This is a genomic window from Streptomyces cucumeris (genome assembly GCF_024295805.1).
Classification (GTDB): Bacteria; Actinomycetota; Actinomycetes; order Streptomycetales; family Streptomycetaceae; genus Streptomyces; species Streptomyces cucumeris.
On record NZ_JANCLX010000031.1, the window covers coordinates 37,918 to 93,367 of the forward strand.

Here is a 55,450-nt window from a genome sequence, read left to right on the forward strand (position 1 = left end):
CGGCGCCCCCGGGGCCGCCGCCCGGCGGGCCCCCCGCGGGTGGGGTGACCTGAGCGGGGGCCGGCCGCGTCGGTACGCGGCCGGCCCCCGTTGGCCGGACGAGCGCGCCGGATTCGGCTCAGACGGTGACGTCGAGCAGTGCCGCCCACTGCTCGACGGCCGGGCGCTCCGCCAGATCGGCCACCGCGATGTCGAGACCGTGTTCCTTGCGCCAGCGGCCCACCAGGGACATCAGCCGTACGGAGTCCAGGCCGTAGTCGACGAGGTTCTCGTCGTCGGGGATGTCCTCGGGATCCTCGCCGAGCACATCGGCGATATCGCTGCGCATCTGCGTCAGGGTGAGCGCCATGGTGGTCAGATCCCTTCCAGGACGGTGGCGGTGGTGGTCACGACGGCGCAGCGGCCCGCGGCCCAGCGCAGGGCCATGGCGTGCTCATCGGCGGAGAAGTCGGCCACGGCGTCGGCCACCACGAAGGCCTGGATGTCACGCATCCAGGCGTCGCACGCGGTCATCAGCACCCCGATGTGGGCATAGACGCCGGTGATGACGAGCTGGTCCCGGCCGAGCGCGCGGAGCTGTTCCTCGAGGTCGGTACGGACGAATCCGCTGTACTTCCATTTGGTGACCACGGTGTCCCCGGGGCCCGGCGCGACCGCGTCGACGATGGCCTCGGCCCGCGGGTCAGCGGGCAGTCCCGGCCCCCAGAAGTCCTGCTGCAGACCGCGCTCCTCGGGTGACTGCCCGCCCGGCTGGGCGGTGTAGAGCACGGGGATACCGAGAGCGGCGGCACGGGCCTTCAACGCGCTGATATTGGCCAGCAGTTCGGGGATCGGCGGCGCCTGGACGTCGTAGGCGGTCAGGAAGTAGTTCTGGAGGTCGTGCACGAGGAGCACGGCCCGCGAGGGGTCGACCTTCCAGTCGACCCGGTTCTGCGGCAGCTCGTCGGCCACCGGCATGGGGTACGGGGTGATGGCGGGCAGGGCCATGGGGCGATGTGCTCCGTTCACGGCTGGGTGGGGACGGTGTGCGCGGCGGCGGACCGCAGGTGTTTCTTGGAGATCTTGCCGACGCCGGTCTGCGGGAACGACTCCACGAACTCGACGCGGTCGGGGACCTTGTACCCGGCCAGTCCGCGCTCGCGGACGAACCGCTTGATGGCGACCGGTTTCAGCCGCTCGGCGCCGGTCCGCAGGATGACGTAGGCGCAGGTGCGTTCGCCGAGGTAGGGGTCGGGTTCGCCCACCACGTTGGCGTCATGGACCGAGGGGTGGGCGAGGATGTGGTTCTCGACCTCCTCGGCGGCGATCTTCTCACCGCCCCGGTTGATCTGGTCCTTGGCCCGGCCCTCCACGACCAGATGGCCGGTGGGGGTGAGCCGGACGATGTCGCCGGTGCGGTAGAAGCCGTCGGCGGTGAACGAGCGGGCGTTGTGCTCGGGGGCGTTCCAGTAGCCGCGGATGGTGTACGGGCCGCGGGTCAGCAGATGACCGGTGGCGCCCACCGGGAGGTCCTCGTCCTCGTCGTCCACGACCCGGATCTCGTCGTCCGGTGAGATCGGGCGGCCCTGGGTGGTGACGATGACCTCTTCGGGGTCGTCCAGGCGGGTGTAGTTGACCAGTCCCTCCGCCATCCCGAAGACCTGCTGGAGGGTGCAGCCGAGGGCCGGGCGGACCCGGCGGGCGGCCTGCTCGCTGAACTTGGCGCCGCCGACCAGCAGCACCTGGAGGCTGCTGAGATCGTGGCCGCTGTCGGCCGCGGCCTCGGTCCACAGCAGGGCGAGCGGCGGCACCAGACCCGTGAGGGTGACGCGCTCCCGTTCGATCAGCGGGAAGGCAACCTCGGGGCCGGGCTGCGGGCACAGCACCACGGTGCCGCCCGCGTACAGCGCGCCGAGCGTACCGGGCGAGGAGAGCGGGAAGTTGTGGGCGGCGGGCAGCACACAGAGGTAGACGCTGTGCTCGTCCACCGCGCAGATCTCGTTGGAGCCCCGCACCGAGTAGAGGTAGTCGTCATGGGTGCGCGGGATCAGTTTGGGCACGCCGGTGCTGCCGCCGGAGAGCTGGAGGAAGGCCAGGTCGTCCGGGGCGGGTTCGGCCAGCTCCACGGGTTCGGCGGGCACCGCGTCCAGCGGCTCGAACTCCCCCGCGTCGGGGCCCGCGACGAAGACGTGGCGCAGCCCGGGGACCTTCGCGCGCACCGCGGTGGCCAGCTCGCGGTAATCGTAGCCGCCGTGTTCGCCCGCGATGACGTACGCGGTGGCCTCGGTGAACTCGCAAAAGTAGCGGATCTCGGTCTCGCGGTGCGCCGGGAGCGCGAACACCGGCAGCGCCCCGATGCGGAAGAGGGCGAAGACGACCTCGAAGAACTCCGCGATGTTCGGCAGTTGTACGACGACCCGGTCGCCCTTGGCGATCCCGCGGGCCACCAGCCCGGCGGCGAGCCGGTCGGCGCGGTCGTCGAGTTCCCCGTAGGACCAGCGGCGGTCGGAGGCGGGGTCGACGATCGCGGTCCGCCCGGGGTGGGCGGTGGCGCGGTCACGCAGCATCCGGCCGAAGGTCTCGCCACGCCAGTGTCCGGCGGAGCGGTAGCGCTCGGCGAACGCTGCGGGCCATACGGGGGCCTGTGAACCGCTCACAGCTGTGCTCCCACGGCGCTGAGGAAGGTGCGGAACTTGGCGGCGGTCTCGGCGGTCTCGGCCTCGGGTTCGGAGGCGGCGACGACACCCGCCCCGGCGTACAGGCGCAGGGAGTTGCGCTCCGCCTCGGCGCACCGGATGGTCACCACCCATTCGCCGTCGCCGTCGGCGTTGCCCCAGCCGACGATGCCGGTGAAGAAGCCGCGGTCGAAGGGTTCGCTCTCCCGGATGACCCGGCGGGCGGTGTCCGTCGGAGTGCCGCAGACGGCCGGGGTCGGGTGGAGGGCGCAGGCCAGTTCGAGGGCCGAGGTGTCCGGGGCGGCGAGCGTGCCGGTGACGGTGGTGGACAGGTGCCACATCGCCGCGGTGCGCACCAGGGTGGGGGTGGCCGGGACCGTCATATCGGTGCAGTGGCGGGCCAGCGCCTCGTGAACGGCGCTGACCACCACGGCGTGCTCGTACAGGTCCTTGGCGGACTTCAGCAGGGCCGCGGCCCGCCGGACATCCTCGGCGAGGTCGTCGCTGCGGGGGACGGACCCGGCCAGCGGATTGGCGACGACGCGGTTGCCGTGCCGGGACACCAGCAGTTCCGGGCTGGCACCGAGCAGGGTGCGGTCCGGGGCGACGGGGAGGGCGAAGGTGTATCCGGAGGGGTCGCGGCGGGCAAGGCGCTGGAGCATCGCGGGGGTGTCCAGCGGCGCCGGGCTGTCGAGCTCCAGCGTGCGGGCGAGGACGACCTTGCTGAACTCGCCCCGCCACATGCGCTCGACCGCGGCGGCGACGGAGGCTCCGTACGCCTCGGGGGCGGGCACCTGACGGATGTCCAGGTCGAGCAGATCGGGCGCGTCCGCGGGCAGGGCGATCAGCGGATCGGCGGTGAGCGGCGGCGCGGTGTCCAGTCGGTCCGGTACGGCGAGGGCGGCGGGCGCGTTCTGGTCGAAGGGGACGGCTCCGATGACCACGGGGTCGGGGTGGCCCGCGGCGCGGGCGGCGGCGAGGGTCCCGGCCACTCTCAGGGGCAGGGGTCTCTCGTCGTGCGGCACCTCGCTGTGAACGCCCTCGCCGAGCAGGGTGCGGGTCGGGGTGGAGAGGAAGCGGGCTCCTGGGGTGTAGGAGTTGAGCAGCCCGGTGGCCGCGCCTACGGCGGGGTGGGCCGGTTCGGCCAGGGTGCTGGGCGCGGCGACTTCGGGTGAGGCCGACACGTGTGGCTCCGTTTCTCGCGCGTCCGGTTCACGGCGCGGACGCGCGGGGGTGGGGGTGTGCGGGTGAGAGTGGTGCGGGGTGACGCGGAGGGGTCAGCGGAGGGTGGCGCCGCCGTCGACGTACAGCTCCTGCATGGTGATGTGGCGGGCGCGGTCCGAGGCGAGGAAGAGCACGGCCTCGGCGATGTCCGACGGGTCGGCGATCCGGCCGAGCGGGATTCCGGTCCGGTAGGTGGCCGGGTCGCCGTCGATGACGCGGCGCGGAGCCTCGGTGTCCTGCCACAGCGCGCGTTGCATCGCGGTGTCGGTGGAGCCCGGGGCGACCACATTGCACCGCACGCCGCTGCGGGCGAGTTCGAGCCCGAGGCACTTGGTGTACATGGTGGCCGCCGCCTTGGAGGCGGCGTAGGCGGCCATCCCGGTGCGGGGGATGCCCGCGGCGTTGGAACCGACGGTGACGATGGAACCGGTTCCGCGGGCGGCCATACGGGAGGCCACGGCGCGGGAGGTGTGCAGGACGCCGGTGGCATTGACGGCGAAGGTGGCCTCCCAGTCCTCGTCCGCCAGTTGTGCGGCGGATCCGGGGCGGAGCACACCCGCGACGTTGACCAGTATGTCCAGCGGGCCGTGCCGGGTCTCGACGGTCTCGACGACGGCGTCCACCGCGGCGCGGTCGGTGACGTCCATGGCGTAGGGCGTGATCGCACCGCCGGCCGCCGGGGACACCGGCGCCGACTCCCCGGCGGGCGCCGCCACTTCACCGGACGGTCCGCCATGGGCGGCGGCCAGCGCCCGGACACCGTCGACCGCGCGGTCGGTCGCCGCCACATGGGCGCCGTCGGCGGCCAGCGCACAGGCGACGGCCGCGCCGATGCCCTGGCCGGCTCCGGTGACCAGGGCTCTGCGTCCGGCGAGCGGCGCATGGGCGCCAGGTATGTGTTCGGGCACGAAGGACCCCCCGTCTCGTTAAGGCAAGGCTAACCTAATCAAGCCAGGGTGGACCATTCCACCCACACGCCCGGCACAGGTTTTATTTTGGTTAGGCTAACCTCACTTTATGCAGCCGCAGCAGACGGATACCACGCAACCCGCCACCCACCAGGTCGCGGACGCAGGGGCGTTGACCACCGCCATCGGCCATGGGAGCGGTGATCCGGCAGTGGCCGGAAGCAAGCGCCGACTCTCGGCCGGTCCGTCGCGGCGTGTCACCGTGCTCACCGTCGCCGGTTTCACCGTCGCCCTCCTGCTGCTGTGCGCCGTCTCCATGAGCGTGGGCGCCGGGGACACCGGTCCGGGCCAAGCCCTCGACTACCTGCTGAATCGTCACGGCGCCCGTGCGGACTCCCGGCTGGCGCTGGTCATCGGCGATCTGCGGATCCCCCGCACCCTGACCGCGGTGCTCGTGGGCGCGGCCCTCGGGGTCGCCGGGTGCATGCTCCAGGCCGTGACCCGCAATCCGCTCGCCGAGACCGGGCTGCTCGGGGTCAACGCCGGTGCGTCGCTCGGCGTCGTGGCCGGGATAGCCCTGCTGGGACTGGATTCCGGATTCGCCGCGGTCGGCTGCGCCTTCGCCGGAGCGGTGATCGCCAGCGGACTGGTGCTCCTGATCGCCGGACGGGGTCGCGGAGGCTCCCCCATGCGGCTGGTGCTCGCCGGTTCCGCCCTGGGCGCCACCTTCGGCGGGCTCACCAATGTCATCGTCGTCAACTCCGCCGAGACCTACGACCAATTCCGCTTCTGGGTTCTCGGCTCACTGGCCGGGGTGGAGGGATACGGCGAACTCAAGCCCCTCTGGCCCGTCCTCGCCGTAGGTTTCCTCATCGCGCTGCTGGTCACCCGGCCGCTGTCCGCCCTGGCGCTCGGTGACGACCTCGCCCGCGGCCTCGGACACCGGCCCTCGGTGATCCGCACCGTGGTGGCGGTGTCCGTCACCCTCCTGACGGCCGGGGCGGTGGCCCTGGCCGGGCCGATCTCCTTCCTCGGACTGCTGGCCGGATTCCTGTCCCGCGCGATCGCCGGAGCCCGGCTCGCCACCCGGACCGTCCTGGCCGGACTCATCGGAGCCGGGGTCCTCACCACCGCGGACATCGCGGCCCGGGTGGTCTCCCGGCCGTTCGAGGCACCGGTCTCGGTGATCGTCGCCCTCATCGGCGCCCCGGTCCTCATCGGTGTGGTCCGCTCGCGGCGGCTGACCGAGATGGGCATGACCGACCCGGCGGGGGACGACGGCACCACCGGGTCCGGCCGCCGCACGCTCCCGGTGCGCCTGCCGCGACTCAAGCACCGGACGCGGCCGGGGGACCGGACACGCCCCGGACTCGGCGCCGGTACCGCGGTGCTGCGGCGCGGCGCCGTCTCCCTGCTGGTCCACCGCAGACCCGCGCTCGCCGTGCTCGCACTCGCCGCACTGACGGTCACCGCCGTGGTGTTCTCGGCGTACGCGGGCCAGAGCGGTATGGGGGTGACCCGCACCTTCCGCGCCGTGTTCGGCCAGGGGGACCGGTTCGACGTGCTGCTGGTGCAGAAGTTCCGGCTCGGCCGGATCGTCGCCGGAATGACCGCCGGGGCCGCGCTCGGATTGGCGGGGTGTCTGACCCAGACCCTGGCCCGCAACCGGCTCGCCACTCCCGAACTGCTCGGGGTGAACGACGGTGCCACCGCCGCCGTGCTGCTGTCGGTCGCCCTCAGCCCCACCGGCACGTTCGGCGCGTGGTGGGCGGGACCGCTGGGGGCCATGGTCGCCGTGCTCGCGGTCACCGCCGTCTCCGGCGGGCTGGGACAGCGCGGCTACCGCGTCCTGGTCACCGGTCTGGCGATGTCGGCCCTCGCCTCGGCCATCACCCAGGTCGTGCTCTCCCGCCGTTCGCTCAACTCCGCCAGCTCGCTGTACGTGTGGACCTCCGGAAGCCTCAACGGGCGCGGCTACTCGGTCGCGGTGCCCGTCCTGATCGGGCTCGCCGTCCTCCTCCCCGCGTCGCTGGCCGCCGCTCGCCACCTGGCGGTGCTGCGCTTCGACGACGCCACCTCCGCGTCCCTCGGCGCACATCCGGGCCGCACCCGCGCGGTGTGCATGGCACTGGCCGTGGCATCGGCCGGGCTCGCGGTCGGCATCTGCGGACCGGTGGCCTTCGTGGCCCTGGCCGCCCCCGTGATCGCCTCCCGGCTCACGGGCCCCCAGCGGGTCCCCGTCCTGGCCTCCGCGCTGACCGGCGCGGTGCTGGTGGTGGCGGCCGACGCCCTGGGGCGGATCGCCTTCTCCGGCACCGAACTGCCGGTGGGCGTGGTGACCACCGTACTGGGCGGCCCCTTCCTCCTGTGGGTCCTGCTCAACCGCACCTCCGCCGCCCGGCTCTGACACACGACCGGACCACGGTGGCACCCGCGCAGCGCCACCCATCACCGACCACCGATCCACCGACGAAAGGCAGACGTGACGTGACCGCTGTCCGCAGCCCCGCGCTGCGCGCCCTCATCGACGGGCTGCGCGGCGGAAGACCGGGCGCCGAGGAGGAGTTCTGGCACCGTGCCCGGACGGACGGCACCCCCCTGGTGGAGCCCGACTCCCAGGGGGACCCCGCACATCGGCTGGTCACCTTCGTCTGGCGGGACGCCGCGGAGCGGCCCGCCACGGACGTCCTCCTCCTGCTGCACACCATCACCGACCGGGACCGGCACGCCGGGGACCTGACACCGCATCTGATGCACCGCGTGGCCGACACCTCGGTGTGGGCGCTCAGCCACCGGCTGCGCGCGGACCACCGGGCCTCGTACCAGTTCCTCCCCGGCCACGGGTCCCGTGCGGAGATCCTGCGGACCGACCGGGCGTCGTGGCGCGGCGCCCTGGACCGGGCGGTACCCGATCCGCTGTGCCTCTCCCCCGCACTGCCCTCCCGCGACGGCCGGTCTCCCGCCTCGGTGCTGGCGCTGCCCAGCGCACCCGCGCAGCCGTACGCCGTCGCCGCGGGGCCCGTGCCCCGGGGGACGACCCTGGAACGGGAGGTTGGCGGGCGCCGGATCACCGTCCACCTGCCGCCCGGTGAGGTGTCCCCGGGAGCTTCCCGTGCTGTCGCGGTGCTGCTGGACGGTGAGATGTGGGGCCCGGTGCTGGACGCGGGCGGGATGCTGGACCGGATGGCCGCCGACGGGGCGCTGCCGCCCACCGTCGCCCTGCTCGTGGACACCATGGGACGACGGATGGATGATCTGGCCTGCAGCGAGGGGTTCGTGGACTGGCTGGCCGATGTCCTGCTGCCGTGGGCGTGGCGGGAGTTCGGGGCCGATCCGCGTCCGGAGCGGACCGTGGTCGCGGGGCAGAGCGCCGGAGGTCTTACGGCGGCCTTCGCCGCGTACCGCCGCCCGGACCGGTTCGGTCTCGCGCTGTCGCAGTCGGGGTCGTTCTGGTGGCCCGACGACGACGGGGACCGGGGGCCGGAGTGGCTCACCCGGCAGTACGCCACCGGCGAGCGGCGGCCGGTCAGGCTGTGGCTGGAGGTGGGCGCGCAGGAGTGGATGCTGCTCGCCGAGAACCGGCGGCTGCGCAATGTGCTGCGCGCGCGTGGCTATGACGTGCGGTACCGGGAGTTCAACGGCGGTCATGACTACGCCTGTTGGCGCGGTGGGCTGGCCGACGGACTGGCCGGGCTGCTCACCGGGGGGCCCGAGGAGAGGGCCTGAGACGGCGACGGGGCCCCTCCGGTCATCGGAAGGGCCCGTCGGTGTGTGTGGGGAGGGGTTCAGGCGCGGGTCCCGGCCCGGTCGTCCGCTCCCCCGGACGGTCCGTCGTCCCCGCCGGCCGGACCCTGGCCCTCGGCCGGTGTGCTCTCGGCTGATGTGTCCTGGCCCTCCCCCGGCGGCTCGTCGAACGGGGGCGGCTGGGGCGGCTCCTTGGGCAGCCGGAGGGCACACGGGGCGGCCAGCGCCACCAGGGCGGCGGTGACACCGACGGCGGTACGGAACGGCCCGGCGTCCATCTCCGCGCCGGGGTCATGTGCCCCGCCGCCGACCACCGCGGCGCACACCGCGATGCCCAGTGCGCCGCCGAGGGTCCGGACGATCTGGAAGAGCCCCATCGCCTGGCCCATCTGCGGTGGCGCGATGGTCTCGAACCCGGCGAGCTGCACGGTGAGCACGGCCGTGCCCAACACCAGACCGATCAGGAACATCAGCCCCCGCACGGCCCATACGCTCTCCGCCGTCCCCGGTACGGCGAGGGCGGCGAACACCGCCGCCGCCAACAGGAGCGTCGAGGCGGTCAGCAGCCGCGGACCCAGACGCGGCAGCAGCAGGTCCACGACCCGGGAGGCCAGCATCAGCCCGAGCGCCTCGGGGAACACACTGAGTCCGGCGTCCAGGGCTGATCCGCCCAGCGATGCCTGGAACAGCAGCGGGACCACGAAGAGCACACCCATCAGCCCGGCCGCGGTCAGCGCGGCGAGCACCGAGGCGGCACCGTAGCTCCGGTCGCCCAGCAGGGACAGCGCCAGCAGCGGTGACCGCGCGCGGCGCTGGTGGAGCACGGTCGCCACCGCGAGCGCCACGCCGAGCACCGCGCACAGCACGACCGGGGGCCGGGTCCAGCCGTGCGCCGGGCCGAAGCCCAGCGCGTAGGTCAGCAGGCCGAGGGCGGGGGTGGCGAGCAGGAAGCCGGTGCGGTCGAACGGCCCGGACGTGCCCTCGACCTGTTCCCGCAGGCCGACGACGCCGAGCAGCACCGCGAGCACCCCGATGGGCACGTTGACGAAGAACAGCCAGTGCCAGGAGAGGTGTTCGGTCAGCAGACCGCCCAGCGGCGGGCCCAGCGCGGGCATCAGCGCCGTCGGCACGATCAGCACCTTCGACAGCTTCACCCGCTCATGCAGGGCGAACGCGCGGAACAGCAGGGTCATGCCCACCGGGGTGAGCAGTCCGCCGGCCAGTCCCTGGACACCGCGCGCCGCGACGAGCACCGGGAGGCTCCCGGCCGTCCCGCAGACGGCGGACGCGGCGGTGAAGACGGCCAGCGCGGACAGGAACACCCGCTTGGTGCCGAAGCGGTCGCCGAGCCACCCGGCCACCGGCAGCGCGAGCGCCAGGGCGACGAGGAACGCCGTCTCGACGGTGTTGGCCGCCGAGACGGGCTGTCCGTAGTCCTCGGCGATGGTGTAGAGGGCCGGGTTGACGATGGTCGAGTCCAGGCCGTTCATGCACATCGCGGCCACGTACACCAGGACCACCGCGACACGGGGGCGTACGCGCGGCACGGGCAGGAAGCCGCCCCGGGGAGCCGGTGTGCTCATCGGGAGAGCACTCCCGCGTCGTGCTCGGTGACCCAGTCCAGGGCTTCCTGGCGCAGACACGGCCCGTGGGCGGTGGACCACCCGGCGGGCACGTCCGCGAACAGCGGCCACAGCGAGTGCTGCCGCCGTTCGTTGACCAGGACGAGGAACTCGCCGTCCGCGTCGAAGGGGTTCACGGATGCGTCGTTGTTCGCGGCCATCGGGGTCACTTCTCCAGTTCGGTCAGTCGGTCGGCGACCACGCGCGCGATGTGCGCGATCGGTTCCGGCAGGGTCATGTCCTTGTGGGAGCAGGCGACGTCGGTGTTGTCGATGCGCCCGCCCACGTACGGGGACCAGGTGTCGGGGGTCAGCGCGTCGTCGATGGTGTCGACGGTGGCGCGGAAGAAGAGCACATCGCCGTCGAAGCGCCGGTGGTCGAACCCGCGGACGAGGTGGTTGGTGTTGAGATAGATGTCGGCCAGGGCCTCGAGGGTGGCGGTGTCCAGGGCGGCGAGCGGACTCCCCTTGCCCTGGAGCACCTCGATCACGTGGGCGGTGGTGAGCGGTTTGCCCTCCAGGCTGTCCGGTCCGTGGCCGCCCATCGCGAGCAGGGCTTCCATCGCCTCCGCATGGTCGGGTACGGGCAGTTCGCGGAAGCCCTCGGCGGGATAGGCGTCGAGGATGGCGAGCAGTTCCACCTCCTGGCCCTGGTCCTGGAGGTGGGTGGCCATGGCCTGGGCGATGATGCCGCCGGTGGACCAGCCGAGCAGGCGGTACGGGCCCTGGGGCTGCACCTCGCGCAGCCGCGCGGTGTAGTGGGCGGCCAGCTCCTCCAGGGTGGCGGGAAGCGGCTGCCCGGCGGTGGCCGGGCCGACCCCCTGTGCTTGGAGCCCGTAGAGCGGGATGTCGGCGGGCAGTTGGCGGATGAGTCCGGCGTAGCACCAGCTCAGTCCGCCCGCGGGATGCACGCAGTACAGCGGGGCGCGGTCCCCCTCGCGGGCGGGCCGCAGGGGCAGCAGCACCTCCAGCGGATCGTCCCGGCGTACGTTGTCCAGGGCCGCTTCCAGGGCCCGGACGGTGGGTGACTGGAAGAGGGTGCCGATCGACACCTCGGTGCCGAGCGCGGCGTTCACCCGGGCGGCGAGATCCACCGCGAGCAGGGAGTGGCCGCCGAGGTCGAAGAAGTTGTCGTCCACGCCCACCCGGTCCAGTCCCAGGACGTCGGCGAAGATGCCGCACAACTGCTCCTCGCGCGGGGTGCGGGGGGTGCGCCCGCCCGGAGCGGCCGCGGGGCGGCCGGGTGCGGGCAGGGCCGTACGGTCCAGTTTGCCGTTGCTGGTCAGCGGCAGCCGGTCCATGAGGACGACGGCGGACGGGACCATGTGGACGGGCAGTTCACGGCTGGTGTGTTCGCGCAGCCGGGCCGCGGTGGCGGTGTCCTCCTCCCCGCGGGGGGCGGTGGCCGGGACGGCGTAGGCCACCAGCCGCTTGTCGCCGGGGGTGTCCTCGCGGACCACCACGGCGGCGTCGGCCACCTCGGGGTGGGCGGTGAGCACGGCCTCGATCTCGCCCGGTTCGATCCGGAAACCCCGCACCTTCACCTGGTGGTCGGCCCGGCCGAAGTACTCAAGGGTGCCGTCGGGACGGCGCCGGGCCAGATCGCCCGAGCGGTACATCACACCGCCGCCGTCACCGAAGAGCGAGGCGTAGGGGTCGGCGACGAAGCGGGTGGCGGTCAGGTCCGGGCGGCCGAGGTAGCCGGTGGCGACGCCCTCACCGGCGACGTACATCTCCCCGGTGACACCGGGCGGTACCGGCTGGAGCCGCTCGTCGAGCACGTACACCCGCAGATCGGGGATGTTGACGCCGATGGCGGAGGAGGTGGCCGCGGCGGCGGTGGCCCGGTCGAGCGGGAAGTGGGTGACGTGGACGGTGGTCTCGGTGATGCCGTACATGTTCACCAGGACCGGGAAGTCGTCGGGGTGCCGTGCGTACCAGTCGTCGAGGCGGCCGAGCTCCAGCGCCTCGCCCCCGAACACCACGTAGCGCAGCGCCAGTGGCTGTCCGGGGCTGTGGCGGTCGGCGGCGGCGAGCTGGTGGAAGGCGGACGGGGTCTGGTTGAGGACGGTCACCCCCTCCGCCGCGAGGAGCCGCAGGAAAGCGTGCGGATCGCGGCTGGTGAGGTGGGGGACGACGACCAGCCGGCCGCCGTACAGCAGCGCTCCCCACAGCTCCCAGACGGAGAAGTCGAACGCGTAGGAGTGGAAGAGGGTCCACACGTCGTCGGGTCCGAAGCCGAACCAGTGGTCGGTGGCGGTGAACAGCCGGGTGACGTTGTGGTGGGAGACCACCACGCCCTTGGGGCGGCCGGTGGAGCCGGAGGTGTAGATGACATAGGCCGGGTCCCGCGGGGTGAGGGGGCGGACCCGGTCCCGCTGACGCAGGGGCGAGGTGTCGTACCCGGCGGCCTCGGCCCCGTCCACGGCGATCACCGGCAGTTCGTGGGCGGGCAGCCGGGGCGCGGTGGCGGTGTCGGTGACCACCGCGGCGGGCCGCGCGTCGTCGAGCATGTACGCGAGCCGGTCGGCCGGGTAGTCCGGGTCCAGGGGCAGATAGGCCGCGCCCGCGAGGGAAACCGCCAGCAGACCGGTGACGAGGTCCAGGGACCGGGGCAGGGCGAGGGCCACGATGGAGCCGGGGCCGATGGACCGGGCGGTGAGCAGCCGGGCCAGCCGATGGGCGCGGCGGGAGAGTTCGGCGTAGGTGAGGGTCTCGCCGTCGTGGCTGACGGCGATCCGCTCCGGATGGCTGCGGGCGGCGTCCTCGTACCGCTCGGCGAGGGTGGTGGGTGCGTCCGTCAGGACCGGGAGGGGCTGGGCGTTGCCGTCCACGAGGGCGTGGCGGCGCTCGGCCTCGTCCAGCAGCGGCAGCAGCCCGATCGGGGTGTCCGGGGTGTCGGCGGCGGCGGTGAGCAGCCGGGTGAGCCGGTCCGACAGCGCCTGTGCGGTGGACCGGTCGAAGAGGTCGGTGCGGAACTCCAGGAAGCCGCCGATGCCGCCGTCGGCGAGTTCGCCCGCGTTGAGGGTGAGGTCGAACTTGGCGGTGCCGGAGGTCACCGTGGACAGCCGGGCGGTGGTGCCGGGCGCGAGGGTGAAGGCGGCGTCGGGCACCGACTGCCAGGCCAGCATGGTCTGGAAGAGGGGATGGCGGGCCAGGGAGCGGGGCGGGTTGAGCGCTTCGACGAGGTGGTCGAAGGGCAGCTCGTCGTGTTCGAAAGCGGCGAGGGTGGTGGTGCGCACCCGCTGCAGCAGGGTGCGGAAGGCGGGGTCGCCGGAGGTGTCGGTGCGCAGCACGACGGTGTTGGTGAAGAAGCCGACGAGGTCGGCGGTGGTGTCGTCGGCGCGGCCCGCGACGGGGGTGCCCAGCGGGATGTCGGTGCCGCAGCCGTGGCGGGTCAGCAGGGTGGCGAGCGCGGCCTGCACGGTCATGAAGACCGTGGTGCCGGTGTCCCGGGCGAGCTGGACCAGCTTGATGTGGGCGGCCCGGCCGAGTGCGAAGGGCACGGTGTCCCCGGCGCTGGACGCCACCGGGGGACGCGGCCGGTCGGTGGGCAGTTCGAGCTGGTCGGGCAGTCCGGCCAGGGCCTGCTTCCAGTGCGTGAGCCGGGCGGTGGCCAGCGGGGTGGGGTCCGCCGGGGTGCCGAGCCTGCGTCCCTGGTGGGCGGCGTGATCGGCGTACTGGGCGGGCAGCGGTGCGAACTGCGGTGCGCGGCCCTCGGTCCGGGCCCGGTAGGCGGTGGCGAGGTCGCGCACCAGGGGTGTGGTGGAGGCGCCGTCCCCGGCGATGTGGTGGAGCACCAGCAGCAGGGTGTGCCGGTCGGAGGCTTCGGTGAACAGGGTGGCGCGCAGCGGGAGTTCGGTGGCCAGGTCAAAGGTGTGGCGGGCGGTTTCCGTGAGGTCCTGGCCCTCGGTGGCGCGGTGCAGCACGGGCCGTGCCGCCGGATCACCGGGCTCGATGATGTGCTGGTACGGCAGGCTGTCGGTGCCGTCCGGCGGTACGGGGTAGCGGGTACGCAGCGTTTCATGGCGGTCCGTCAGGTCCGCGAGGGCGCGGGTCAGCGCGTCGGCGTCGAGAGGGCCCTGGAGGGCGAGGACGAGCGGGATGTTGTAGGTGGCGCTGGGACCTTCCAGCCGGTGCAGGAACCACAGCCGCTGCTGGGCCGGGGAGAGCGGGAGCCGTCCGGTGCGGACCACCGGGACCAGTGGGGTGTCGTCCACGGTGGATGCGGCGCCGCGGGTGCGCACCAGGGCGGCCAAGGCGGCCGGAGTGGGCGCGCGGAAGACATCGGCGACGGAGACGGGCACCTGGAAGGTCTCGCGCAGCCGGGCCGCGAGCCGGGCGGCGAGCAGGGAGTGGCCGCCCAAGTCGAAGAAGACGGTGTCGGGCGAGGGGTGGGACTCCAGACCGAGCAGGGTGGCGAACAGTCCGGCGACGATCTCGCCGTGCGGGGTGGCCGCCGTGGTGACGGGAGCGGCACCGGGCACGGTGGTGAGCGGTTCGGGTTCGGGCAGCGCGCGGTGGTCCAGCTTGTCGTTGGCGGTGCGCGGCAGCGCCTCGAGCGGGGTCACGGTGGCGGGGACCATATGCGCGGGCAGCGCCGCGGCCAGGTGGTCGCGCAGTGCGGCCGGGTCGGGGCGGGTGCCGGGGCGCGGCACGGCGTAGGCCAGCAGCCGCTTGCCGCCGGTGCCGTCACGGACGATCACGGCGGCCTGGGCGACGGCCGGGTGGGCGGCCAGCACCGCCTGGATCTCACCGGGTTCGACCCGGAAGCCACGGATCTTGATCTGGTCGTCGGTGCGTCCCAGGAACTCGATCGTGCCGTCGAGCCGTCGGCGCACCAGGTCGCCGGTGCGGTACATCCGGCCGCCGGTGTCGCCGTGTGCCGCGCCGAAGGGGTCGGCGACGAACCGCTCGGCGGTCAGATCGGGTCGGCCGAGATAGCCGCGGGCCAGACAGGCCCCGGCGACGTACAGTTCGCCGGGGACCCCGTCGGGCGCGGGGCGCAGGGCGGTGTCGAGGACGTAGAGGCGGGTGGCGCGCACGGGCCGTCCGTCGGACTCCGGCCCGGTCCAGTAACAGGCGTCGACGGTGGTCTCGGTGGGCCCGTACAGGTTGAGCGGATGCACGCCCTCGGTGGCGCAGAGCCGCTGCCACAGCGGCGCGGGGACGGCCTCGCCGCCGACGACGAGGACGGCGGGCCGGTGGTGGCCCTCGCCGAGCAGTCCCTCGGCGAGCAGTGCCTCGGCGTAGGAGGGCGTCACGTCCAGGTAGTCGAGGCGGTGCCGGTCGACGTAGGCGGTGAGGGCGGCCGGATCGCGGTAGGTGGTGTCGTCGAGCAGGTGGAGTTCATGGCCGTGGGCCATCCACAGCACCGGGTCCCAGGCGGCGTCGAAGGCGAACGAGGCGCTGTGGGCGACCTTGAGCCGGGTGCGGCCGGTGCGGGCGACGGCGGGCGCGATGTGGTCGGCGTCGTGTCCGGCGAGGAGGTTGGCGAGGGAGGCGTGGGTGACCACCACGCCCTTGGGGCGGCCGGTGGAACCGGAGGTGTGGATGACGTAGGCCGCGTCGTCCGGTGCGGGGGTGGCGGCGGGGTGGCCGGCCGGTCTTCGGCCGAGTGCGGCGCGGGTGCCGGGTGCGTCGGTCACGAGCTCGGGACGGCCGTGGGCGGGCAGTCCGGCCAGGGCCGCCGCCGTGCCGAGGACGCAGACGGGCCGGGCGTCATCGAGTACGGCGAGGGTGCGGGCGGGCGGATGGCCGAGATCGAGGGGCTGGCAGACACCGCCCGCCTTGGCCACCGCGAGCAGTGCGGTGACCATCTCGGCGGAGCGGGGCAGGGCGAGGGCGACGGTGGTCTCGGCCCGTACGCCGCGCGCGGCCAGTTCGTAGGAGAGCCGGTTGGCGGCGGCGTCGAGCTGGGCGAAGGTGAGCCGGGTGTCACCGCAGCGGACGGCGGTCGTGTCGGGGGTGCGCACCGCCTGGGCGGCGAACACCTCGGGCAGGGTGGTCCCGGTGGCCGGTTCTGCACGTCCGGCGGTCACCCGGCGCACCGTGTCGGCGTCCAGCAGATCGACGGCGGCCAGAGGCCGGTGCGGATCGGTGAGCAGCGCCTCGGTCAGCCCGTCGAGGTAGTGGCGGAAGGTGGTGCGGTACCGGTCCACATCGGCGGGGGTGTAGCGGTCGGCGCGGGCCTCCAGGACCAGGTGCAGACGGTCCTCCGGGCCGGGCCAGGCGCCGACGGCGATGTCCTCGACAGGGCCCGCGGCGAGGTTGCGCACGGTCCCGGGCGCTCCCCCGAAGTCCAGGATCTCCCCCTCGGTGGGCTTGATGTTGACCATCGGTCCGGTCAACGGCGCGTCCGCGGTGGGCAGTCGCAGATCGCGGCGCAGCTCCGCCTGGGGGTACCGCTGGTGGCGGCGGACCGCGCGGATCTCGGTCACGACACGGCGCAGCAGTTCGGCCGCGGTGTCCTGGGGGCGGACGGCGAGCCGCAGCGGGAGCACATTGACCGTCATCGCCGGGGTGCGCAGCGCGGCGGGGCCGCGGCGGTTGGTCAGGGGCAGGCCGAGGACCACCTCCTGTGCTCCGGTGAGCCGGTGGAGGTGTCCCGCGGTGGCGGCGATGACCAGCTCGGCCCAGGTGGCCTTGACCGCTTCGGCGGCGCGGGAGAGCCGGGTGAGGGAGTCCGGGGGCAGGTCGGCGCCGCGCCGGAGCAGACCGGTGCCGGGGGCGTCGTCCCGCCGGGGGCTCACCGGCGGGGTGGTGACCGTGGCGCCACTCATCCGCCCGGTCCAGAACGCGCGGTCGGCCGCGTACTGTTCGCCCGCCAGATAGCGGGCCTCCTCCTCGACGAGCTCGCGCAGCGGGACGAACCGGCTGTCGTTGTCAGGGCTCGGACCGTCCGCGGCGCCGGCCGCGTACACCTCGGCCACCCGGCGGCGGATGAGCTGGAGGGCGTAGGCGTCGACGGCGATGTGGTGGACCCGCTGGTACCACCAGTACCGGGCGTTCCCGAGGCGGATGAGCGCCTGGCACATCAGACCGTCGTCCGTCGCCGGATCGGCGGGGCGGGCCAGATCGGCGCCCATCCAGCGCTCCGCCTCCTCCTCGGGCGCGTCGGCGGAGCGCAGGTCGAGCCGGTGGAGGTGGAACCGCGGTGCGGGGTCCACACGCTGGAGGGGCGCTGCGTCGGTCCCGGTCACGCGCAGGCGCAGCGTCTCGGCGTCGGCGACGGTCCGGCGCAGGGCGCATTCGAAGAGGTCCTCGTCGACCGGTCCGTCGATCCGGACGGTGTCGGCGGTGTGGAAGTCGGTTCCGCCGGGGGCGAGCCGCTGGGCCCAGTACACACCGCTCTGTGCGGTGAGCAGGGGAAATGAGTCCGGAAGCTCATGCATGGATGGACAACTCCTCGAATGTGAAAGCCGCTGCCGCGCAGATTCACCGGCGCCGCCGACTACTTAGGTAAGCCTAAGCTATGTTCTTCCTGGCAGAACCACGCAACCGCGTCCGAACGCACCGGAAGAGGAGCCGATGACCGACCCCAGAGGTGGCGCCACGGGCGCCCCCGAGAACCTCAAGTCCGCGATACGACAGCGCGTCACCGAGCGGACCGAGGCACTGCTCGGGCTCAGCCGCCGGATCCACGGCCACCCCGAGACCGCCTTCAGCGAGCACCGCGCGGCCGCCTGGTGTGCCGAACTGCTGCGTGCGGGCGGCTTCGAGGTGACCGCGCCCGCCTACGGACTGGACACCGCCTTCGGCGCCACCCTCGGCAGCGGCCCGCTGACGGTCGCGCTCGTATGCGAGTACGACGCGCTGCCCGGACTCGGCCACGCCTGCGGCCACAACCTGATCGCGGCCGCGGGGGTCGGGGCCGCCCTGGGACTGGCCCCGGTGGCGGATGAACTCGGCCTGACCATCAGGGTGCTGGGCACCCCGGCGGAGGAACGGGGCGCGGGCAAGGCGCTGATGCTCGAGGCGGGCGCCTTCGACGGGGTCGACGCCGCCATGATGGTGCACCCCTGCCCCTTCGACATCGCCGACTTCCGGTCCTTCGCCCTCGGCACGCTGTCGGTGACGTACACCGGCCGGGCCGCGCATCCGAGCCTCAACCCGCACGAGGGACGCAACGCCGCCGACGCGCTGACCGTCGCCCAGGTGGCGATCGGACTGCTGCGCCAGCAACTCCCCCCGCACTGGCGGGTGCACGGCATCACCACCGAGGCGGGCTCCGCGCCGAACGCCATCCCGGCCCGCGCCACCGCCGAGTACGAGCTGCGCACCACGGCGGCCGAGGATCTCGAGGAGCTGCGCTCCCGGGTGGAGGCGTGCTTCCGGGCAGGGGCGCTGGCGACCGGCTGCGAGGTGCGGCTGGTCCGCCCGGAACCCGATTACCTGGACTTCCGGGGCGATCCGGAGCTGATCCGGCTGTGGACGGGCAACGCCCGTGCGCTCGGCCGCCCGGAGCCGGCCGAGCGACCGCCCTTCGCCTGTACGGACATGGGCAATGTCTCGCACGCCGTCCCCTCCATCCATCCGGTGCTGGACATCAGCGAGGGCGTCTGCGGCCCGCACGAGGCCGCGTTCGCCGACGCGGCCATGTCCCCCTCGGGTGAACGCGCTCTGCTCGACGGGGCGACCGCGATGGCCTGGACCGCCGCGGACTTCGCGTACACGGCCCGCGGTGCGCGTCCCGCGCGGGGCGGCACCCACCCGGAGCGGGCAACCGTCTGAGGGCCCGCGCGGATCTCCCGACGGGCCGGCACCCCGGCCGCTCCCCCGCCGCCAGGCCGGAGGAACGGCCGGTGCCACCCGCACCGGCCCCGGGGCGGCAGCCCCGGGGTGGCCGACCGGAGGGCCATGGACCGGTCGGCCTCCGCCGTGCGGACGTGTCCGCGGGCGTGCCCGTGGGGGGCATCCGGCCCCCTACGGGCCGTCAGGAGGCGCCCAGCGCCTTGGTGATGTCGTTGATGACCACATCGGCGGCGAGCGGTCCGCCCCGGGTCGACCAGACCGAGCCGTCGACCGTCACCACGTGCTTCTTCTTGACCGCGCCCAGCTCCTTGTAGGCGGGCTTGGCCTGTACGTCCTTCAGCGCCTTGTCCCCGTCCGCCGTGAGCGTCGACAGGAACAGCCAGTCGCCGTCGATCTCATCGATCTTCTCCAGGCTCAGCGGCGGGGTGTGGGCGTTGCCGTCCTTGTTCTGCGTCCTGGGCCGCTTCAGCCCCATCTCCAGCGCCACCCCGCTGGCGAACTGCTTCTTCTCCATCCAGCTCGGACCGTCCGGGTTCCACCGCACGATGGAGACCTCGGCGCCCTTGTTCGCGCCGAGCTTCTTGTCCGCGGCCTTGGCCGTGGCCTCGTGCTCCGCGATGACCTCGTTGGCCTTGTCCAGCTTGTTGACGGCGTTTCCGATGCCACGGAAGGAGAGCTTCCAGTCATCGGTCGGCGCCATGGTGACCAGGGTCGCGGGGGTGATCTCGCGTAGCTGGTCCAGCATCTGCTTGTCCTGCATATCACCGGCGAGGATCAGATCGGGCTTGGCGGCCACGACCTTGTCCATCACCGGCTGGAGCAGGTTTCCGACGACGTCGATACCCTGGACCTTGTCCGCCAGGTAGGCCGGGGGCTTGTTCATACCCTGGCCGTTGGTGATCCCCACCGGCTTCACCCCGAGGGCGAGCACCGCGTCGAGGTCCTCCTGGGTCAGCGTCACGATGCGCTTGGGCGCGGCCGGAACCTTGACCGCGCGGCCGGTGGCGTCCTTGACCGTACGGGTGGCGGACGAGCCGGAGTCCTTCTTCGACGAGTCCTTGGAGTCCGAGGAGTCCGAACCACAGCCGGTCATCAGGAGCGCGGCCGCGGCCACGGCGGCGACAGCCTGGGCCGCGCGGCGCGGCGCGAAGGAGAAGGGACGTCTGGGCAGGGTCATCGAGGACTCCGGGTATCAAAAGGGACGCAGACGCGCAGGGTGGAATCCACAGCTCTCCGCATCGGCACCACCCCGTCGCGTTGTTAAGGTTAGCCTTACCTTATGCTCTTCAGGCAAGAGGGTGGCGCCACTCTCCGAAAGGGCGGTCCAGGTGGATGTGCGCGTAGAGCAGCTCACGGCCGGGTATTCCGGCCGCACGGTCGTGGACCGGGTCGATATGACGGTGCCGCCGGGCCAGGTGGCCGCGGTGGTCGGCCCGAACGGCTGCGGCAAGTCCACCCTGCTGCGCGCCATGGCCCGGCTGCACACCCCGGCCTCCGGCCGGATCCTCATCGGCGGCGATGACGTCTGGGGACTGAAGCAGCGTCAAGCCGCCCACCGGATCGCCCTGTTGCCCCAGTCGCCCCAGGCGCCCGAGGCGGTGACCGTGGCCGGGCTCGTACGGTACGGCCGCCATCCCCATCAGGGGCTGTTCCGCCAGTGGTCGCAGGAGGACGAGCGCGCGGTCGAGCGGGCCATGACGGCCACCGGGGTCACCGGGCTCGCCGAGCGCCGCCTCGACGAGCTCTCCGGCGGCCAGCGGCAGCGGTGCTGGCTGGCCATGGCCCTCGCCCAGCAGACCCCCGTACTCCTCCTCGACGAGCCGACCAGCGCCCTGGACATCGGCCACGCGGTCGAGGTGCTGGAACTCGTCCGCGAGATCGCGGCCGACGGACGGACCATCGTCATGGTCGTCCACGACCTGGCCGCCGCCGCCCGCTACGCGGACACCCTCGTCGCCATGCGCGACGGGCGGATCGTGGCCTGCGGCCCACCGCGGGAGACCATCGACACCGCGCTGATGCGGGAGTTGTACGGCATCGACACCGAGATCCTCGCCGCGCCCTCGGACGGCTCGCCCGTCATCGTGCCGGTCTCCCCCACCCCGGTGCGGCAACCCGCCACCGGCTGACGGAGGGCGGCCCCGGGCGACACGGACGCCTCCTCGTGGCCCATTTGACCCTCACACCGGTGTGAGGGCCGAGGATGTCGCCATGACGACTCACGCCGCCCGCGGAGAGCGGACATCACGCGACCACAGGACCCATCTCATGCACGAGAGCGCCTCGTTCGGCACCGGTACCGGACTCCCCGCGTCCGCCGGGACACCGGCCGGACGGGCGGTGGCCGACGGGCGGGGCGGCCACCGACGCGCCGTAGCGTCGGAGGTCCGGGCATGAACACGACGACACCCTTCAGCCCACGCGAGCTGCTCGCGGAGAGCCGGCTCGGCGTCCTCGCCACGATCAAATCGAACGGCCGCCCCCAGCTCTCCCCCGTCATGCCCTTCTACGACGAACGCTCCGGCGTCATCCACATCTCGACCCGCGAGGGCCTGGCCAAAACGGCGAACCTCCGGCGCGATCCGAGGGTCTCACTCGAGGTCACCCACGCCGACGGACGCGCATGGGCGACGGCCGAGGGCACGGCGACCCTGACCGGCCCGGGAACCGACCCCCACGGCCCCGAGGTCGAGGCCCTGGTGGCGTACTACCGGGCCGCCGCGGGTGAGCATCCCGACTGGGACGAGTACCGGTCGGCCATGGTGGCCGACCGCAGGGTGCTCATCACGATGACCGTCGACCACCTCTACGGCGACAGCGTCCGCTGAGCCCTCCCCGGAGGCGGTAGTCCCCCACACCGAGGTGTGCCGGAGACTCGTCAGAAGGGCACGCCGGCACGCTTGGCGAGCTTGGTCAGTCGTGGGTTGCTGCGGCGATGCAGCGAGGTCAAGACGCGCATCAGCTCCTGTGACGTCGGGTGCACACGGGCCATCTCGGGCGCGATGTCCCAGGCCGCTTCGAGCGATTCGAGAGCGCCATCCCGGTCGCCCAGCGCAAGCTTCGACCGACTGATGTTCATGTGCAGCGGCCCGACGCGGGTGGCCGGGAGCGTGAGCCCACCTCGGATCAGGTCGTCCGCCGTGTCGAGCGACTCGCGATAGTCCTCCATGTCGGACGCCGTGGAGATGACGTGCACGGCCGTGTTCTCCGGCCCGAAGTGGATGCCGTGGTCCTCAATATCCTCGGGAAACTCCTCGGCTGCCCGCCATGCAGCGTCGATGTGGGCAGCTGCGGTGGCCTTGTCTTCGATCCGCCCGGCCAGGGTCAGCCCTCGCAGGTGCAGGATGCCAAGACCGTACGCGCGGTCACGTCCCTGCAGAGTCGCCTCAGCCTCAACAACCGCGCGATCCACGACGGCCAGCCCCCCCGCGAAGTCCCCTGAATTGAGGAAGGTCCCGGCTTCGTCCCGGGCGGCCACCGTGGTGGCGATCGGATGCGCCCGCTCGGCGGCCAATCGCTGCTTCATGACGGCCAACTCGGCGAGGTGCATCCAGCGGTGGCGTGCGGCGAGCCAGTACACGACCGAGTATGTGTCAGCGACGCGCGTCCAGGCGTCGGGCGACTGGGTGGCGTGAGCGAAGTTCGTCGTCCGGGTCAGCACGCCTGGGGTCTTCTGCAAGACGGCCGACAACTCGGTCCGGTAGCGGTGCTCGTTCAGCTCGGCCAGCTCGCGGGCCAGATCCTCGGGGTGCGGCGGCGAGGCGTCAGGGATCTCGAACCTGCGGATGGCGTAGTTGAGGGCCGTAAGGCTGTTCTCGTCGGCGCGCTCGACCGGCGCCGTACCAAGCAGCTCGTCGAGGGTCATCCGCATCGCCTGCGCGAGGGCTGCGGCAATACCCTGGGTCAGCGCGCGGTCGCCCACCTCGATCTTGCTGAGCAGCGATGTAGACACACCCGCCCGCCGGGCAAGGGCAACCTGACTCAGGCCGCGCGCCTTACGACACACAGCCACATTGGCACCGGGTCCGGGAATCTTGGTCACGCTCATACGTGTGCGTCTTCCCTGCTCGACTTCCGTTACAGCCCATCGTCCCACCCCAACCCTTCGCGTTCCCAAGAGTTGTGCAAGTGGTGTGCAAGTTCCTTTCGCACGACGGCAGTTCTCTTGGGTGACACAGACGTATGCCAAGGCGGGATGAGGGGTCATGGCACAGACATACGAAAAGCGACCGACGACGCTCAGTCACGGCGAACTGCCCTATCCGGCGGGAACGCTCGTGGAGGACATGCTCTCGAAGCGCACAGGCGAGCTTCACGGCGTACTGGAAGAGCGCACCAAAGAGGGCAACAAGCTCATCGGCCGAACGGCGTACCTGCGACCGGAGGGCGGTGGCACCGAATGGGACGTCCCTTTGAAGCACGTCCGGCCCGTCGAGACTCCTTAAGCGCCCTCACGAAGCGCGCGGCCCTCGTCACCTCCGGCGACGTCATCGGCTACGAGGGTGAGTGGCGCACCGTCAAGGAGACGGCCACCGCGCGCGGCCCGATGGGCGGGTTAGCCGTCGTGGTCACCTGGGACGAGGGCGGCTCGGCGCGCTTCCCCGCCGGGGACGAACTCCTCCTCGGGGAGCCGGGCTCCACCTGACCAGCGACTGAACCCCACCCTGGTCGAACCGGGGTGGGGTTCAGTCGTACGTTCGCGCCACTGGGATGACTCCCCCGAAACCGGATGGGAGCCAGCGCGGCCGGGCGGGTTCCCATGGACGGACGCAGGCCGGGGCTCACACCACCACGCGGTAGTGGGTGGTCATCCGGCCGTCCGGCTCCAGGACGTGGTAGGCGAGGCCGGGCGGCTGGTCCCGGTCCGCGGGCCGGTCCCCCTCCCACGGCAGACGCAGCGTCCAGGTCACCGCCGGACCCACGATCAGCGGGCGGTCCGCGAAGGTCGTGACCGCGGCGGTGTGGGCGTGGCCGGTGAGAACGGCGGCCACTTCGGGGTGGGAGCGCAGCAGGGCCGCCAGCTCCCCGGGCCGTTCGAGCATCGAGCTGTCGGGCAGGGGGTGGTGCACCGGGGCCGGTGGCTGGTGGAAGGCGATCAGGACGGGGAGCCGGCCGCCCAGCTCGGTCAGGCTCCGGTCCATCCAGGCGAGGGTCTCGGGGTCGAGGCGGCCCTCGTCGCGCCCCGGGATCGTGGCGTCGCACATCAGGATCACCGCGTCGTCGAACCGGTGGAGGCTGTTGACCGGTTCACCGCTCGGGGCCTCACCGAGCAGCGCCTTCCGGTACGCGCCGCGGACATCGTGGTTGCCGGGGCAGGTGAGCACGGGAAAGGGGGCGTCGAAGAGTGCCGCCGCCTCTTCGTACTCGCCCTCCTCCCCGTGGTCGGCGATGTCTCCGGTGACAAGGAGGGCGTCGACGGGACGGGGCAGGCCGCGCAGATGGTCCATGACGCGGGCGGCACGGCGCGAGGCCCGCTCGCTCCCGTCGAGATGCAGATCGCTGATCTGGGCGAACAACACGCCGGTCTCCTCCACTTGGGTGCCCACAGGGCAAGGGGCACGGGTACGCCGCACAGAGGCGCCCGCACTCCTTCTAACGGAAAACGCTACGATTACCGTTAGAGAATCTAGAGGGCGACCCGTGATGTGATCAAGTGGTGGACGCGGAGCGGACGAGCGGGAAGGACGGGCTCATGCGGCGCCTGCAGGCACTGGAATTCGCGAGCACGATCCGGCACGACGGACACGGCGGTGTCGCGGACGACCTGGACACCGTCCAGGGCACGGTCCGGTGGCTGCGCGACCAGAGCGAGCTGCTCGCCGGACACCTCGCCGTGGAGGATCTCGAGGTCGACGAGGAGCTGCGGGCCGGGGTCGTCGAACTGCGGCGCGCGGTGCGGGCCCTGTTCGCCCGCGTGGTCAGCCCGGGACCGCCCAGCCGCGCGGATGCCCACCGGCTGATGCCGGCCGACCGCGCACTGGCCCACCTCAATGCCACCGCCGCGATGGAACGAGTCACTCCACAGCTCGTCTGGCCGGATGGGGCCGACCCGTCGGTCCGGCTGCTGTCCGACGAACCGGAGCCGAGGATCCGGCTGCTCGGGGCGCTGGCGCGGTCCGCGATCGACTTCCTCTCCGGCCCCGAGGTCCGACAGTTGCGCGCCTGCACCGCTCCCCGCTGTGTGCGCTACTTCGTCAAGGCCCACGGGCGGCAGGAGTGGTGCAAACCGTCCTGCGGAAACCGGGCACGCGCCGCACGCCACTACCGGCGGCAGCAGGACGACGCGGTCCGGGACTGAGGACGGGCCGAGGACACGGTGCGGCTGTGGACGGTGCAGCCCCGCGCGGCGCTGACGAGACTCCGGGCGGATGGCGAACTCAGGGGCGCGTGGGAGCGGGTGGACCCCGCCTGGCGACCGGCGTACGAAGCCATGGTCGCGAGGATGGAATCCCGCGGTGTGTCCTGCGCGGGCCGCCCTCCCTTCTGGGCCTGGGCCGCCCCGGACACCGCCGACGACCGCGTGGCCTGGACCGCGGTGCTGCTGCTCGGCCTTGACGCGGACGATCCGGGGCCGTTCGCCGGGTACCGCGTACTGGATCTGGAGATCGCCGACGAACTGGTCGTCCTGAGTTCGTACCCGCGCTGGAACACCTTCCTCGACGACGTCCTCATGGGCGAGGAGTCGGCCGCCATGGACTGGTCCATCGACGCCGACGAGTTCCATGACCCGGACCAGATGGGTGTGCAGGCGTGTGTGCCGCGCCTCCGCGCCGACTGGGTACTGGGCTGCCGCCCGTTGACGGCCCCGCTGGGCGACTGACGGGAGTGACGGTCTCCCGCTGTTCGCGAGCCGGCCCAGCACGGAACCGTCCCTCGGCGCCGGAGGGCGCAGGAGATGATCGGGCCATGACTGAGATCATTCTGATGTCCGACCCGAAGGTCGCGGCCGTTCCCGTCCGGGAGTGCGGCGAACGGCTCGTGGACCTCCGGAGGCACAGCCCCCTGCTGATCGACGAACGGAAGGCGGAGGACTCCGCCGGAGCCTTCGCCCACCTGCGGGAGGGAGTGCTCGACCGCCTGCTCAAGGCACAGGAACAACTGCCGCGCGGGCTGCGGCTGCTGTTCGTCGAGGGGTACCGCCCGCCGTCCCTGCAACGCCGCTACTTCGACGAGTACGCGAGCGAACTCCGGGCCGGGCACCCGGACTGGTCCGCCGCGCGGATCCACTCGGCGGCCAGCCGCTATGTGTCCCCGCCCGAGATAGCGCCGCACAGCGCCGGGGCGGCCGTGGACCTGACCCTCGCGGACGCCGACGGCCGGGAACTCGACATGGGCACCCGGATGAACGCGAGTCCGGAGGAGAGCGCGGGCGCCTGCTACACACGGGCCGGCAACATCAGCGCCGAGGCCCGCTCGCACCGGGACCTCCTGGGCGCGGCGCTCACCGCCGCCGGGCTGGTCAACTACCCCACGGAGTGGTGGCACTGGTCCTACGGGGACCGCTACTGGGCCCTGATGACGGACGCGGGGGCCGCCCTCTACGGACCCAGGGAGCTCGGCTGACGGTCGCGCCTCGCGGAGCCCTCACGCCTGAGTGCTGCGCGGGGGCGCGCCGCCCGGCGGTGACGCGCCCGAGGGCAGCGCGACCGGTCCGGGACACCTCGAACGCCCCGCCATGGAAACCTCGTGAGGCCCATCCGTCACACACACCACAGCGCTCGGCGATTCGGCCAATTCCCGCCATGCGACAGCGCCCGCGGCACGGCGGTCGCGCGTTCGAGCCCTTGGAATTCCCGGGCTCCATCACGTCCGGAATCGAGCGCGTTCGATTCCGTCACCTCGTCGTTATGCCGGACACAGCCGGACCATCCAGGTGCGGCAGCGACCCCTGGGAGGGATGCGGGTGACTGTGACCGACGCCTCGACCGCACATGCGGAGATGCCGCCTCCGCCACCTCCGGCGACCATCACCTTCGAAGGGAAGCACGCCAAGAATCCGCTGGCGGAGGCGAGTTTCCGGGCGATGTGCGGACGCCTCCCCTCCGTGCTCGGGCACACCGCCCGGCTGGCCTGGTCCGTCGATCGCCCGGCCGTCCTGCTCATGCTGCTCTGTCAGCTCCTCACCGGTGCCTCGGCCGCCGCGGTCCTCGCATTCACCGCGAAGGCCATGACGCACATCCTCGGGACCGGGGTGGTGTCCGAACGTCTGGACGCCGCGCTGCCCGCCCTGATGGTGGTCGCGGGTGCCGCGGGCGTTGGCCGGATCAGTAGTGCCCTGTCCTCCTACGCCGACGGCCGGATCACCCCGCTCCTCCTGACCGAGGCGGACGTCGCGCTGGTGTCCGCGGTGTGCCGCGTCGAGGCGTCCGCCTACGGGGAGAGCGGATTCGCCGACCGCCAGGAAGCCGCCGAGGTCGGTGTCACCCGCACACGGATGATGGTGCAGGACGCACAGCGGTTCATGGCCGCCCTGGTCCGCATGGTCGCCGCGAGCGGTGTCATCACGGCCCTGCACTGGATGATGCTCCCGCTGCTCCTGCTCGCCGTCGTCCCGGCCGGTATCGGCGCCGTGCTCTGCGCGCGCGTCGACTACGAGACCCACTACGCCAACGTGGGCGACCGCAATGTCCGCGGCATGATGCGCTGGTGGGCCACCTACTCCCGCTACGGCGACGAGGTCCGCGCCAATGGCATGACCGGCTACCTCCTCTACTGGTACCGCGCCCTGTCCGACCGCATCGACCAGCGGACCCTGACCGCCGCGCCCCGAATGCTGCGCATCGTCCTGACGACCAGCGCCCTGGGCGGGATCTTCCTCCTGGGCACCTGGGCCACCCTCGCCTGGCTGGCCACCACCGGCCGCGTCGCCCTGCCCGTGGCGGCCACCGCCGTGGTCGCCGTCCAGACCACACTGGCCGCGCTCTCCCAGTTCGTGATCCACGGTGCCGCGATGTTCCACACCTCGCTGTACCTCGCCGATATGCGGAGCTTCCTCGATCTGGCCACCGAACGCGCGCCCCGGCGCGGTGAGCTGACCATTCCCGAGCAGGTGACCGAGATCCGGCTCGATGAGGTCGTGTACCAGTACCCCGGCAAGGACGAACCGGCGGTCGACGGGGTGTCCCTCACCCTGCGCCGCGGTGAGATCCTCGCCATCGTCGGTGAGAACGGCAGCGGCAAGTCCACCCTGGCCAAACTGATCACCGGAATCCTCCTCGCCGACAAGGGCCGCGTCCTGTGGGACGGCATCGATCTGGCACGGGCCCATCCCGACGCGGTGTGGAAGCGCACCGCCCTGGTCCCGCAGAACTTCGCGTGCTGGCCGCTGCGCGCGCGGGAGAACATCACCCTGGGGCAGCCCAAGACCTTCGACGACGACGCGGTGTGGGAGGCCGTGGACGCGGTGGGCATGCGAACGACGATCGAGAAACTGCCCCGGCAGCTCGACACCCTGCTCGCCCGTGAACTCTTCGGAGGCGCCGAGCTGTCCGGAGGCCAGTGGCAGCGGCTCGTCTGCGGTCGTGCGCTCTACCGGCGGACACCCCTGCTGATCCTGGACGAACCGACGTCGCAGATGGACCCGCGCGGCGAACACCAGATCTTCCTGGAGATCAAACGCATCGCCGCCGAACGCATGACGATCGTCGTCACCCACCAGCTGGAGAACACCCGGCTGGCGGACCGCATCCTCGTCATGCGGGACGGACGAGTGATCGAACAGGGCGGCTACGACGAACTCGTCGGCGCGGGCGGTCTGTTCGCCGAGCTGGTCGCCCTGGCCAAGGACCGTTCCCAGCGCTGATCCCGGGGCGGCGCCGCTCCACACGGCGCCGCCGCGGAAGGGGCCCGCCCGGAGCCCGTCACGCCCGGTGCGGGACCTCACCGGGTGTGACGCGAAGGACCCCGGCGACGGCGATGAGCTGGTCGAGAAGCTGCCACTGCACCCGAGCGGGGCAGTCGGCGTTGACACCCCCGCGACCCGGGACTTCCATGGAATGTGTGCGCCGTGGCCGTATCGCGCACCGGCGCCTCGCGAACCCTCTGACTCCCCCACGGATCAGAACAGGAGGCGGCCAGCGATGAACGTCGGGAAGAAGATGGCCCACAAGGCCGAAGAGCTCAAAGGTCAGGCCCAGAAAGCGCTCGGCCGGGCCACCGGAAACCGCCGGCTCGAGACCGAGGGCCATGGCCATCAGGCCAAGGGCGGTATGAAGCAGGTCGGAGAGAAGATCAAGGACGCATTCCGGCGCTGAACGGGTGTTCCGCCCGCGGCGAGCGAGGCGCGCGGTGCGGAAGGAGGCCGGTCCGATGACGTCTGACGGTCCGTGTCGGGCGTGCTCACCCTCCTGGGTCGGTCTCACCACCCCCGACCTGCGCAGGACGCAGGACTTCTACGGCGCTGTGCTCGGCTGGACCTGGCGCCCCAGCCCCGCGGACCAGGGCTTCCGGCTCGCCCTCAGTGACGGGGAGCCGGTGGCCAGCATCGGCGAGGCCGCCTCCGGGCTCCGCGCCGCCGCCCACTGGACGCCGTTCTTCGCCACCGACGGCGCGAACGACATCGCGGCACGGATCCACGAGCGCGGTGGCACGGTGGGTGTCGGCCCGCTCCCCTTCGGTGCCGGCCGGGTGGCCCTCGCCTCGGACACGCACGGGGCGGTGTTCGGCTTCTGGGAGGGTGAGGTGTTCCCGGGCTGGCCGCCCGGCCGTACCCCCATGCCCGCCTGGCTGGAGCTGCGCACCCGCGACACCTTCGCCGCGGCGCTGTTCTACGGCGAGATCTTCGGCTGGACCGCGGAGGGCGGCACCTGCACGGTCGAGTACGGGAACGAGGAGGTGGTCGTGCGGGAGTCGGGCCGCAAGGCCGCGGTGATCCGCGGTGGCGCCGTCGAAGAGGCGCCCGACCCCCGGGTGCGGCCCCGCTGGTGGGTGCACTTCCAAGTGGCCGACCTGGACGCCGCAGCGGCCGCCGCCACGGCGGCGGGCGGCACCGTCGTCGCCGGTCCGATGGCGCCCTCGCCCGGCGCGGAGCGGGAGGCGACCGTGCGCGACCCCATCGGTGGCTCCTTCAGCATGACCGCCGGATGACCGTGCCGCTCCGGCCTCCGGACCAGGTGCGGCTCCGTGGCCTCGGCGGTTGCACCGCGCCATGGCCGACAAAGAGGGAGAATGGGCATATGAGCGACAGAACCCCTGAACCGGACCCCCGTCGCACCGCCCGCCCCGAGCCGGAGCGCCAGGGCCCGGCCACCCCCGCGTCACCGTCCGGCGGCACGGCCGCCGCCCCCGCGGCGGACATCCACCGCACGCCCGGCACCGACCAGGCGCACGGCGTGCCCCCGGGCGAGACTCCCCCGGCCGAGGGAAGTACGGCGGGCGCCGGCCCACAGGAGACCTACAACCCCACGAAGGGCTGGAGCACGGCTCCCATCCTGGTCATCCTGGTCCTGGTGGCGTTCTTCGTCGCCTTCTGCGTGGCCTACGCGGTGACGGTGTAGCCAGCCGGAACGCCACGGCACGCTCCTTGTGCGGGTCCGATGACCGCATGCACATGCCGCCCGAGCCGCACGTTACTGACGGGGAATGAGTTGCTCACGCCGGGGAACGCGGAGGTTGCCGGATCACTGTGCGTCGGAAGGACACCCCCCATGCTGATGGCCCATCCCGCGGTTCTGACCGACCTCGTCGCCCAGTACGAGGCGTTGCGCGCCCTGGAGGCGAGCGCAGGCGATCTGGAGACACAACAGCGCCTGGACGACGTCTCGTACACCCTGTGCGTGGCCACCGGAACCCAGGACGTGGACACGGCCCTCACCGCGGCCCGCCACCAGTTGCTCGGCGCCCGCGCCGCAGCCGGCTCGCTGCTCACGGCGGACGCCGTATGACACCAGCCGGGCGACCATGGCGGGCGGCCATGACGAGAGAACACGGGGAGTGACTCACCCCTCGGACGGCCTCCCGTACTTGGCCGTGTAGGAACGGGCGATCCCCAGCTGTTCCCGTTCCATCCAGGGAGCCGCGTCCAGCACGCCGGGCAGCGACTTGCGGTCCGTGGTCACCGCCCGGAACAACCGGGAGACGGTCACCTCGTGGTCGGGCCTGTGAATGACGTCGATCGGGTCGCCGACACTCAGCTCCCCCGGTTCGATGACGCGCAGCATGGCCCCGGAGGACGCCGACTGGGTGAAGCGCCGCAACCAGCCCTTCTCCCCGAGCCATCCCGCGAAGGTGCGGCAGGGGATGCGGCCGCCGGTCACCTCCAGCACGACCCGGGGACCCACCCGCCACCGCTCACCGATCAGCGCCTCGCGCAAGTCGATGCCGAGGGTGGTGAGGTTCTCGCCGAAGGCACCGTTGGCCAGCGAACGGCCCAGCTCGTGCTCCCAGCCGTCCAGATCCTCGCGGGCGAAGGCGTAGACCGCCCGGTCGTTCCCGCCGTGGAAACGCAGATCGCACACCGCGTCCCCGGACACCCCGCTCGCCCCGACCCCCGGGGGCCCCGGCGAGTCCACCCTGACCGGCCCCTCGACCGGCCGCTTGTCGATGCCCGTCGTACCCGACGGCGCGTCGGTGAAGGCCACGGGCTTGGCCGATCCCACGTTCACACTCAGGATTTTCATGGCAGCTTCATTCGGTGGACGGCGCTGGGAGGGGTATGGGCCGACGTGCGGTTGTCACGGTGAGTTCACCATTCCCCATCGTTGAGTCGAAATCCTATGTCCCGCGAGCGGAGGCCACGTCCCGGACGCCGTCGTCCGGGTCCACGCCCGGGGCCCCTGGACCGGCCGGTCGGGTTCGTCGGCGGAATCTGCCGCTGATGACCACGGGTTCCCTCTCCCGGCGGACCGCAAAACTCCTGGATGCCGTGCGGGCGGCGATCTCCTTGGCCCGTGCGGATAAGACCGCCGGACCGGGGTACCGGGGCCCGGCGAAGTCCGTCGAACAGGAGGGGTCGTTGACCGAGCAGAGCGCCGTCGTCGCTGGCGGGAAGGGTGCGGGGAGGGTGGAGCCGGCTCCACCGGGATGGTTCGCGAGGGTCTCCCGCTGGTGGCAGCGGGCGCTCGGATCGGAGGGCCACGAGCGGTACACCGTGCTGTTGACCGGCAAGAGCACCCTGGCCGCCACCCTCGCCTGGGTGATCTCCTACCACCTGCTGAACGCGCAGTCCCCCGCGTTCGCCCCGTTCTCCGCGGTGCTCATCATGCAGGTCACCGTGTACCAGTCGCTGCTGCAGTCGACACGCTATGTGGCGGCCGTGACCGCCGGAGTCGCCGTACAGGCCGCCCTGGGATTCCTCATCGGACCCGATGTGCTGACCTTCGTCCTGGTGGCGCTGATCGCCCTCACGATCGGCCGGTGGCCCGCGCTCGGGTCGCAGGGCTCCCAGGTCGCGACGGCGGCGTTCTTCGCCTTCTCCACCTATGCCTCGGCGGCCACGAACCAGGACAGGGTCAGCCAGCTCGGCCAGATCGTCCTGCTGGTCCTCATCGGCTGCGGAATCGGGGTACTGGTGAACGTCGTCATCGTGCCGCCCCTGCGCTACCGCGGCGCCGAGCACGGCATCCACACCCTCGCCCATTCGCTGTGCGACCTGGTCAGCGACATGTACCCGGCGCTGCGCGAGCACGACGTCGACGAGGAGCGGACCGCACACTGGCGGAGCCGCGCCGAACGGACGGAAGGACTGATCTCGCAGGCACGAGCGGGCCTGCGGACGGCCCGGGAGAGCCTCCATTTCAACCCTCGCCGCCTCTTCCGCCGTCAGCTCCGGAGCACCAGCTTCGAGGGGTACGGTGCGGTGCTGGAGGCCCTGGAGCGCACCATGTACCAAGTGGCCAGCCTGACCCGGGCACTGGACCGGTGGGACCGGGACGAGGACGACCGCCGCGACGAGGCGTTCCTGGAGTCCTACGCAGCGTTCCTGGAGTGTCTCTCCGGCATCACCCAGGTCTTCACGGAACTCGACGAGGACCGGCTCGACGAGCAGGCCCCGCGGCTGTGCCGGCTGGCGGACGAGGCGCAGAACTGCCTTCGCCGCGTGGCCGAACAGGCCGAGGAGGACGGTCTGCCGCTGACCGATCCGGCACGCCCGTACGGTGTCCTGGTCATCGAGGCCACCCGCCTGATGGAGGAGTTCCAGTACACCTGCGATGTGCTCCAGCACCACGTCGGCCGGCCCGGCGGATGACGGGGCCCGATCGGCCTTCCGCCATCCGCCACCCGCCGGACGTGCCCGGCCGGACGTCAGGACGTCACCCGGCGAGGACCTTGACGAGGGCCTCGCCCAGGCCGGTGGCCGAGGCGGGGTTCTGTCCGGTCACCAGACGGCCGTCGACCACCACATGGGGCTCGAAGTCGGCGGCGCCCGTGTGCTTGGCCCCCCGCTCCTCCAGCTTGCTCTGGAGCAGGAACGGCACCACGTCGGTGAGCCCGGCGGTGGCCTCCTCGTCATTGGTGAAGGCCGCCACGTTCTTGCCGTCCACCAGGTAGGACCCGTCGGACAGGGTGATGTCGACCAGACCGGCCGGGCCGTGGCAGACCGCCGCCACGGCGCCGCCCGCTTCGTAGACGTCCCGGGCGATACCGGCCAGTTCGGTGTTGCCGGGGAAGTCCCACATGGTGCCGTGGCCGCCGACGTACACCACCGCGTCGTAGTCGGACGCGGTGACATCCTGCGGCCGAGCGGTGCGGTCCAACTGCCCGGCTATCCGCGGGTCGTCCAGGAACGCCTGCTGGACCGGGTCGGACAGGTCCGCACCGTCCATCGGCGGGCGGCCGCCCTTGACCGAGACCAGGTCGACCTCGTAACCGGCGTCCGTCAGGACCTTCCAGGGGTGCGCGGCCTCGGGAAGGTAGAAGCCGGTGGTCGAGCCGGTGTCGCCGAGCTGGTCGTGGCTGGTCAGAACGAGTGCAACCTTGCCGGTGCGGGGCATGACGATCTCCTGGTCCGAGAAAGCGGGCGGGTCACCGCGGCCCGTCACCCGGGCGGGCCGTGCGGCACACCAGCACGGTAGGCCGCTGCGGCCATAGAAGACCAATGGAAGAATGGCCATATGCCCATCGGAAAACCGATGGGAAGGCCGCCGAGGAGGCGGGATGGACCTCTCCCTGCTCAAGACCTTCCTGGCCACGTACCGGACGGGTTCGCTGACCGCGGCGGCGCGGCAGGTGGGCCTGTCGCAGCCCACCGTCACCGCGCAGATCCGCACCCTGGAGCAGCAGGCGGGCCAGCAGCTGTTCCGCCGGCTGCCGCGGGGCGTGGTGCCCACCACCGTCGCCGACGAACTCGCCGCGGAGGCCGCTCCCCATGTGGACGCGCTGGTCGCGATCGGTGAACGCGGATTCGCCGACCACGCGCGTCCGTTCACCAGGCCGGTGCACCTGGGCGGCCCCGCCGAGCTCACCGGCACCCGTGTGCTGGCCTCCCTGACCCCCCTCATCCGTCAGGGGCTGAAGCTGCGGGTGACCCTGGGGCTGGCCGACGATCTGCTGGCCGGGCTGCCGGAGGGCCGTTTCGACGTGGTGGTCTCCAGCATCCGTCCACGTGGCCGCGCCATCGTGTCGGTGCCGCTCACCGATGAGGAGTTCGTCCTCGTGGCGGCACCGCGGACGGCCGCCGGCCTCGACGGCGAACGGCTCGCGCGGGAGGGGCCCGCGGCGCTCCGCCATCTCCCCCTGGTCAGCTACGCCGAGGATCTGCCCATCATCCGCCGCTACTGGCGCACCGTCTTCGGCACCCGCCCCGCCCACAGTGCGGCCATCGTCGTGCCCGATCTGCGTGCCGTGCTGACCGCCGTCGTCGCCGACGCGGGCATCTCGGTGCTCCCCCGCTATCTGTGCGCCGCCGAACTGGCCGACGGCACCCTCACCCCGCTGCTGGAGCCCGAGATCCCCCCGATCAACACGCTGTACCTGGCCTGCCGGGCCGGTACGCAGGACACCCCGGCCATCGCGGCCCTGCGCGGCCATCTCCTCGATGCGGCGCGCACCTGGTAGCGGCTTCACACCCCGATGCGGGTGATGCTCGGACCGTCGCCGGTGTCATCTCGACGGTGCTCCGCCACTTCGACCGCGACCGCTCCAGCGGCGGCTGCGGACGAGCAGATGGAGGAAGTACGGCGTACCGATCACGGCAGTCATCAGCCCGGCGCCGAGCTGCGCCGGGGCGATCACCGTACGGCCCAGCAGATCCGCCGTGCACACGAGCGTGGCACCGAGGAGCACCGAGACCGGGACCACCCGGACGTGCTGACGGCCGACCAGGGCACGGGCGGCGTGCGGTGCCACCAGCCCGACGAAGCCGATCGTGCCCGCGACCGCCACGGCGGTGGCCGCCAGCACGACGCTCAGCGCGAGGAACCCCAGGCGCCCCCGGGCGAGGCGGACCCCCAGGAGCCGAGGGGTGTCCTCGTCCAGTGACACCAGGTCGAGTTCGGTGCGCCGCAGTACGGCGACGGTCACGCCCACGGCGAGCACACCCGCGAGGGGCACCACATCGGGCAGGGACCGTCCGTAGGTGGAACCCGACAGCCAGGTGAGTGCCTTCGTCGCGTTGAACGGGTCGGTGAGCACGATGAGCAGGTTGATCAGCGCGCCGGTCCCGGTGGCCACCCCGAACCCGACGAGCACCAGCCGGTTCTGCTGGAACCCGCCCCGGGCGGCGAGCCCGAAGACCACGACGGAGCTGATCGCCGCACCGGCGAACGCCGCACCGGCCATCCCCCACGACCCGGCCACGGGAGCCGTCGTCACCAGGAGCACGGCACCGAGCGCGGCGCCTCCGGAGACGCCCAGGACGGCGGGTTCGGCGAGCGGGTTGCGGGTGACGGCCTGGACGAGCGTCCCGGCCAGGGCGAGCGCCGCGCCCGCGAGGAGCGCCGCGAGCACTCTGGGGATCCGGGTGTCCAGGACGAAGGAGACGGTCCGGCCCGCCCTGCCCTGGGCCCAGTTCGCCACGTCGCCCAGCAGCAGCTTGCTGTCACCGAGCAGGACGGCGGCGATCGTCACACCGATGAGCACGGCCACCAGCACGGCCGTGGTGGTCAGGAAGACGGCCCGGCTCCTGATGCGCAGCCGGTCGACCGCGGGGGCGCCGGCGGTGTCCCGGACCCGGCTGGCCATGACGATCAGGAACAGGCCGCCGACGAGGCTGGTGGCGACGCCCGTCGGCACGGCGACCGCCACGTCCGCGGGGACGACCGCGCGCAGCAGGACGTCCGAGCCGAGCACCAGCGCCACCCCGGCCAGACCGGCGGTGGGGACGCTCGCGCGGCTCCGGGAGAACGCGCGGAACCTGCGGGCGAGGGGACGGACCAGCGCGGGGGCGCACAGCCCGACGAAGCCGATCGGTCCGGCGAGGGTGACCGCGGCCGCGGAGAGCAGCGTCGCCAGGACGACCACGGTGATGCGGGTCCCGCGGACCGGGACACCGAGGCCGCGGGCTGCGTCGTCGCCGAGCGCCAGGGCGTCCATGCGGCGGCCGACGAGCAGCAGTCCGATGAGTCCGATGACGCCGATCGGCGTCATCTGGAGCACGGCGTCGAACCCGTTCTGGGAGATGCTGCCCTGGTTCCACTGGAAGAGGCCCTTGGTCTGCTCGGGGAAGAGCAGCAACAGCCCCTGGGTGACGGCAGAGAGGCCGAGGGCCAGGGCGCTGCCCGCGAGGACGAGCCGTACGCTGCCCGCGCCCGGACCGGATAGTCCGAGCACGACGGCCGCCGCCGCGAGGCCGCCGAGGAAGGCCACCCCGGAGGAGGCCATCAGCGGGAGGGAGACGCCGGTGACGGCGGCCAGTCCGAGGGCCAGGTAGGAGCCCGCGTTGACCGCGAGGGTGTCGGGGGAAGCGAGCACATTGCGGCTGACCGCCTGGAGGGCGGCACCCGCCATGCCGAGCACGGCCCCGACGAGCAGCCCCGCGGTCATCCTCGGCAGCCGCGAGGCGATGACCACGGACGCGTCCGCCGGGTCGGCCCGGCCGGTGAGCGCCTTCCAGACCTCCGGGCCGCCGACGTCGGCGGTGCCCTGGGTGATGTCGATGATCGCGAGGCCCGTCACGAGGAGGACCAGCGCGGCCGTCACCGCGGCCGCGCCCGCCCGGGAGGTGGCGGCCGACGGACGGGTGGCGGGTGGTGTCGCGGTGACGGCCATGGTGTTACTTCGTCAGCGCCTTCACGATCGCGTCGACGTACGCGCCCATCGACTCGGGGCCGCCGAACATCCAGATGCCGTCGGGCAGTCGGTGGACATCGCCCTTCTTGACGAACGGCAGCGACTTCCACACGGCGTCCTTCTTGAGGGCGCCGTTGAACGGGGTGCTGTTCTTGTCGCCGTCGCTGCCGATGTAGGCGAACTGCACATCGCCGAGCCCGGTGAGCCCCTCGACGTCGGTCGAGGCGAGGCCGTAGTCCTTGTCGCCCTTGACCTTCCAGGCGTTCTTCAGGCCGAGCTTCTCGTTGACCGCCCCGATGAGCGAGCCCTTGGTGTACGGCCGGACCGAGACCTGGTTGGAGGTGATGTAGCCGTCGGCGAAGGCGAGCTTCTCACCGTCGAGTCCTGCGGCCGCGAGGGTCTTCCTGCCCTTGGCGGTCCTGGCCTCGAACTGCTCCGTGAGCTCCTCGGCCCGCTCCGTGGTGCCGGTGGCGCGTGCGATGAGGCCGAGGTTGCCGGTCATCCGCCCGATGGGGTCGGAGGCGTCGGCGGCGCGCACCTCCAGCACCGGGGCGACCTTCCGCAGTTGCTTCACGGCGGCCGGGGGCAGGTCGGTGGTGGCGACGATGAGGTCGGGTGAGAGCTTGGCGATGGTGTCCATGCTGGGCTCACCGCGGGTGCCGATGTCCTCGGGCTCGTTCTTCAGCGGGACCGCGGTGTCCCAGGTGCGGTAGCCCTTGACGTCGGCGACACCTACGGGGTCGACGCCCAGCGAGACCAGGCTCTCCACGACGTTCCACTCGGTGCCGACGACCTTCTTGGCGGGGCCGTCGAGCTTCACCTTCGCGCCGGAGGCGTCGGTGAGGGTGATGCGCTTGCCGGACTTCGCGCCCTTGTCGTCGGTGGTGGGCTCGGTGGTCCCGCACGCGGTCAGGGTGAGCGCCGCGGCGGTGGCGGCCGCCGCGGCTATCAGGAGGCGTCTCATGAGGTGGTGCTGAGCCTTTCGCTTCGCGCATGGTGCCGGCCGATCGCGCGGGTGCGCAGCCGGCCGGTGAGGGGGTCGGTGTCGACGTCGATGCGGATGCCGTAGGTGGCGGTCAGGCGCTCCGCGGTCAGGACGTCTACGGGGGTGCCGTCGGCGAGGATCCGTCCCGCGTCCAGCAGCACGATCCGGTCGGCGACGGCCGCGGCCTGGTCGAGGTCGTGCAGAACGGCTCCGACGGCGATGCCGTGGTCGTCCGCCAGGTCGCGGACGAGGTCGAGGAGCTCGACCTGGTAGCGCAGGTCGAGATAGGTCGTGGGTTCGTCGAGGAGCAGCACACCGGTCTCCTGGGCGAGACAGCCGGCGAGCCAGACCCGCTGGAGCTGGCCCCCGGAGAGGTGTTCGGCACCGCGTTCGGCGAGGTCGGCGACACCGGTCATGGCCAGGGCGCGGTCCACGGCGGCCGGGCCGTCCGGATCCGCCCTGCTCCAGCGGCCGCGGTACGGATAGCGGCCGAACTCGACGACGTCCCGTACGGTCAGCCCGCTGGGCGTGGGTCGCCCCTGGGTCAGCAGGGCGACGTGGCGGGAGAACTCCCGGGGGGTGAGGGCGAGACCGTCGGTGTCGCCGTCGAGGACGAGCGTGGCGGCCCTGGGCCGCTGCAACCGCGCGATGGTCCGCAGGAGCGTCGACTTCCCGCTGCCGTTCGGCCCCACCAGCACGGTCACCTCGCCGGGGCGCAGCGTCAGCGCGGCGTCGTGCACGACGTCGACGCCCTCGTACGCCACGGTGACACCGGTGGCCGACAGTTCATGACCGCGGCGGCCGGTGGCCGCGGAGGTCTCCTCAAGCGCTCTCACGGAGCGAAGGTTAGCCTAGCCTTATCTCCACCGTCAGCGGGGGTGCGACCTCACGGGGCACCGGATCCCCCGATCGCGGCGACGAGGGCATGGGCGAGCCGGCGGGCCCGCGCGATCACCAACGGCACTTCAACCTCCCGGCCAACATCGTCCCGACCACCACCCTAACCCCTAAATGGAAACGGCATCCATTTTCATATAGCCTCATCGGGCACACCACCGATCAGGAAGGGGTCCGTGTCCCATGGCCGTACCCAAGCGGAAGATGTCCCGCAGCAACACCCGTCACCGCCGCGCGCAGTGGAGGGCGAGCGCACCGGAACTGGTGACCATCACCATCGAGGGCCGTGCGCACCGAGTGCCGCGGCAGCTCGTCCCCGCCTACCGGCGCGGTCTGCTGCGCCCCGTGGACTGACACACCACCAATCGGACCACCAACCGGCAGCACCTTCCGGTGATCGGCGGGCGACACACGGGCCGAGCGCTCCTCCCACGGGTACGGCGTGCCCAGCAGCCGCCCCCACACATGAGGAGACGAACCGTGTACGCAGCCGTGCGACGCTACACAGGGGTGACCGATCCGGCCGAAGCGGGACGCCGGGTGAACGAGGGGTTCGTACCCCTCCTCCGGGACATCCCCGGACTCCTGGCCTACTACTGGATCGACGCCGGGGACGGGGTCATGGTCTCCACCAGTGTCTTCGAGAGCGAGGCGGGGGCGGCGGAGTCGGTCGACAAGGCGGCGGAGTTCGTACGGGACCGCCTGGCGTCCCTGCTGCCCAACCCGCCCCAGGTCATGTCCGGCCAGGTGGTCGCCTCCATGTAGGAGCCCCGCGGTACGGCCGGGTGCGTGCGGCTGTGATTCATCCACTGTTGATGTGCCGTCAACTGCTCTCCTGGATCCAGCTGCTCTACTCTCCTGCGCGCACCCGCCGTCCGCCCCGGGACGACGGGTATCCCGTCACCCGTGGAGTCAGTGTGAAACGTCGCAATTTCCTGCGCGGAGCGGCCCTCGGCACCTCGGCCGCCGCCTTCGGCGGCACCCTCATGCGCGGGGCGGCCTACGCCGCCCCGGCCCAGCCGGGTCCCGGACCGTACGGCGCCCTGGGATCCGCCGACGCCAACGGCATCCAACTGCCCAGCGGCTTCAGCAGCCGCGTCATCGCCCGGTCCGGGCAGAAGGTCGCGGGCACCTCGTACACCTGGCACAACGCTCCCGACGGCGGGGCCTGCTTCGCCGACGGCAGCGGATGGATCTACGTCTCCAACTCCGAGATCAACCCCGGCGGCGGTGTCGGCGCCGTGCGGTTCGGCGCCTCGGGCGCCATCACCGGCGCCCACCGCGTCCTGTCCGGCACCCGGCAGAACTGCGCCGGTGGCAGAACACCGTGGAACACCTGGCTGTCCTGCGAAGAGGTCAGCCTCGGCTACGTCTGGGAAACCGACCCGTGGGGCGTGAACGCGGCCATACGGCGCGACGCCATGGGCCGGTTCAAGCACGAGGCGGCCGCGGCCGACCCGGTGCGCCACGCCATCTATCTGACCGAGGACGAGACCGACGGCTGCTTCTACCGCTTCGTGCCCACGAACTGGGGCACCCTGTCCACCGGCACGCTCCAGGTCCTCCAGGCCGGTACCGCCACCTCCGGATCGTTCTCCTGGGTCACCGTCCCCGACCCCGACGGCTCCCCCACCGTCACCCGCGACCAGGTCTCCGGCGCCAAGCGGTTCAACGGCGGCGAGGGCTGCCACTACGCGAACGACACCGTCTGGTTCACCACCAAGGGCGACAACCGCCTGTGGCAGCTCGACCTCACCGACAACACCTACGAGCTGGCCTACGACGATTCCCTCGTCACCGGCGGCAACGCACCCCTCACCGGGGTGGACAACGTCACCGGCTCCTCCTCCGGCGACCTCTTCATCGCCGAGGACGGCGGGAACATGGAGATCTGTCTGATCACCCCCGACGACATCGTCGCCCCGTTCCTCCGCGTCACCGGCCAGTCGGGCTCGGAGATCACCGGTCCCGCCTTCTCGCCCGACGGCTCCCGCCTCTACTTCTCCTCGCAGCGGGGGACCACCGGCAGTTCCTCGGGCGGCATCACTTACGAGGTGACCGGACCGTTCCGGAGCTGACCGTGATCCGCGGTCCGGGGCGGTACGTCCGACGGCGCCCCGGACCGCAACCGGAGCCGGGAGAGAGCCAGCCTGCGGCGCTCCCGGTCGACATCGGTGACGGTGACCGTGACCTCGTCGCCGGGCCGGACGGTGGCCTGGGGTCCCGTGTGCTCACCGCGGCGCACGAGTCCCTCGATGCCATCGGCGACCCGGACGAAAACACCGAACGGGACGAGCTTGGTGACGCGTCCGGACAGCCGCTGTCCGACCTCGACGCGGTCGGCGAACGTCTGGAAGGGGTCGGGCCGCATCGCCCGCAGGGACAGCCTGGCCTCCATGTTCCAGGTATCGAACTGGAGGAACTCACCCGTCACACGCTGTCCGACCTCGACGACCTCCGCGGCCGATGCGACACGCAGCCAGGTCAGTTCGGGGATGGTGATGAACCCGACGCCGGGGAAGACCGGATGGTCCGGGCCGTCGTCCAGCGCCACGAACACTCCGAACCGCTCGATCGCCGCGACGGTACCGGACAGCGGCTCGCCCCTGCGCAGTGATTCCAGGAACGTCCGCAGCTCCGAGGTCTCCACCGGTCGGCTCATGGGCCCAGCCTGCCATGGGTGGTCGCCCGGTGTGCGGTGTGCGTACACCGCACACCGGGCGACCCCTCAGCGGGCGGTGACCGTCAGGCGGCGGCCGGGGTGTAGTGGCCGGCCTCGTCGCCCTCGAGGACGTAGCTGCGCTCACCGTTCACCCCGACCGGAACATCGCCCGCGACGGTCGCCCGGTGCAGCAGCCGCGGCAGGTCGCCGTAGTCGTCGGGGGCGTAGTGCTGGGTGATGCGGTTGTCGAAGACCACCACGTCGCCCGGGGACCAGGCGACGCGCACGATGTTCTCCGGACGGACGACATAGGACTGGAGGATCCGCAGCAGATCGCGGGACTCCGACGAGCCGAGACCGAGGAAGCTCTGTGCGAAACCACCGATGAACAGCCCGCGTTCACCGCTCTCGGGGTGGACACGGACGACGGGGTGGGCGGTCCGGTAGGTGCGGGAGACGAACCGCCGGCGGTGTTCGGCCGCCCTCTCGCTCCTGGGGGGCTCGGCGTAGTCGTACTCGTTGGTGTGGACGGCCCGCAGGGAGTCGGCCAGGTGCCGCAGCGGCTCGGGCAGATCGCGGTAGGCGGCGGCCGTGTTGGCGATGAGCGTGTTGCCTCCGTAGGGCGGGACCACGATGCCGCGCAGGGTGGACACCTTCGGCGGGGTGCGGACGAAGGTGACATCGGTGTGCCAGCGGTTGGCACGGATGCCCTCCTCGGCGTCGACCGGAAGGATGCTGGGCTGCCCGTCGACCGACGGCACCGTCGGATGCGCGGTGGTCAGCTCCCCGAAGAGGGAGGCGAAACGCAGTTGGGCGGTGTCGTCCAGGTGCTGGCCGCGGAAGATGAGCGCCTTGTGCTCCAGGAGTGCGGCATTGATATCGGTGAAGAGGGCTGGGTCGAGCTCATCGGAGAGTGTGACGCCGTGGACTTCGGCGCCGATCCGGCCGCCGATCTTGCGGACGTCGAATCCGGTGCTGGTCATGGGGACGGCTTCCCTTCGGTGGGGTGTTCGGTGTGCTCAGGCGGTGAGGGGGGACGGGGGACGGACGAGTCCGTAGTGGTCGCGGAGGGTGTCACCGGTGTACTCGGTACGGAACAGACCGCGCCGTTGGAGGACGGGGACGACGTGGTCCACGAAGTCCTCCAGACCACCGGGCAGATGTGGCGGCATGATGTTGAAGCCATCGGCCGCGCCTTCGGTGAACCACTCCTCCAGCTCGTCGGCGATCTGCTCCGGGGTACCGGCGAAGACACGGTGGCCACGGCCACCGCCGAGCCGGGCGATCAGCTCCCGCAGGGTGAGGCCGTCACGGCGGGCGAGGTCGGCCACGAGGGTGAAGCGGCTCTTGTTGCCGTTGATGTCCCGCTCCTCCGGGAGCTCGGGCAGCGGGCCGTCGAGCGGAAGTCCGGTCAGATCGGTGCCCAGCATCCCGGAGAGCTGCTGCAACCCGTACTCGGGGACCTGCAATTCGGTCAGTTCGTCCTCCAGCGCGCGGGCCTCGGCCTCGGTGGAGCCGATGACCGGGCAGATACCCGGGAGGATCTTCAACTGGTCGCGGCTGCGGCCGTGGCGCGCCAGCCGGGAGGTCAGATCCTTGGCGAAGGTCTGTGCGTCGGCCAGGGTCTGCTGCGCGGTGAACACCGCCTCCGCCCAGCGGGCGGCGAACTCCTTGCCGTCCTCCGAGGATCCGGCCTGGACCAGCAGCGGATGGCCCTGCGGTGAGCGCCGCACATTGAGCGGTCCGTCCACCCGGAAGTGGGCTCCGCGATGGCCGATGGCCCGGACCTTGTCGCCGTCGGCGTAGACACCGCTCTCGCGGTCCAGCACCACCGCGTCGTCCTCCCAGCTGTCCCACAGCCGGGTGGCCACGTCCAGGAACTCGGCGGCGCGTTCGTAGCGCAGCTGGTGTGCGAGGTGTTCCTCGCGTCCGAAGTTGCGGGCCTCGGCGACATTGCCGGAGGTCACGATGTTCCATCCGGCCCGGCCACCGCTGAGGTGGTCCAGCGAGGCGAACCGGCGGGCCACATGGAAGGGTTCGTCGAAGGTGGTGGAGACGGTCGCGATCAGACCGATGTGCTCGGTGGTGACGGCGAGGGCGGACAGCAGGGTGAGCGGTTCGAATCCACCCACCGCGTTGTGCCGGGCGTTGCCCCACAGGGTCAGGCCGTCGGCGAGGAACAGCGAGTCCAGCTTGCCGCGCTCGGCGGTCCGCGCGAGCTCCTGGAAGTAGCTCAGATCGGTGATGCGCTCGGGCTGGGTGCGGGGGTGCCGCCAGGCGGCGTCATGGTGACCCGCGTTCATCAGGAAGGCGTTGAGATGGAACTGGCGTCGTCTGCCGGCCATGGGGACCTCTCTGCTGACGTCGTACGGGGTGACTGGGGTGGCGATCAGCCGGTCGCGGGGACACGCCAGGAGCTGAGCCTGCGTTCCACGGTCACGAGCAGCTGGTTGAAAGCGACGCCGATGACGGAGATGGTGAGGATCCCGGCGTACATCTGCGGGATGGCGAAGTTGTACTGGGAGGCGTTGATCAGGTAGCCGAGCCCCTCCTTGGCGCCGACCATCTCCGCCGCCACCAGCACCAGGATGGAGGAGGCTCCGGCCAGCCGGATGCCGGTGAAGATCGTGGGTATGGAGGCGGGCAGGATCACCTTCTGGAACAGCCGTGGCGCCGAGAGGTCCATGGACTTCGCCAGTTTGAGCAGAGTGGGATCCACCTGGCGCACCGCGCTGATGGTGTTGAGGAGGATCGGCCAGGTGCAGGCGTAGAGCACGATAGAGATCTTGGACGTCTCCCCGATGCCCAGCAGCAGGACGAACACCGGGAGCAGCGCCAGCGCCGCGGTGTTGCGGAACACTTCGAGCAGCGGGCCCAGCAGATCCGCGACCACCCGGTAGCGGCCGATCAGCAGTCCGAGCGGAACGCCGATGAGGACGGCGAGACCGAACCCGGTGAACGAACGCGTCAGACTGGCCCGGGCGTTGTCCGTGAGCTGGCCGTCGGCCAGCAGTTCCCACCAGGCGACGGCCACCTCGTGGAAGGGCGGCAGGAAGGTGCGGTCCACCAGACCGGCGCGGGGCGCGACCTCCCACACGGCGAGCAGCGCGGCGATCGCCACCGCCTTGGTGAGACCGCGCACCAGCAGACCGGGCAACAGTCGGGCGACGGCGCGGGCCTCGGCGGAGAGCCGTTCCGTCCGTGGTGGCCCGGTGTCCGGTACCGGTGTGCTCTCCGGGGCGCGTGGCCCGGCGGGGCCGCGGTCCGGGGCGGTGTCCGCCACGGGGGCGATGGGGTCCTTGACGGTGGTCGTCCCGGTGGGGCTCATACGGGAACACTCTCCTTCTCCAGCTCCTGGGCGCGGGCCACTTCGTCGTGCAGCAGGCTCCAGATCTCATGCCGGTAGCGGGCGAACTCCGGGCTGGAGCGCACATCGTCCGCCGTGGTGCGAGCGTCGAGCGCGATCGGGACGACCTCCTTGACCGTCCCCGGCCGGGAGGTGAGGACGGCCACCCGCTGTCCGAGGTAGACCGCCTCCTCGATGCCATGGGTGATGAAGACCACCGTCTTGCCGGTCCGCTCCCAGATCCGCAGCAGCTCGTTCTGCAACAGCTCCCGGGTCTGGGCGTCCAGCGCGGCGAACGGCTCGTCCATGAGCAGCACATCGGGGTCGTAGGCGAGGCTGCGGGCGATCGCCACGCGCTGGCGCATCCCACCGGACAGCTCGTGCGGGTGGCGGTCCTCGAATCCGGTCAGGCCCACCAGGTCCAGGTACTCCCGGGCCCGTTCGGCGCGCCGGCGCCGTGGAACCCCGGTGGCCTCCAGTCCGAATTCGACGTTGCCCAGGGCGGTGCGCCAGGGCAGCAGCGCGTACTGCTGGAAGACGATGCCACGGTCGAGTCCGGGGCCGGTGACCGGTTCTCCGTCCAGGAGGATCCGTCCGCTCGTGGGCCGGGTGAGGCCGCCCAGCAGGTCCAGCAGGGTGGACTTACCGCATCCGCTGGGCCCGACGACGACCACGAACTCACCGGCGGAGATCTCCAGGTCGACCCCGTCGAGGGCGGTGAACCCGGTGGCCCGGCGGCCGCCCGGCCCCTGTACGGGGAACACCTTGCGGACCTGTTCGAAGGCGATTTTGGCGGTCATGGGATCAGCTCCGGGTCTTCGTGGCGGACGGGGCCGGGGAGCCGGACGAGGTGCCCGTCGGGCGGTAGTCGTTGTACTTGTTGGTGTAGAGGCCGGAGGCCGTGACCTTGCCGCGCTTGATGTCTCCGCGCTCCGCCAGCCAGTCGATCCACAGCTTGAGTTGCTTGTCGGTGATCCGGCCGCCGGCCTCGGCGACCCCGAAGGACTTCCAATACTTCAGCGGGGTGGCGTCCTCCTTGCGGTCGCGCTTCTTCACGACCTCCGTCATCCGTGCGATGACCTCCTCGCGCGGCCGCTTCCGCGCCCACTCGATGGCACGGGCCACACCGGTCACGAAAGTCCTGGCGGTGTCGGGGTTCTGCCGCAGGAAGCGGTCGGTCATCACGTAGGTGCCGGCGCTGAACGCCCCGAGGAGCTCGAAGTCGGTGAACAGCGGCCGGACCCCGCCCTTGGCCACGGCCTTGTCGCGCAGGATGTCCCCGAGCACACCGACCTGGATCTGGTGTTGCCGCAGGGACTGTTCGGTGTTGACCGGCGGCACCACGAGGGGCTCCACCTTGTCGATCTCGTCCTGGGACAGTCCGTGGCGCTGGAGGTAGATGTCGAGCATGGCCTCGGAGTGGGCCCCGAGGGTGTTCATCCCGACCTTCTTCCCGATGAGGTCGCGGGCCGACCGGATCGGGCTGTCCTCCAGTACGTAGAAGCCGTTGTAGGCGCGCTTGTCGGAGCCGTAGTAGCTGATGACGGAGGTGATGGGGGCACCGTTCGCGGCCAGTTTGACCACGGCGCCGTTGAAGGCCCCGCCGAAGTCGATCTGCCCGGTGGCCGCCGACTGGATGTCCTGGGGGCCGCTGATCGTGTTGCCGGCCCAGTCCAGTTTCACATCGTCCAGGTACCCCAGGTCCTCGGCGAGTTCGGGGAGGGTGACCTGGCCGGCCCAGCCCTGGTAACGGAGCTTCTTGGTCTGCTTTCCGGACCCGCCGCCCACGGCCGTGCCACAGCTCACCGCCGCGGCCGAGACACCGAGCAGGGTCATGAATTGTCGCCTGGACGTAGCTGTGCGCATGAGGAGGGTCCTTGTGAAAGGGGATGTGAAAGGGCAGGCCGAATCACCGCACGGCACGATCCGGAAATCCGCGGGGGCGAGTCCTTGTATCGCCACGGAGCCATTCCCCGGCAGCCCGTGGGGGAATGACCGGGAAAAGGCATGAAGGCGGAACGGAAAAGCAGGACTCACACGCTCATGGGGCAGCGGAAACCGTCAGATGCCGAGCGGGAGAAAGAGCGTGAGAGAGAAGAGTGAGAGAGGCGAGCGCGAACGGCTCAGCGGCCGGCGGCACAGATGGCGCTGGCCTGGCGTCGCAGATCGACGTGCAGGCGCACGGCGAAATTCTCGGATTGGCTCACGTCCAGAAGGATGGCAGTGCGTCCAGTTCTCGTCAATGTCTTCTGGATGCCATCTCGCATCGCGGATTCCGGCATCACAAGAATCCCCAAAAGTCGCTTCCTCTGGCGCGATGGCCGAGTTGCTCGACGGATGAGATCTGATGGCCGGTCAACACGCGTGCCCGCCGGTGCTCATCGAGCACCGGCGGGCGGAACATCTTCGATCTGTCGTCGTCAGGATCGCGACGCGGTCTGCTGGAGGGCGCGGGCCCGGGCGCGCTCGGGGTAGTGGGCGGTGAACATGGCGGGCAGGACGAACCCGGCGACCTGGACGGCGGTCGAGGCCGTGCCGCCCAGGTCCGCGGCCTGGACCACGATCAGGGCCGCGGCGGAGAGGGTGAAGGCGGCGGCCCAGACGGCGGTGATCACCACATTGATCCGGCGGAACAGCGGCGTGCCCCAGACTTCGCGCGGCGCCTGGCGGCGGGCTATGCCCAGGGTGAAGGGGCGCCGCACGGCGACGGTCAGCCAGGCGGTCAGCGCCAGCCAGCCCAGGGCGAGCGCGCCGTCATAGGGCTCCAGGGCGCTGTGCGGGCGGGCGAAGGAGAGCGCGGTCAGGGCCGCGAAGAAGATCACCGTGCTGCCCTCCAGCACCAGGGCGTCCGCCTCCACGCCCGATCTGCGCTGCTGGACCAGCAGCGCGGCCCCGATCACCAGGCCCGCCAGCGCACCCCACTGCCAGCCCAGCGAGGACACCACCGCGAAGGCGATCCACGGGATGAAGCCGCGCAGGTATGTCATGTCCGCTCCTCAGGGGTGCTCAGGTGTCACGTCCCCTTACGGCGACGTTCTCAATCCGACATGTCAAAAGTAGAAGGTCCAGCGTTGACGTGTCAATGTTGGAAGGTAAAGTGGAGGTCATGAGTCTTCGCCATGCCGTACTGGGACTGCTGGCCGACCGCCCCGCCAGCGGCTATGACCTGATGAAGCTGTTCGACACCTCCTTGGCCAACGTGTGGGCGGCCACCCAGAGCCAGGTCTACGGCGAGCTCGGCAAGCTCTCCGACGCGGGCCTGGTGACGGTCACGGCCGAGGGGCCGCGCGGCCGCAAGGAGTACGCCATCACCGAGGCCGGCGAGGCCGAGCTGCGGCAATGGCTGACCGGCACCCCGCCCACCCCGGCCCGCCGCAGCGACAGTCTGCTGCGCGTGTTCTTCCTCGGCCGGCTCACCCGGCTGGAGGCCGTCACGTACCTCGAGAGCGAGGCGTCCCGGGCCGCCGCGCGCCGCAGCGCCCTCCAGGAGCTCGAGGGGGCGGTCGACTGGGACGAGGGCCCGCTGTCGGTCTACGGCCGGATCGTCCTGGAGTACGGGATGCGGCAGTCCGTCATGCACGAGGAGTGGGCCCGCTGGGCCGCGGAGCAGGTCGGCTCCGCTGACACCCCTTAGTGCCGCGTCAGCCCCTCCGTGCCGCGCCACGACACGCCACGGAGCCCGGGTGGGGCGCACGCTGGAGAGGAGGACCGCACCGCCCGAAGAGGAACCGAGAGCAGCGGGGAGATCCGGGATGACGACCAGGGAGAACCTGCCAGAGGTGGTGTCGCGCGAGGAGTGGCTCACCGCCCGCAAGGAGCTGCTGACCGAGGAGAAGGAGCTCACCCGGGCTCATGACCGGGTCAACGCGGCCCGGCGCCGCCTGCCCATGGTCCGCGTCGACAAGCCGTACGCCTTCGAGGGGCCGGGCGGCGAGGTGAGCCTGCTCGACCTGTTCGAGGGGCGGCCCCAGCTCGTCGTCCACCACTTCATGTGGACCTTCGACATCGATGCCGACGGCGTCGAGCACCCCCGCGACAGCGGCTGCTCCAGCTGCTCGTCAGCGGCCGACGGCATCGGCAACCCGAGGCAGCTCCACGCCCGCAACACCACCCTGGTCGCGGTGACCCGCGCGCCCTACGGGAAGCTGGCCGCGTACCGCGCACGGATGGGGTGGACGTTCCCCTGGTACTCCTCGTACGGCAGTGACTTCAACTACGACTTCCACGCCACCAACGACGAACGGGTCGCCCCGGTGCAGGTCTTCCACCGCGGCGAGGCCGAGCTCGCCGAAGCCGGAACGCCGTGGACGGAGAGCATGCGCGGCGACTGGCCCGGCCTCAGCGCCTTCCTGCGCGTCGGGGACGAGGTCTTCCACACCTACTCGACCTTCGGCCGGGGCATCGAGGAGTTCCACAACGGCTACCCGTACCTCGACCTCACCGCGCTCGGCCGCCAGGAGGCGTGGGAGGAGCCGAAGGGCCGCGCCCACCCCCTCGGCCTCCAGGTCGGCGGCCCCGCGATGCGTCTCCCCGACGAGTACGGTCTCTGACCCCATTCGCCCCTCTCGCCCGCGCACACCCGTGACGTGGATGCGCGCGGGCGCGGCGCGCATCCACGTCGGGGCCGGGCTGGTCAGAAGCGGTGTGCCGGGCGGACGGGGGCGGTGGCCGAGCTGGACTTGTACGGCGACACGGCGGTGAAGGTGGCGCGGTAGCCGTGGTGGCGCAGCTCGTCGTAGCGGGCGCGGGTGACATTGCGGACGGTGGCGTCACACCGTGCCGTGCCCCGGGTGTCGGTCACCGCCGTGCACAGGCTCCGGTTGCCGGAGGCATCGGTGAACCGGATGGACTGGCCGCGCAGCGGGGCGTCCTGCGCCGTCGTCAGGGTGGCGGACAGTCCCCTGACCCTGAGGGAGGGCGGGTTCAGCTGCCGCCGCACCGTGGCCGGGGAAGCGGTCAGCCGGGTGGAGGTGAGCCGGGTGGGCTTGGGGTGGGCGGGCTTGTGGTGATCCACGACCGGGATGGCCAGTCCGACGGGGGCGTGCAGCCCATCGATGGGCACGGTGGTCTGGGGGCCGCCGTTCGCGGGGACCTCCACCACCCGGTCGTTGCCGAAGTCGGCGATGAACAGGTTGCCGCGCGCATCGAGGGCCAGTCCCTGCGGACTGCTCAGCCCGGTCGCCGGGACGGTCCACTGGGAGCCGCCGCGGGCGGGCAGTCTGATCACGCGGTTGTTGCCCGAGTCGGACACATACAGGTTCCCGGCCCGGTCGAACGCGAGCCCGGTGGGCTGGGAGAGGCCCACGATGGGCAGGGTCCGCTGGGCACCGCCGTCCGCGGACACCTCCACCACACGGTCGTTGGCGAAGTCGGCGATGAACAGGTCGCCGTCGGCGGCGAGCGCCAGACCGTCGGGGTGCAGCAGCCCGGTGGTGGGCACGGTGGTCTGACCACCGTCCGGGGGCACCCGCACCACCCGGTTGTTGAAGCTGTCCGCGATGAAGAGGTCCCCGCCGGGGTTGAGGTCCAGTCCGAGCGGGCGGTTGAGACCGTCGGTGGGAACGGTGGTCTGGCCTCCGCCGCCGGCCGGGACCTCCACCACGCGGTTGTTGCCGGTGTCGGAGATGAAGAGGTTGTCGTCGGTGTCGAGCGCGAGACCGGTGGGGCGGGTCAGACCGGTCGTGGGAACGGTGGTCTGGCCGCTGCCGTCGGTGGCGACCCTCAGCACCGTGTTGTCGGTGTACTCGGAGACGTACAGGGGGACGGCGCGCCGTGCGGGGTCGGGCGGCGCGGCCGAGGCCGTGGTCGCCGGTGCGACGCCCGCCGTACACAGCGTCAGGATGCCCGACAGCGCGGTCAGTCGGTGTCTTGTGGAGAAGCGGCTCATGACACACCCATCTGTTCTGGACGGACGCTCGACCCTAGGAACCCCTCGCCCGCACCCGTCCGCACCACGCCACCGCGTCTCCCGGCTTCCACCCCAACGGCAGCAGGCGCGGGGGGCGCCGCCGCGCTCCCCGCGCCTATCTCCGCCCCGGTGTCAGGGCCGGGCGGTTCAGCCCCCTCCGGAGATGGTCACGATGGCGGCACGAAGCTGTTCGATGACCGCGGCGTTGGGGCAGACGTGGCCGTAGCCCTCGACGAACAGCCCGGTGGCTCCGGGCACGGTCGCGGCCAGGGCCCGTCCGTGTTCCACGGGGATGATCGGGTCATCGGTGCCGTGGATGACCAGGGTGGGCACGTCCAGCGCACGCAGCCGGGGCGCGAGGTCACCGACGGCCGCGGTGGCGTGGATGGCGTGCTGACTGGCGTCCGGGTGCCAGGGGTTCGTCGCGCGGTCGTACTCGTGGGTGAGGACGGCCCGGCACTCCTCCAGGTCGAATTCGGTGCTTCCGGCCAGCGGTGCGTAGGCGCTGAAGCGGGCCTCGATGAGCTCCTCCCGGGTGGCGGGCGGGCTCGCCGTCAGCTCCGCCCCCACCTGGGCCATATGCGCCAGGTAGTCGGCGTGCGGGGGCGGGGAGAAGAACGACGCCTCACCGCTGAGGGCGGGCACGATGCCCGCCAGGCGCGAACTGGTCGCCACCAGCGTCAGCGAGCGCACCCGGTCCGGGTGGTCGAGCGCGAGGAGCTGGGCGATGAAACCGCCCATGGACCCACCGACGATATGCGCGGCGTCGACGCCGTAGCCGTCCAGGACCGCCAGGGCGTCGCGGGCCAGGTCATGGCAGTCGTAGGGGTTCTTGTCGTAGTCGATCAGGGTGGACTTGCCGGTGTTGCGGTGGTCGTAGCGGATGACGTGCCGCCCGCTCGCCGCCAGGCCGTGGCACAGGCTGTCGGGCCACCCCACGGCCTGGGCGTCGGCCCCCACGATCAGCAGGACGGTGGGGTCGGCGGGATCCCCGAAGTCCTCGGTCCACAGCTGGAGTTCACCGGCTTTGACGGTCTTCTCAGGCATGCGGCGGTCCCTTCCTGTCCCCTGGGGAGACCCGTTCCGTCCCTCGCAGGGCCTCGATGGCGGCGTCGCGGATGGCTCCGCGACGGGTCTTGCCCGCGTCGTCGCGCAATGGCTCGTCGGTGAATTCGATGGAGCGGGGGATCTTGTGCCGGTCCAGCCGGTCGGCCAGGTGGTCTAGGAGCTCCTCGACGGTGGTTCCCGGGGCCGCCTGGACGACGGCGTGGACCCGCTGGCCGAGGTCGTCGTCCGGAAGTCCGACGACCGCGCTGGTCTGCACCGCGGGGTGCTCGCTGAGGGCCGCTTCGACCTGTGCCGGGTAGATGTTGGCGCCGCCGGAGACGATGAGGTCGGTGCGGCGGTCGCTGAGGTAGAGGTAGCCGTCCTCGTCCATCCAGCCCAGGTCGCCCAGGGACTCCCAGTCCCCGTGGGTACGGGCCTTCGCCCCGATGTACCGGTAGCCGGGGTCGCCCTCGGGCGGCCGCATGAAGATCTCGCCGATCACACCCGGCGGGGCCGGTGTGCCGTCGGGGTCGAGCACGGTCATCTCGCCGCTCATCACCCGGCCCACCGAGCCCCGGTGTGCGAGCCACTCGGTGCCGTTGAGTGCGGCGATCGCCTGGGCCTCCGTACCGGAGTACATCTCCCACAGCCGCTCGGGGCCGATCAGCTCGATCCACGCCTCCTTCACCCACGGCGGGCAGGCCGCCGCGGAGTGCAGCATCACCCTCAGGGAGGAGCCGTCGAAGCGTCCCGGCTGCTCCTGCTCCGCGCGCCAGATGCGCTGCATCATGGTCGGCACCACCACCATCCACGACACGGCATGGGTGCGGATGGCGTCCATGGCCTCGATGGCGTCGAAGCGGGGCAGCACCACCAGATGGTGGCCCATGAACAGGCCCAGGCTGGAGAAGGTGAAAGGCGCGTTGTGGTAGAGCGGGCCCGGGACCAGCTGGCAGTCGTCGGGCTCCATCAGCATCGCGCGGGCCTGGGCGAGGTCGATGTCACCGTCGTGGCCATCGACGATGATCTTGGGGCGTCCGGTGCTGCCGCCCGAGGTCGGAGCCTTCCAGGAGGGGGAGATCCGTTCGGGCAGCGGGCCGTCGTCCAGTCCCGGGGGCGGCAGGAAACCGGCGGGGACATGAGCGACGCCGGGGTGGTCGGCGGGGTCCAGATCCCCGACCACCAGCGTAGAGCCCGCCAGCTCCACGATCTCCCGCCGCTCACGGGCCGGCAGCCGCCAGGAGACCGGTTGCGGCACGGCACCGAGTTTCCACACGGCGACGGTGGCGAGGAAGAACTCGATGGAGTTCGGCAGCGCGATGGTGACGAAGTCACCCTGCTCCACTCCGAGTTCCGCGTAGGCGCGGGCGAGCCGGTTGCTGCCGCGGTCGAGCTCCTCCCGGGTCAGGGTCCGCGCGCCACAGGTGACGGCGGGGCGCTGTGGATCCCGCTCGGCCAGTTCCCTGATGATGCGGCCGATCGGTTGCGTCGTGGACATCGGTCATCCTTCTCGCGGCTCTGGACCGGACGGCGGCCGGGACGTCTCCTCCGGTGCGGGCCCCGCACCGGTGCGGCGCGGGCGGAATGAAGAGTGGCGCATCTGTTCCTCGGGCCGACCGCGCCACCGTCACCCGGGCGGCACCGCCGGTCCGACGCCATCAAAGGCCGGGGCCGGACACGGCCGCATCCGTAGAACCACTGGGTCGGCCGGGTGCCGGGCCGGAAACACCGGCCGCGCGGACCGGTGGCGGCCCGGTCCTGACACCACCACACCCGGTCCACGCAATGTGACCGCCGCCACTATTTCCGCAACCTGGACACATACGCTCGTGGCCGGTAACACTTTGCGCAGCGGGAGCCTGTCGATCAGGCCGTCACCCACCGCAGGGACGCCCACGGCGTATCCGTCCACGCGCACCCACCCCTTCCCGGGCCACGGGACGCGTCGTGTCCCACCGATCGACACCTCTTCACTCCTCGCTCTCAACTCCTCGCCTCCGCGACCGCTGTGGAATCGCCTTCCCTGGTGCCCTTCCCACCGGGCCGGTGTGCGTCCGCCAGGACGGGCGGCACACACCGGCCACCCGGCGCGCGGCTGTGATGAGGGCTGCGCACACCGCCCGGCGGCGCGGCCACTCCTAGACCCACAGGGAGTCGTTCCATGAACGTCACGGTCGCCCCGGCGGACACGGGGAAACCACCGAAGATCCGTTACGGCGGAGTGATGACGTCCGTCGTCAGTGTCACCCTCATGTACAACGTCTGTCTGGGGGGCGCGCTGGGGATCCTGATACCGAAACAGATCGCCGAGATCACCCCCGACGGCAAGGTCGGCGCGCTGGCCATGGTGACCGCGGTCGGTGCGGCCGTCACCGTCTTCGCCAACCCCATCGCCGGTGCGCTGTCGGACCGTACCCGCAGCCGCTGGGGGCGGCGTACGCCCTGGGTGATCGCCGGTGGGCTGGGCAGCGCGGTGTCCCTGCTGGCGCTCGGCACCCTGGGCGCGCTGGTGTGGATCGCGTTGTTCTGGGCGCTGACGAAGATGTTCCTCAATGTGCTGATCGCACCGGTCAACGCGCTGGTGCCGGACCGGACACCCCCGGAGAAGCGCGGCTTCGTCTCCGCCCTGATGGGGCTGGCCGGGTTCGCGGGTGCGGTCGGGGGCACGCTGGTGGCCGCGGCGTTCGTCTCCCGGATCCCGGCCGGCTACACGGTGATCGCGGTGGGTCTGGTGGCCGCGGCCGTGTCGTTCGCGCTGCTGTCCGGTGACCGCTCCAGCGCGGGTGAACCGCGGTCCCCGTTCCACCTGGGGCGCTTCCTCCGCGGCTTCTGGGTGAGCCCCCGCCGGTACCCCGACTTCGCCTGGGCGTTCGTCGCCCGCACGGCGATGGTCCTCGGATTCAACGCGATCCTCACCTACCAGCTCTACATCCTCCAGGACTATGTGGGCATGTCCCTGGACGAGGCCGCGGAGCTCAGCCCCGCCCTGAACCTGGTACTGGTGGTGGGCGTCATCATCGGCACGATCCCCTCCGGCGCGCTGTCCGACCGGCTGGGCCGCCGCAAGGTGTTCGTGCTGATCTCCTCGCTCACCATCGCGACCGCCGGTCTGGCGCCCCTGTTCTGGCCCACCGTCACCGCGATGTACGTGTTCTACGCCATCGCCGGTCTGGGCTTCGGCTGCTACGCGGCGGTGGACCAGGCCCTGATGACCCTGGTCCTGCCCAACGCCGAGGACAACGGCAAGGACATGGGTCTCCTCAGCATCGCGAACAACGGCGCCCAGGCGGTGGCCCCCGTCGTCGCCGCGGGGCTGATCAGCGCACTGGGCGGCTACCGGTCACTCTTCGGTGCCGGTGTCGTGCTCGCGATCATCGGCGCGGCGGCCGTCCTGCCGATCAAGAGCGTGCGCTGAGCCGGCGCCCGCCGAGTCGGCCTCGCCGGGGGGGGGGGGGGCCCCCCCCCCCCCCCCCCCCCCACCCCCCGGCCCCCCCCCCCCCCCGGCCCCCCCCCCCCCCGCCCCCCCCCGCCCCCC

The 55,450-nt window shown here is 71.8% G+C and carries 49 protein-coding genes; 23 read left to right on the forward strand and 26 right to left on the reverse strand.

What is annotated here, in order from left to right; genetic code table 11:
* Window positions 1-118: 118 nt before the first annotated feature.
* From NMK44_RS32485 to NMK44_RS32505, 5 genes are all read right to left on the reverse strand, one after another.
* Window positions 119-349, reverse strand: a complete 231-nt coding sequence (locus NMK44_RS32485; RefSeq protein ID WP_254749840.1) for a phosphopantetheine-binding protein — start codon at window positions 347-349, stop codon at window positions 119-121.
* A gap of 5 nt (window positions 350-354) precedes the next feature.
* Window positions 355-987: an isochorismatase family protein gene (locus tag NMK44_RS32490; protein WP_254749842.1), complete on the reverse strand. Its 633-nt coding sequence runs from the start codon at window positions 985-987 to the stop codon at window positions 355-357.
* A 17-nt stretch (window positions 988-1,004) separates the two neighbouring features.
* Entirely contained in the window at window positions 1,005-2,636 is a 1,632-nt protein-coding gene (locus NMK44_RS32495; RefSeq protein WP_254749844.1) for a (2,3-dihydroxybenzoyl)adenylate synthase, read from the reverse strand.
* Window positions 2,633-3,838, reverse strand: coding sequence for an isochorismate synthase DhbC (dhbC, locus tag NMK44_RS32500; protein WP_254749846.1), 1,206 nt, complete (start codon window positions 3,836-3,838; stop codon window positions 2,633-2,635). Before dhbC ends, NMK44_RS32495 begins: the two co-directional genes overlap by 4 nt.
* 93 nt (window positions 3,839-3,931) lie before the next feature.
* Window positions 3,932-4,786: a 2,3-dihydro-2,3-dihydroxybenzoate dehydrogenase gene (locus NMK44_RS32505; protein WP_254749848.1), complete on the reverse strand. Its 855-nt coding sequence runs from the start codon at window positions 4,784-4,786 to the stop codon at window positions 3,932-3,934.
* A 109-nt stretch (window positions 4,787-4,895) separates the two neighbouring features.
* On the opposite strand from NMK44_RS32505, the gene fhuB reads away from it, so the two are divergent.
* Together fhuB and fes are read left to right on the forward strand one after the other, a co-directional pair.
* Complete coding sequence (gene fhuB / locus NMK44_RS32510) at window positions 4,896-7,193, forward strand: Fe(3+)-hydroxamate ABC transporter permease FhuB (RefSeq protein ID WP_254749850.1); 2,298 nt, start codon at window positions 4,896-4,898, stop codon at window positions 7,191-7,193.
* 80 nt (window positions 7,194-7,273) lie between these two features.
* On the forward strand, window positions 7,274-8,512 hold the full coding sequence (fes, locus tag NMK44_RS32515) for an enterochelin esterase (RefSeq protein ID WP_254749852.1): 1,239 nt from the start codon (window positions 7,274-7,276) through the stop codon (window positions 8,510-8,512).
* Between the two features lie 59 nt (window positions 8,513-8,571).
* On the opposite strand, the gene NMK44_RS32520 is transcribed toward fes, so the two are convergent.
* Genes NMK44_RS32520 through NMK44_RS32530 form a run of 3 tightly spaced genes read right to left on the reverse strand, consistent with a single transcriptional unit; the run spans window position 8,572 to window position 17,545 of the window.
* On the reverse strand, window positions 8,572-10,113 hold the full coding sequence (locus NMK44_RS32520; RefSeq protein ID WP_254749854.1) for a DHA2 family efflux MFS transporter permease subunit: 1,542 nt from the start codon (window positions 10,111-10,113) through the stop codon (window positions 8,572-8,574).
* Window positions 10,110-10,313 carry an MbtH family protein gene (locus NMK44_RS32525; RefSeq protein ID WP_254749856.1) on the reverse strand — a complete coding sequence of 68 codons (204 nt, stop codon included), beginning with the start codon at window positions 10,311-10,313 and terminating at the stop codon, window positions 10,110-10,112. Before NMK44_RS32525 ends, NMK44_RS32520 begins: the two co-directional genes overlap by 4 nt.
* 5 nt (window positions 10,314-10,318) lie before the next feature.
* A complete protein-coding gene (locus NMK44_RS32530) occupies window positions 10,319-17,545 on the reverse strand; it encodes a non-ribosomal peptide synthetase (RefSeq protein WP_254749858.1) in 7,227 nt (2,408 codons plus the stop codon).
* Window positions 17,546-17,681: 136 nt separating this feature from the next.
* Between NMK44_RS32530 and NMK44_RS32535 the strand changes: the two genes are divergently transcribed.
* Complete coding sequence (locus NMK44_RS32535; RefSeq protein WP_254749860.1) at window positions 17,682-18,884, forward strand: M20 family metallopeptidase; 1,203 nt, start codon at window positions 17,682-17,684, stop codon at window positions 18,882-18,884.
* Between the two features lie 202 nt (window positions 18,885-19,086).
* Here NMK44_RS32535 and NMK44_RS32540 read toward each other — a convergent pair whose 3' ends face one another.
* On the reverse strand, window positions 19,087-20,082 hold the full coding sequence (locus NMK44_RS32540) for an ABC transporter substrate-binding protein (protein ID WP_254749862.1): 996 nt from the start codon (window positions 20,080-20,082) through the stop codon (window positions 19,087-19,089).
* Between the two features lie 151 nt (window positions 20,083-20,233).
* Here NMK44_RS32540 and NMK44_RS32545 point away from each other — a divergent pair, with 151 nt between their 5' ends.
* Window positions 20,234-21,034: an ABC transporter ATP-binding protein gene (locus tag NMK44_RS32545; protein WP_254749864.1), complete on the forward strand. Its 801-nt coding sequence runs from the start codon at window positions 20,234-20,236 to the stop codon at window positions 21,032-21,034.
* Window positions 21,035-21,298: 264 nt separating this feature from the next.
* Window positions 21,299-21,733 (forward strand): PPOX class F420-dependent oxidoreductase, encoded by a 435-nt coding sequence (locus NMK44_RS32550; RefSeq protein WP_254749866.1) that lies wholly within the window; start codon window positions 21,299-21,301, stop codon window positions 21,731-21,733.
* 50 nt (window positions 21,734-21,783) lie between these two features.
* On the opposite strand, the gene NMK44_RS32555 is transcribed toward NMK44_RS32550, so the two are convergent.
* Window positions 21,784-22,953, reverse strand: a complete 1,170-nt coding sequence (locus tag NMK44_RS32555) for a helix-turn-helix domain-containing protein (protein WP_254749868.1) — start codon at window positions 22,951-22,953, stop codon at window positions 21,784-21,786.
* A gap of 157 nt (window positions 22,954-23,110) precedes the next feature.
* Here NMK44_RS32555 and NMK44_RS32560 point away from each other — a divergent pair, with 157 nt between their 5' ends.
* Both NMK44_RS32560 and NMK44_RS32565 read left to right on the forward strand, forming a co-directional pair.
* Entirely contained in the window at window positions 23,111-23,350 is a 240-nt protein-coding gene (locus tag NMK44_RS32560) for a hypothetical protein (protein WP_254749870.1), read from the forward strand.
* A complete protein-coding gene (locus NMK44_RS32565; RefSeq protein WP_254749872.1) occupies window positions 23,305-23,550 on the forward strand; it encodes a hypothetical protein in 246 nt (81 codons plus the stop codon). The genes NMK44_RS32560 and NMK44_RS32565 overlap by 46 nt, the downstream gene beginning before the upstream one ends.
* A gap of 136 nt (window positions 23,551-23,686) precedes the next feature.
* On the opposite strand, the gene NMK44_RS32570 is transcribed toward NMK44_RS32565, so the two are convergent.
* Window positions 23,687-24,424: a metallophosphoesterase gene (locus NMK44_RS32570; protein WP_254749874.1), complete on the reverse strand. Its 738-nt coding sequence runs from the start codon at window positions 24,422-24,424 to the stop codon at window positions 23,687-23,689.
* A 173-nt stretch (window positions 24,425-24,597) separates the two neighbouring features.
* Between NMK44_RS32570 and NMK44_RS32575 the strand changes: the two genes are divergently transcribed.
* From NMK44_RS32575 to NMK44_RS32610, 8 genes are all read left to right on the forward strand, one after another.
* Complete coding sequence (locus NMK44_RS32575) at window positions 24,598-25,203, forward strand: CGNR zinc finger domain-containing protein (protein ID WP_254749876.1); 606 nt, start codon at window positions 24,598-24,600, stop codon at window positions 25,201-25,203.
* A gap of 144 nt (window positions 25,204-25,347) precedes the next feature.
* Complete coding sequence (locus NMK44_RS32580; protein ID WP_374215372.1) at window positions 25,348-25,725, forward strand: hypothetical protein; 378 nt, start codon at window positions 25,348-25,350, stop codon at window positions 25,723-25,725.
* 86 nt (window positions 25,726-25,811) lie between these two features.
* Window positions 25,812-26,468, forward strand: coding sequence for a M15 family metallopeptidase (locus NMK44_RS32585; RefSeq protein ID WP_254749878.1), 657 nt, complete (start codon window positions 25,812-25,814; stop codon window positions 26,466-26,468).
* Between the two features lie 334 nt (window positions 26,469-26,802).
* The gene (locus NMK44_RS32590; RefSeq protein ID WP_374215373.1) at window positions 26,803-28,707 is read left to right on the forward strand and encodes an ATP-binding cassette domain-containing protein; all 1,905 of its coding nucleotides are present in this window, start codon (window positions 26,803-26,805) and stop codon (window positions 28,705-28,707) included.
* A gap of 277 nt (window positions 28,708-28,984) precedes the next feature.
* Window positions 28,985-29,158 (forward strand): CsbD family protein, encoded by a 174-nt coding sequence (locus NMK44_RS32595; protein ID WP_254749880.1) that lies wholly within the window; start codon window positions 28,985-28,987, stop codon window positions 29,156-29,158.
* Window positions 29,159-29,213: 55 nt separating this feature from the next.
* On the forward strand, window positions 29,214-29,990 hold the full coding sequence (locus NMK44_RS32600) for a VOC family protein (RefSeq protein ID WP_254749882.1): 777 nt from the start codon (window positions 29,214-29,216) through the stop codon (window positions 29,988-29,990).
* Between the two features lie 89 nt (window positions 29,991-30,079).
* Complete coding sequence (locus NMK44_RS42495; RefSeq protein ID WP_308358648.1) at window positions 30,080-30,400, forward strand: DUF6480 family protein; 321 nt, start codon at window positions 30,080-30,082, stop codon at window positions 30,398-30,400.
* 150 nt (window positions 30,401-30,550) lie between these two features.
* Complete coding sequence (locus NMK44_RS32610; RefSeq protein ID WP_254749884.1) at window positions 30,551-30,787, forward strand: DUF5133 domain-containing protein; 237 nt, start codon at window positions 30,551-30,553, stop codon at window positions 30,785-30,787.
* Between the two features lie 54 nt (window positions 30,788-30,841).
* On the opposite strand, the gene NMK44_RS32615 is transcribed toward NMK44_RS32610, so the two are convergent.
* Window positions 30,842-31,522, reverse strand: coding sequence for an MOSC domain-containing protein (locus NMK44_RS32615; RefSeq protein ID WP_254749886.1), 681 nt, complete (start codon window positions 31,520-31,522; stop codon window positions 30,842-30,844).
* Between the two features lie 197 nt (window positions 31,523-31,719).
* Here NMK44_RS32615 and NMK44_RS32620 point away from each other — a divergent pair, with 197 nt between their 5' ends.
* Window positions 31,720-33,090, forward strand: a complete 1,371-nt coding sequence (locus tag NMK44_RS32620) for an FUSC family protein (RefSeq protein WP_254749888.1) — start codon at window positions 31,720-31,722, stop codon at window positions 33,088-33,090.
* A 64-nt stretch (window positions 33,091-33,154) separates the two neighbouring features.
* On the opposite strand, the gene NMK44_RS32625 is transcribed toward NMK44_RS32620, so the two are convergent.
* The gene (locus NMK44_RS32625) at window positions 33,155-33,835 is read right to left on the reverse strand and encodes a type 1 glutamine amidotransferase domain-containing protein (RefSeq protein ID WP_254749890.1); all 681 of its coding nucleotides are present in this window, start codon (window positions 33,833-33,835) and stop codon (window positions 33,155-33,157) included.
* Between the two features lie 163 nt (window positions 33,836-33,998).
* Here NMK44_RS32625 and NMK44_RS32630 point away from each other — a divergent pair, with 163 nt between their 5' ends.
* Window positions 33,999-34,898: a LysR family transcriptional regulator gene (locus tag NMK44_RS32630; RefSeq protein ID WP_254749892.1), complete on the forward strand. Its 900-nt coding sequence runs from the start codon at window positions 33,999-34,001 to the stop codon at window positions 34,896-34,898.
* Window positions 34,899-34,943: 45 nt separating this feature from the next.
* Here the strand turns inward: NMK44_RS32630 and NMK44_RS32635 are convergent, their stop codons facing one another.
* From NMK44_RS32635 to NMK44_RS32645, 3 genes are read right to left on the reverse strand one after another with little or no spacing between them, the layout of a single operon-like run.
* On the reverse strand, window positions 34,944-37,049 hold the full coding sequence (locus NMK44_RS32635; RefSeq protein ID WP_254749894.1) for an iron ABC transporter permease: 2,106 nt from the start codon (window positions 37,047-37,049) through the stop codon (window positions 34,944-34,946).
* A gap of 4 nt (window positions 37,050-37,053) precedes the next feature.
* Window positions 37,054-38,034, reverse strand: coding sequence for an iron-siderophore ABC transporter substrate-binding protein (locus NMK44_RS32640; protein WP_254749895.1), 981 nt, complete (start codon window positions 38,032-38,034; stop codon window positions 37,054-37,056).
* Window positions 38,031-38,891 carry an ABC transporter ATP-binding protein gene (locus NMK44_RS32645; protein WP_254749897.1) on the reverse strand — a complete coding sequence of 287 codons (861 nt, stop codon included), beginning with the start codon at window positions 38,889-38,891 and terminating at the stop codon, window positions 38,031-38,033. Before NMK44_RS32645 ends, NMK44_RS32640 begins: the two co-directional genes overlap by 4 nt.
* 244 nt (window positions 38,892-39,135) lie before the next feature.
* Here NMK44_RS32645 and rpmF point away from each other — a divergent pair, with 244 nt between their 5' ends.
* The 3 genes from rpmF (at window position 39,136) to NMK44_RS32660 (ending at window position 41,030) form a co-directional block, all read left to right on the forward strand.
* Complete coding sequence (gene rpmF, locus NMK44_RS32650) at window positions 39,136-39,306, forward strand: 50S ribosomal protein L32 (RefSeq protein WP_254749899.1); 171 nt, start codon at window positions 39,136-39,138, stop codon at window positions 39,304-39,306.
* Between the two features lie 126 nt (window positions 39,307-39,432).
* Window positions 39,433-39,717, forward strand: a complete 285-nt coding sequence (locus NMK44_RS32655) for a hypothetical protein (protein WP_254749901.1) — start codon at window positions 39,433-39,435, stop codon at window positions 39,715-39,717.
* 152 nt (window positions 39,718-39,869) lie between these two features.
* Window positions 39,870-41,030: a PhoX family protein gene (locus tag NMK44_RS32660; RefSeq protein ID WP_254749902.1), complete on the forward strand. Its 1,161-nt coding sequence runs from the start codon at window positions 39,870-39,872 to the stop codon at window positions 41,028-41,030.
* On the opposite strand, the gene NMK44_RS32665 is transcribed toward NMK44_RS32660, so the two are convergent.
* The 7 genes from NMK44_RS32665 to NMK44_RS32695 all read right to left on the reverse strand — a co-directional run bounded on the left by NMK44_RS32665 (window position 41,000) and on the right by NMK44_RS32695 (window position 47,947).
* Window positions 41,000-41,614, reverse strand: a complete 615-nt coding sequence (locus NMK44_RS32665) for a S1 RNA-binding domain-containing protein (RefSeq protein ID WP_254749903.1) — start codon at window positions 41,612-41,614, stop codon at window positions 41,000-41,002. The genes NMK44_RS32660 and NMK44_RS32665 overlap by 31 nt on opposite strands.
* Before the next feature lie 83 nt (window positions 41,615-41,697).
* Window positions 41,698-42,597 carry a TauD/TfdA dioxygenase family protein gene (locus tag NMK44_RS32670; RefSeq protein ID WP_254749904.1) on the reverse strand — a complete coding sequence of 300 codons (900 nt, stop codon included), beginning with the start codon at window positions 42,595-42,597 and terminating at the stop codon, window positions 41,698-41,700.
* A gap of 36 nt (window positions 42,598-42,633) precedes the next feature.
* Window positions 42,634-43,959: an LLM class flavin-dependent oxidoreductase gene (locus NMK44_RS32675; protein WP_254749905.1), complete on the reverse strand. Its 1,326-nt coding sequence runs from the start codon at window positions 43,957-43,959 to the stop codon at window positions 42,634-42,636.
* Window positions 43,960-44,003: 44 nt separating this feature from the next.
* Window positions 44,004-44,942: an ABC transporter permease gene (locus NMK44_RS32680; protein ID WP_254749907.1), complete on the reverse strand. Its 939-nt coding sequence runs from the start codon at window positions 44,940-44,942 to the stop codon at window positions 44,004-44,006.
* Window positions 44,939-45,760 (reverse strand): ABC transporter ATP-binding protein, encoded by an 822-nt coding sequence (locus NMK44_RS32685; protein WP_254749909.1) that lies wholly within the window; start codon window positions 45,758-45,760, stop codon window positions 44,939-44,941. The genes NMK44_RS32680 and NMK44_RS32685 overlap by 4 nt, the downstream gene beginning before the upstream one ends.
* Before the next feature lie 4 nt (window positions 45,761-45,764).
* Entirely contained in the window at window positions 45,765-46,796 is a 1,032-nt protein-coding gene (locus tag NMK44_RS32690) for an ABC transporter substrate-binding protein (protein WP_254749911.1), read from the reverse strand.
* A gap of 584 nt (window positions 46,797-47,380) precedes the next feature.
* Window positions 47,381-47,947, reverse strand: a complete 567-nt coding sequence (locus NMK44_RS32695; protein WP_254749913.1) for a hypothetical protein — start codon at window positions 47,945-47,947, stop codon at window positions 47,381-47,383.
* A gap of 119 nt (window positions 47,948-48,066) precedes the next feature.
* Between NMK44_RS32695 and NMK44_RS32700 the strand changes: the two genes are divergently transcribed.
* Together NMK44_RS32700 and NMK44_RS32705 are read left to right on the forward strand one after the other, a co-directional pair.
* Window positions 48,067-48,594 (forward strand): PadR family transcriptional regulator, encoded by a 528-nt coding sequence (locus tag NMK44_RS32700; RefSeq protein ID WP_254749915.1) that lies wholly within the window; start codon window positions 48,067-48,069, stop codon window positions 48,592-48,594.
* Between the two features lie 118 nt (window positions 48,595-48,712).
* A complete protein-coding gene (locus NMK44_RS32705; RefSeq protein ID WP_254749917.1) occupies window positions 48,713-49,510 on the forward strand; it encodes a DUF899 domain-containing protein in 798 nt (265 codons plus the stop codon).
* A gap of 83 nt (window positions 49,511-49,593) precedes the next feature.
* Here the strand turns inward: NMK44_RS32705 and NMK44_RS32710 are convergent, their stop codons facing one another.
* From NMK44_RS32710 to NMK44_RS32720, 3 genes are all read right to left on the reverse strand, one after another.
* Window positions 49,594-50,847, reverse strand: coding sequence for a virginiamycin B lyase family protein (locus NMK44_RS32710; protein ID WP_308358651.1), 1,254 nt, complete (start codon window positions 50,845-50,847; stop codon window positions 49,594-49,596).
* Window positions 50,848-51,015: 168 nt separating this feature from the next.
* Window positions 51,016-51,915 (reverse strand): alpha/beta fold hydrolase, encoded by a 900-nt coding sequence (locus NMK44_RS32715; RefSeq protein WP_254749919.1) that lies wholly within the window; start codon window positions 51,913-51,915, stop codon window positions 51,016-51,018.
* On the reverse strand, window positions 51,908-53,413 hold the full coding sequence (locus NMK44_RS32720) for an AMP-binding protein (protein ID WP_254749921.1): 1,506 nt from the start codon (window positions 53,411-53,413) through the stop codon (window positions 51,908-51,910). Before NMK44_RS32720 ends, NMK44_RS32715 begins: the two co-directional genes overlap by 8 nt.
* Before the next feature lie 663 nt (window positions 53,414-54,076).
* Between NMK44_RS32720 and NMK44_RS32725 the strand changes: the two genes are divergently transcribed.
* Window positions 54,077-55,330, forward strand: coding sequence for an MFS transporter (locus tag NMK44_RS32725; protein WP_254749923.1), 1,254 nt, complete (start codon window positions 54,077-54,079; stop codon window positions 55,328-55,330).
* Window positions 55,331-55,450: the final 120 nt, after the last annotated feature.

Bases quoted from the DNA above. Each gene is read 5' to 3' on its own strand.
- NMK44_RS32715 (WP_254749919.1), bottom strand. From the start codon at position 51,915: ATGCCTGAGAAGACCGTCAAAGCCGGTGAACTCCAGCTGTGGACCGAG.
- NMK44_RS32620 (WP_254749888.1), top strand. From the start codon at position 31,720: ATGACCACGGGTTCCCTCTCCCGGCGGACCGCAAAACTCCTGGATGCC.
- NMK44_RS32565 (WP_254749872.1), top strand. From the start codon at position 23,305: ATGGGACGTCCCTTTGAAGCACGTCCGGCCCGTCGAGACTCCTTAAGC.
- NMK44_RS32595 (WP_254749880.1), top strand. From the start codon at position 28,985: ATGAACGTCGGGAAGAAGATGGCCCACAAGGCCGAAGAGCTCAAAGGT.
- NMK44_RS32540 (WP_254749862.1), bottom strand. From the start codon at position 20,082: ATGACCCTGCCCAGACGTCCCTTCTCCTTCGCGCCGCGCCGCGCGGCC.
- NMK44_RS32640 (WP_254749895.1), bottom strand. From the start codon at position 38,034: ATGAGACGCCTCCTGATAGCCGCGGCGGCCGCCACCGCCGCGGCGCTC.
- NMK44_RS32485 (WP_254749840.1), bottom strand. From the start codon at position 349: ATGGCGCTCACCCTGACGCAGATGCGCAGCGATATCGCCGATGTGCTC.
- rpmF (WP_254749899.1), top strand. From the start codon at position 39,136: ATGGCCGTACCCAAGCGGAAGATGTCCCGCAGCAACACCCGTCACCGC.
- NMK44_RS32610 (WP_254749884.1), top strand. From the start codon at position 30,551: ATGCTGATGGCCCATCCCGCGGTTCTGACCGACCTCGTCGCCCAGTAC.
- NMK44_RS32635 (WP_254749894.1), bottom strand. From the start codon at position 37,049: ATGGCCGTCACCGCGACACCACCCGCCACCCGTCCGTCGGCCGCCACC.
- NMK44_RS32615 (WP_254749886.1), bottom strand. From the start codon at position 31,522: ATGAAAATCCTGAGTGTGAACGTGGGATCGGCCAAGCCCGTGGCCTTC.
- NMK44_RS32685 (WP_254749909.1), bottom strand. From the start codon at position 45,760: ATGACCGCCAAAATCGCCTTCGAACAGGTCCGCAAGGTGTTCCCCGTA.
- NMK44_RS32490 (WP_254749842.1), bottom strand. From the start codon at position 987: ATGGCCCTGCCCGCCATCACCCCGTACCCCATGCCGGTGGCCGACGAG.
- NMK44_RS32690 (WP_254749911.1), bottom strand. From the start codon at position 46,796: ATGACCCTGCTCGGTGTCTCGGCCGCGGCGGTGAGCTGTGGCACGGCC.
- NMK44_RS32630 (WP_254749892.1), top strand. From the start codon at position 33,999: ATGGACCTCTCCCTGCTCAAGACCTTCCTGGCCACGTACCGGACGGGT.
- NMK44_RS32675 (WP_254749905.1), bottom strand. From the start codon at position 43,959: ATGGCCGGCAGACGACGCCAGTTCCATCTCAACGCCTTCCTGATGAAC.
- NMK44_RS32550 (WP_254749866.1), top strand. From the start codon at position 21,299: ATGAACACGACGACACCCTTCAGCCCACGCGAGCTGCTCGCGGAGAGC.
- NMK44_RS32555 (WP_254749868.1), bottom strand. From the start codon at position 22,953: ATGAGCGTGACCAAGATTCCCGGACCCGGTGCCAATGTGGCTGTGTGT.
- NMK44_RS32530 (WP_254749858.1), bottom strand. From the start codon at position 17,545: ATGCATGAGCTTCCGGACTCATTTCCCCTGCTCACCGCACAGAGCGGT.
- NMK44_RS32625 (WP_254749890.1), bottom strand. From the start codon at position 33,835: ATGCCCCGCACCGGCAAGGTTGCACTCGTTCTGACCAGCCACGACCAG.
- NMK44_RS32590 (WP_374215373.1), top strand. From the start codon at position 26,803: ATGCGGGTGACTGTGACCGACGCCTCGACCGCACATGCGGAGATGCCG.
- NMK44_RS32720 (WP_254749921.1), bottom strand. From the start codon at position 53,413: ATGTCCACGACGCAACCGATCGGCCGCATCATCAGGGAACTGGCCGAG.
- NMK44_RS32725 (WP_254749923.1), top strand. From the start codon at position 54,077: ATGAACGTCACGGTCGCCCCGGCGGACACGGGGAAACCACCGAAGATC.
- NMK44_RS42495 (WP_308358648.1), top strand. From the start codon at position 30,080: ATGAGCGACAGAACCCCTGAACCGGACCCCCGTCGCACCGCCCGCCCC.
- NMK44_RS32710 (WP_308358651.1), bottom strand. From the start codon at position 50,847: ATGAGCCGCTTCTCCACAAGACACCGACTGACCGCGCTGTCGGGCATC.
- NMK44_RS32670 (WP_254749904.1), bottom strand. From the start codon at position 42,597: ATGACCAGCACCGGATTCGACGTCCGCAAGATCGGCGGCCGGATCGGC.
- NMK44_RS32585 (WP_254749878.1), top strand. From the start codon at position 25,812: ATGACTGAGATCATTCTGATGTCCGACCCGAAGGTCGCGGCCGTTCCC.
- NMK44_RS32695 (WP_254749913.1), bottom strand. From the start codon at position 47,947: ATGACATACCTGCGCGGCTTCATCCCGTGGATCGCCTTCGCGGTGGTG.
- NMK44_RS32580 (WP_374215372.1), top strand. From the start codon at position 25,348: ATGGAATCCCGCGGTGTGTCCTGCGCGGGCCGCCCTCCCTTCTGGGCC.
- NMK44_RS32525 (WP_254749856.1), bottom strand. From the start codon at position 10,313: ATGGCCGCGAACAACGACGCATCCGTGAACCCCTTCGACGCGGACGGC.
- NMK44_RS32520 (WP_254749854.1), bottom strand. From the start codon at position 10,113: ATGAGCACACCGGCTCCCCGGGGCGGCTTCCTGCCCGTGCCGCGCGTA.
- NMK44_RS32680 (WP_254749907.1), bottom strand. From the start codon at position 44,942: ATGAGCCCCACCGGGACGACCACCGTCAAGGACCCCATCGCCCCCGTG.
- fhuB (WP_254749850.1), top strand. From the start codon at position 4,896: ATGCAGCCGCAGCAGACGGATACCACGCAACCCGCCACCCACCAGGTC.
- NMK44_RS32665 (WP_254749903.1), bottom strand. From the start codon at position 41,614: ATGAGCCGACCGGTGGAGACCTCGGAGCTGCGGACGTTCCTGGAATCA.
- NMK44_RS32600 (WP_254749882.1), top strand. From the start codon at position 29,214: ATGACGTCTGACGGTCCGTGTCGGGCGTGCTCACCCTCCTGGGTCGGT.
- NMK44_RS32560 (WP_254749870.1), top strand. From the start codon at position 23,111: ATGGCACAGACATACGAAAAGCGACCGACGACGCTCAGTCACGGCGAA.
- NMK44_RS32575 (WP_254749876.1), top strand. From the start codon at position 24,598: ATGCGGCGCCTGCAGGCACTGGAATTCGCGAGCACGATCCGGCACGAC.
- NMK44_RS32700 (WP_254749915.1), top strand. From the start codon at position 48,067: ATGAGTCTTCGCCATGCCGTACTGGGACTGCTGGCCGACCGCCCCGCC.
- NMK44_RS32705 (WP_254749917.1), top strand. From the start codon at position 48,713: ATGACGACCAGGGAGAACCTGCCAGAGGTGGTGTCGCGCGAGGAGTGG.
- NMK44_RS32535 (WP_254749860.1), top strand. From the start codon at position 17,682: ATGACCGACCCCAGAGGTGGCGCCACGGGCGCCCCCGAGAACCTCAAG.